Origin of the sequence: Aquipuribacter sp. SD81 (genome assembly GCF_037153975.1) — a bacterium.
In the GTDB taxonomy this organism is placed as follows: Bacteria; Actinomycetota; Actinomycetes; order Actinomycetales; family JBBAYJ01; genus Aquipuribacter.
On the sequence record NZ_JBBAYJ010000024.1, the window covers coordinates 1 to 56,731 of the forward strand.

55 protein-coding genes, 1 tRNA gene and 1 pseudogene (1 of these 57 cut by a window edge) are annotated in these 56,731 nt (G+C 75.9%); 31 read left to right on the plus strand and 26 right to left on the minus strand.

The genetic code is table 11. The annotated features are described in order from the left end of the window. Positions 1–72: 72 nt before the first annotated feature. Positions 73–145 (minus strand) — tRNA-Lys (locus WAA21_RS14125). 333 nt (positions 146–478) lie between these two features. Here WAA21_RS14125 and WAA21_RS14130 point away from each other — a divergent pair. Genes WAA21_RS14130 through WAA21_RS14140 form a run of 3 tightly spaced genes read left to right on the plus strand, consistent with a single transcriptional unit; the run spans position 479 to position 2,116 of the window. Then, entirely contained in the window at positions 479–895 is a 417-nt protein-coding gene (locus WAA21_RS14130; protein ID WP_336923467.1) for a hypothetical protein, read from the plus strand. A gap of 3 nt (positions 896–898) precedes the next feature. After that, positions 899–1,312, plus strand: coding sequence for a type VII toxin-antitoxin system HepT family RNase toxin (hepT, locus tag WAA21_RS14135; RefSeq protein WP_336923468.1), 414 nt, complete (start codon positions 899–901; stop codon positions 1,310–1,312). A 36-nt stretch (positions 1,313–1,348) separates the two neighbouring features. Then, positions 1,349–2,116 carry a hypothetical protein gene (locus tag WAA21_RS14140; protein ID WP_336923469.1) on the plus strand — a complete coding sequence of 256 codons (768 nt, stop codon included), beginning with the start codon at positions 1,349–1,351 and terminating at the stop codon, positions 2,114–2,116. Between the two features lie 21 nt (positions 2,117–2,137). On the opposite strand, the gene WAA21_RS14145 is transcribed toward WAA21_RS14140, so the two are convergent. The 13 genes from WAA21_RS14145 to WAA21_RS14205 form a co-directional block, all read right to left on the minus strand. Continuing rightward, positions 2,138–2,719 carry a hypothetical protein gene (locus WAA21_RS14145; protein WP_336923470.1) on the minus strand — a complete coding sequence of 194 codons (582 nt, stop codon included), beginning with the start codon at positions 2,717–2,719 and terminating at the stop codon, positions 2,138–2,140. Between the two features lie 193 nt (positions 2,720–2,912). After that, the gene (locus tag WAA21_RS14150; RefSeq protein WP_336923471.1) at positions 2,913–3,830 is read right to left on the minus strand and encodes an HAD family hydrolase; all 918 of its coding nucleotides are present in this window, start codon (positions 3,828–3,830) and stop codon (positions 2,913–2,915) included. Beyond that, entirely contained in the window at positions 3,827–4,792 is a 966-nt protein-coding gene (locus tag WAA21_RS14155) for a formylglycine-generating enzyme family protein (protein ID WP_336923472.1), read from the minus strand. The genes WAA21_RS14150 and WAA21_RS14155 overlap by 4 nt, the downstream gene beginning before the upstream one ends. Next, positions 4,789–6,279: an arylsulfatase gene (locus WAA21_RS14160; RefSeq protein WP_336923473.1), complete on the minus strand. Its 1,491-nt coding sequence runs from the start codon at positions 6,277–6,279 to the stop codon at positions 4,789–4,791. The genes WAA21_RS14155 and WAA21_RS14160 overlap by 4 nt, the downstream gene beginning before the upstream one ends. 221 nt (positions 6,280–6,500) lie before the next feature. Continuing rightward, the gene (locus WAA21_RS14165) at positions 6,501–7,409 is read right to left on the minus strand and encodes a Rieske (2Fe-2S) protein (RefSeq protein ID WP_336923474.1); all 909 of its coding nucleotides are present in this window, start codon (positions 7,407–7,409) and stop codon (positions 6,501–6,503) included. Positions 7,410–7,414: 5 nt separating this feature from the next. After that, positions 7,415–8,230 carry an aldo/keto reductase gene (locus tag WAA21_RS14170; protein ID WP_336923475.1) on the minus strand — a complete coding sequence of 272 codons (816 nt, stop codon included), beginning with the start codon at positions 8,228–8,230 and terminating at the stop codon, positions 7,415–7,417. Beyond that, a complete protein-coding gene (locus tag WAA21_RS14175; protein WP_336923476.1) occupies positions 8,227–8,406 on the minus strand; it encodes a hypothetical protein in 180 nt (59 codons plus the stop codon). The genes WAA21_RS14170 and WAA21_RS14175 overlap by 4 nt, the downstream gene beginning before the upstream one ends. A 160-nt stretch (positions 8,407–8,566) precedes the next feature. After that, a complete protein-coding gene (locus tag WAA21_RS14180) occupies positions 8,567–9,985 on the minus strand; it encodes an aminotransferase class I/II-fold pyridoxal phosphate-dependent enzyme (RefSeq protein ID WP_336923477.1) in 1,419 nt (472 codons plus the stop codon). Continuing rightward, on the minus strand, positions 9,975–11,123 hold the full coding sequence (locus tag WAA21_RS14185) for a M20 family metallopeptidase (protein ID WP_336923478.1): 1,149 nt from the start codon (positions 11,121–11,123) through the stop codon (positions 9,975–9,977). Before WAA21_RS14185 ends, WAA21_RS14180 begins: the two co-directional genes overlap by 11 nt. Next, complete coding sequence (locus WAA21_RS14190) at positions 11,116–11,793, minus strand: antibiotic biosynthesis monooxygenase (RefSeq protein WP_336923479.1); 678 nt, start codon at positions 11,791–11,793, stop codon at positions 11,116–11,118. Before WAA21_RS14190 ends, WAA21_RS14185 begins: the two co-directional genes overlap by 8 nt. 83 nt (positions 11,794–11,876) lie before the next feature. Further along, entirely contained in the window at positions 11,877–12,503 is a 627-nt protein-coding gene (locus WAA21_RS14195) for an iron transporter (protein ID WP_336923480.1), read from the minus strand. A 115-nt stretch (positions 12,504–12,618) separates the two neighbouring features. Continuing rightward, the gene (locus tag WAA21_RS14200) at positions 12,619–14,343 is read right to left on the minus strand and encodes an MFS transporter (protein ID WP_336923481.1); all 1,725 of its coding nucleotides are present in this window, start codon (positions 14,341–14,343) and stop codon (positions 12,619–12,621) included. 141 nt (positions 14,344–14,484) lie between these two features. Further along, positions 14,485–15,981, minus strand: a complete 1,497-nt coding sequence (locus WAA21_RS14205; RefSeq protein WP_336923482.1) for a flavin-containing monooxygenase — start codon at positions 15,979–15,981, stop codon at positions 14,485–14,487. Between the two features lie 118 nt (positions 15,982–16,099). Here WAA21_RS14205 and WAA21_RS14210 point away from each other — a divergent pair, with 118 nt between their 5' ends. The 10 genes from WAA21_RS14210 to WAA21_RS14255 all read left to right on the plus strand — a co-directional run bounded on the left by WAA21_RS14210 (position 16,100) and on the right by WAA21_RS14255 (position 29,486). Continuing rightward, positions 16,100–16,975, plus strand: a complete 876-nt coding sequence (locus WAA21_RS14210) for an SDR family NAD(P)-dependent oxidoreductase (protein WP_336923483.1) — start codon at positions 16,100–16,102, stop codon at positions 16,973–16,975. 99 nt (positions 16,976–17,074) lie between these two features. Beyond that, on the plus strand, positions 17,075–20,080 hold the full coding sequence (locus tag WAA21_RS14215) for a hypothetical protein (protein WP_336923484.1): 3,006 nt from the start codon (positions 17,075–17,077) through the stop codon (positions 20,078–20,080). A gap of 96 nt (positions 20,081–20,176) precedes the next feature. Then, positions 20,177–21,094 (plus strand): cation diffusion facilitator family transporter, encoded by a 918-nt coding sequence (locus WAA21_RS14220; RefSeq protein WP_336923485.1) that lies wholly within the window; start codon positions 20,177–20,179, stop codon positions 21,092–21,094. Positions 21,095–21,187: 93 nt separating this feature from the next. Then, positions 21,188–21,745, plus strand: a complete 558-nt coding sequence (gene def / locus WAA21_RS14225; RefSeq protein WP_336923486.1) for a peptide deformylase — start codon at positions 21,188–21,190, stop codon at positions 21,743–21,745. 66 nt (positions 21,746–21,811) lie between these two features. Next, a complete protein-coding gene (locus tag WAA21_RS14230) occupies positions 21,812–24,526 on the plus strand; it encodes a choice-of-anchor Q domain-containing protein (protein WP_336923487.1) in 2,715 nt (904 codons plus the stop codon). An 87-nt stretch (positions 24,527–24,613) separates the two neighbouring features. Beyond that, positions 24,614–25,159, plus strand: a complete 546-nt coding sequence (locus tag WAA21_RS14235; RefSeq protein WP_336923488.1) for an RNA polymerase sigma factor — start codon at positions 24,614–24,616, stop codon at positions 25,157–25,159. After that, a complete protein-coding gene (locus WAA21_RS14240; RefSeq protein WP_336923489.1) occupies positions 25,156–25,779 on the plus strand; it encodes an anti-sigma factor in 624 nt (207 codons plus the stop codon). Before WAA21_RS14235 ends, WAA21_RS14240 begins: the two co-directional genes overlap by 4 nt. A 152-nt stretch (positions 25,780–25,931) precedes the next feature. After that, positions 25,932–26,774 (plus strand): hypothetical protein, encoded by an 843-nt coding sequence (locus WAA21_RS14245; protein ID WP_336923490.1) that lies wholly within the window; start codon positions 25,932–25,934, stop codon positions 26,772–26,774. Between the two features lie 25 nt (positions 26,775–26,799). Continuing rightward, entirely contained in the window at positions 26,800–28,839 is a 2,040-nt protein-coding gene (locus tag WAA21_RS14250) for a sensor histidine kinase (RefSeq protein WP_336923491.1), read from the plus strand. Then, positions 28,836–29,486 (plus strand): response regulator transcription factor, encoded by a 651-nt coding sequence (locus tag WAA21_RS14255; protein WP_336923492.1) that lies wholly within the window; start codon positions 28,836–28,838, stop codon positions 29,484–29,486. The genes WAA21_RS14250 and WAA21_RS14255 overlap by 4 nt, the downstream gene beginning before the upstream one ends. Before the next feature lie 24 nt (positions 29,487–29,510). Here the strand turns inward: WAA21_RS14255 and WAA21_RS14260 are convergent, their stop codons facing one another. Further along, the gene (locus WAA21_RS14260; RefSeq protein ID WP_336923493.1) at positions 29,511–29,957 is read right to left on the minus strand and encodes a GatB/YqeY domain-containing protein; all 447 of its coding nucleotides are present in this window, start codon (positions 29,955–29,957) and stop codon (positions 29,511–29,513) included. Positions 29,958–30,043: 86 nt separating this feature from the next. Here WAA21_RS14260 and WAA21_RS14265 point away from each other — a divergent pair, with 86 nt between their 5' ends. Next, positions 30,044–30,265 (plus strand): hypothetical protein, encoded by a 222-nt coding sequence (locus WAA21_RS14265; protein ID WP_336923494.1) that lies wholly within the window; start codon positions 30,044–30,046, stop codon positions 30,263–30,265. Positions 30,266–30,303: 38 nt separating this feature from the next. Then, positions 30,304–30,687, plus strand: a pseudogene (locus WAA21_RS14270) (TA system VapC family ribonuclease toxin); the annotation flags it as partial. A gap of 122 nt (positions 30,688–30,809) precedes the next feature. Here the strand turns inward: WAA21_RS14270 and WAA21_RS14275 are convergent. Then, complete coding sequence (locus tag WAA21_RS14275; RefSeq protein ID WP_336923495.1) at positions 30,810–31,517, minus strand: DUF305 domain-containing protein; 708 nt, start codon at positions 31,515–31,517, stop codon at positions 30,810–30,812. Between the two features lie 147 nt (positions 31,518–31,664). On the opposite strand from WAA21_RS14275, the gene WAA21_RS14280 reads away from it, so the two are divergent. Further along, positions 31,665–33,503, plus strand: a complete 1,839-nt coding sequence (locus tag WAA21_RS14280; RefSeq protein WP_336923496.1) for an LVIVD repeat-containing protein — start codon at positions 31,665–31,667, stop codon at positions 33,501–33,503. A 125-nt stretch (positions 33,504–33,628) separates the two neighbouring features. On the opposite strand, the gene WAA21_RS14285 is transcribed toward WAA21_RS14280, so the two are convergent. Beyond that, complete coding sequence (locus WAA21_RS14285) at positions 33,629–33,973, minus strand: hypothetical protein (protein ID WP_336923497.1); 345 nt, start codon at positions 33,971–33,973, stop codon at positions 33,629–33,631. Positions 33,974–34,018: 45 nt separating this feature from the next. After that, positions 34,019–34,327 carry a hypothetical protein gene (locus WAA21_RS14290; protein ID WP_336923498.1) on the minus strand — a complete coding sequence of 103 codons (309 nt, stop codon included), beginning with the start codon at positions 34,325–34,327 and terminating at the stop codon, positions 34,019–34,021. A gap of 183 nt (positions 34,328–34,510) precedes the next feature. Between WAA21_RS14290 and WAA21_RS14295 the strand changes: the two genes are divergently transcribed. Then, entirely contained in the window at positions 34,511–35,689 is a 1,179-nt protein-coding gene (locus WAA21_RS14295) for a GDSL-type esterase/lipase family protein (RefSeq protein WP_336923499.1), read from the plus strand. 10 nt (positions 35,690–35,699) lie between these two features. On the opposite strand, the gene WAA21_RS14300 is transcribed toward WAA21_RS14295, so the two are convergent. After that, on the minus strand, positions 35,700–36,209 hold the full coding sequence (locus WAA21_RS14300) for a MarR family winged helix-turn-helix transcriptional regulator (protein WP_336923500.1): 510 nt from the start codon (positions 36,207–36,209) through the stop codon (positions 35,700–35,702). A gap of 91 nt (positions 36,210–36,300) precedes the next feature. On the opposite strand from WAA21_RS14300, the gene WAA21_RS14305 reads away from it, so the two are divergent. The 3 genes from WAA21_RS14305 to WAA21_RS14315 all read left to right on the plus strand — a co-directional run bounded on the left by WAA21_RS14305 (position 36,301) and on the right by WAA21_RS14315 (position 38,518). Further along, complete coding sequence (locus WAA21_RS14305) at positions 36,301–36,876, plus strand: NADPH-dependent F420 reductase (RefSeq protein ID WP_336923501.1); 576 nt, start codon at positions 36,301–36,303, stop codon at positions 36,874–36,876. Between the two features lie 35 nt (positions 36,877–36,911). Next, complete coding sequence (locus WAA21_RS14310; RefSeq protein ID WP_336923502.1) at positions 36,912–37,430, plus strand: VOC family protein; 519 nt, start codon at positions 36,912–36,914, stop codon at positions 37,428–37,430. 149 nt (positions 37,431–37,579) lie between these two features. Next, on the plus strand, positions 37,580–38,518 hold the full coding sequence (locus WAA21_RS14315; protein ID WP_336923503.1) for a hypothetical protein: 939 nt from the start codon (positions 37,580–37,582) through the stop codon (positions 38,516–38,518). Between the two features lie 68 nt (positions 38,519–38,586). Here WAA21_RS14315 and WAA21_RS14320 read toward each other — a convergent pair whose 3' ends face one another. After that, complete coding sequence (locus WAA21_RS14320) at positions 38,587–39,084, minus strand: nitroreductase family deazaflavin-dependent oxidoreductase (RefSeq protein ID WP_336923504.1); 498 nt, start codon at positions 39,082–39,084, stop codon at positions 38,587–38,589. 135 nt (positions 39,085–39,219) lie between these two features. On the opposite strand from WAA21_RS14320, the gene WAA21_RS14325 reads away from it, so the two are divergent. Next, entirely contained in the window at positions 39,220–40,371 is a 1,152-nt protein-coding gene (locus tag WAA21_RS14325) for a N(5)-(carboxyethyl)ornithine synthase (RefSeq protein ID WP_336923505.1), read from the plus strand. Between the two features lie 53 nt (positions 40,372–40,424). On the opposite strand, the gene WAA21_RS14330 is transcribed toward WAA21_RS14325, so the two are convergent. Beyond that, positions 40,425–41,039: a hypothetical protein gene (locus WAA21_RS14330; protein WP_336923506.1), complete on the minus strand. Its 615-nt coding sequence runs from the start codon at positions 41,037–41,039 to the stop codon at positions 40,425–40,427. 94 nt (positions 41,040–41,133) lie between these two features. Between WAA21_RS14330 and WAA21_RS14335 the strand changes: the two genes are divergently transcribed. Next, entirely contained in the window at positions 41,134–41,676 is a 543-nt protein-coding gene (locus WAA21_RS14335; RefSeq protein ID WP_336923507.1) for a DinB family protein, read from the plus strand. Here WAA21_RS14335 and WAA21_RS14340 read toward each other — a convergent pair. Both WAA21_RS14340 and WAA21_RS14345 read right to left on the minus strand, forming a co-directional pair. Further along, complete coding sequence (locus WAA21_RS14340) at positions 41,659–42,549, minus strand: hypothetical protein (RefSeq protein WP_336923508.1); 891 nt, start codon at positions 42,547–42,549, stop codon at positions 41,659–41,661. The genes WAA21_RS14335 and WAA21_RS14340 overlap by 18 nt on opposite strands. Before the next feature lies 1 nt (position 42,550). Continuing rightward, on the minus strand, positions 42,551–43,555 hold the full coding sequence (locus tag WAA21_RS14345) for an SPFH domain-containing protein (RefSeq protein WP_336923509.1): 1,005 nt from the start codon (positions 43,553–43,555) through the stop codon (positions 42,551–42,553). A gap of 78 nt (positions 43,556–43,633) precedes the next feature. Between WAA21_RS14345 and WAA21_RS14350 the strand changes: the two genes are divergently transcribed. The 9 genes from WAA21_RS14350 to WAA21_RS14390 all read left to right on the plus strand — a co-directional run bounded on the left by WAA21_RS14350 (position 43,634) and on the right by WAA21_RS14390 (position 54,357). After that, positions 43,634–44,329: an NUDIX hydrolase gene (locus tag WAA21_RS14350; protein ID WP_336923510.1), complete on the plus strand. Its 696-nt coding sequence runs from the start codon at positions 43,634–43,636 to the stop codon at positions 44,327–44,329. A 32-nt stretch (positions 44,330–44,361) separates the two neighbouring features. After that, positions 44,362–44,976, plus strand: coding sequence for a pyridoxamine 5'-phosphate oxidase family protein (locus WAA21_RS14355; RefSeq protein ID WP_336923511.1), 615 nt, complete (start codon positions 44,362–44,364; stop codon positions 44,974–44,976). Between the two features lie 55 nt (positions 44,977–45,031). Then, entirely contained in the window at positions 45,032–45,553 is a 522-nt protein-coding gene (locus tag WAA21_RS14360; RefSeq protein WP_336923512.1) for an SRPBCC family protein, read from the plus strand. Between the two features lie 9 nt (positions 45,554–45,562). After that, a complete protein-coding gene (locus WAA21_RS14365) occupies positions 45,563–48,907 on the plus strand; it encodes a DEAD/DEAH box helicase (protein ID WP_336923513.1) in 3,345 nt (1,114 codons plus the stop codon). Between the two features lie 39 nt (positions 48,908–48,946). Further along, positions 48,947–49,507: a GNAT family N-acetyltransferase gene (locus WAA21_RS14370; RefSeq protein ID WP_336923514.1), complete on the plus strand. Its 561-nt coding sequence runs from the start codon at positions 48,947–48,949 to the stop codon at positions 49,505–49,507. Positions 49,508–49,645: 138 nt separating this feature from the next. After that, positions 49,646–50,758 (plus strand): ScyD/ScyE family protein, encoded by a 1,113-nt coding sequence (locus tag WAA21_RS14375; RefSeq protein WP_336923515.1) that lies wholly within the window; start codon positions 49,646–49,648, stop codon positions 50,756–50,758. Positions 50,759–50,885: 127 nt separating this feature from the next. Beyond that, on the plus strand, positions 50,886–51,461 hold the full coding sequence (locus WAA21_RS14380) for a TetR/AcrR family transcriptional regulator (RefSeq protein WP_336923516.1): 576 nt from the start codon (positions 50,886–50,888) through the stop codon (positions 51,459–51,461). A gap of 7 nt (positions 51,462–51,468) precedes the next feature. Further along, a complete protein-coding gene (locus tag WAA21_RS14385) occupies positions 51,469–52,368 on the plus strand; it encodes a DNA-3-methyladenine glycosylase family protein (protein WP_336923517.1) in 900 nt (299 codons plus the stop codon). Positions 52,369–52,461: 93 nt separating this feature from the next. Then, positions 52,462–54,357 (plus strand): glycoside hydrolase family 15 protein, encoded by a 1,896-nt coding sequence (locus WAA21_RS14390; protein ID WP_336923518.1) that lies wholly within the window; start codon positions 52,462–52,464, stop codon positions 54,355–54,357. A gap of 34 nt (positions 54,358–54,391) precedes the next feature. Here WAA21_RS14390 and WAA21_RS14395 read toward each other — a convergent pair whose 3' ends face one another. The 3 genes from WAA21_RS14395 to WAA21_RS14405 all read right to left on the minus strand — a co-directional run. Then, positions 54,392–54,724, minus strand: a complete 333-nt coding sequence (locus tag WAA21_RS14395; protein WP_336923519.1) for a hypothetical protein — start codon at positions 54,722–54,724, stop codon at positions 54,392–54,394. Between the two features lie 10 nt (positions 54,725–54,734). After that, entirely contained in the window at positions 54,735–55,613 is an 879-nt protein-coding gene (locus WAA21_RS14400) for a formate/nitrite transporter family protein (protein ID WP_336923520.1), read from the minus strand. Between the two features lie 433 nt (positions 55,614–56,046). After that, positions 56,047–56,731, minus strand: partial view of a zinc-dependent alcohol dehydrogenase gene (locus WAA21_RS14405; RefSeq protein ID WP_336923521.1) — the 3' portion only. Its footprint extends 437 nt past the window's final position; 685 of the gene's 1,122 nt are visible here — the last part of the coding sequence; the start codon falls outside the window, past its right edge; its stop codon occupies positions 56,047–56,049.

Genomic DNA, 56,731 nt, shown 5'->3' on the forward strand with positions numbered 1-56,731 from the left:
AGCCGAAACACCGTCAACCATCACCCGACGACGAAACGTCAAGGATGAGGCGAAGGTGCACACACCGACCGGTGGGCCCCGTGGGGCTCGAACCCACAACCCGCGGATTAAAAGTCCGCTGCTCTGCCAGTTGAGCTAGAGGCCCCGGTGCGCGACCGCCCGCCCCAGGCTATGGCACGCCGACGCACCAGCGGGATGCGCGGGCGTCTGGGACGAACGGATCCCTTGGGGCCACGCGCGCGCGCCGGACCGTCCCAGCCTCATCGAGGGAGGGCTCCGCCGCGTGCCCGGCGAGCCGTCGCGCCCTCACGCGTCGTCGAGCTCCCGACGTGCGGCACGGGCGGTGGGACGGTGATGGTCGACCTCGGCGACCGCGAGTCGTTCTCGGAGGTGATGGACGACTGTCCTGGCCCGACCACGCGCGCCCGTGCCGCCGCGGTCCCGACCGGAGGCGGGCCGCCGTGGGACGATCGACTTCGTGATCGCCGGCCGGGACGACACCGAGGAGCGTGCGGCGCGCGCACTCCTCGACGCGGGGGCGCGCTTCGTCTTCGTGCACGGCAGTCGGGCCGGCACGCCAGGGTCCCCGGCCCCGCAGCCCCGCGAGGACAGCGACGTCGATCTCGCCGCCTGGTGGGGTGTCGATGCCCCGGACCCGTGGACACCCGCCCTGCCGCCCGGCGTCGACCTGCTGGTGCTCGACTCGGCCCCGTTGTGGCTCGCCGGCCGGGTCGCCACGCACGGCCGCCTCCTCGCCACCGCCGACGCCGCCGCCGAAGCCGAACGGGTCAGGTGGCAGGTCGACGTGCTCCTGCGGTGGTCCGACGAGCGACCCGGCCTGCTGCAGCGGTACGAGGTGCGGCGCCGCCAGCTCGCGGAGCGGGCGGGCGGCTGAGGCGTGGTCGACCAGGAGCGTGTGGAACGGCTGCTCGACCGGCTCGCGCGGGACGCGGCTGGGTTGCGGGCACTCACGCGACGCGACCTGCTGCACGACGAGACGGCGCTGCGAGCAGCCAAGTACGATCTCGTGGTCCTCGCCGAGGGCGCGGTGCGGGTGGCGCACCACCTCGTGCTGAGCCAGGGCTGGCCGGTGGCGGAGACCGGCGGGGAGGCCCTTCGGCGGCTGGCCGCGGAGGGCGTCGTACCGCCGGCGCTGGCCGAGCGTCTCGCGCGTGCGGTGGGATTGCGCAACCTGCTCGTTCACCGGTACGACGACGTCGACGACACCCGCGTCGTGACGGAGCTCCGCGACGTGTCGGCGTTCGACGACTTCGCCGCCCACGTGGCGGCCTGGCTGCCCACGGCTCGTTGAGCGGCGCACCCCGGCGCCGTCCGCCATGATCGGGGGATGGGTCGACCCGACGGTGGGGACGCTGCCACGGCGCCGTGGCACGCGGCGGCGGACGAGGCTGCGCGGACGATCACGGCCGACCGCGGGGTGTCCGACCCCTGCTCGGTGACCGAGGAGGACGGTCGGCTCGTCGTGCGCTACGGCAGCGCCCGCGTCCCGCTCGGCCCCGACGGCGACGTCGCCGACCCCGCCGCGCTCCACGCCGCGCTCGACCGGTGGGTGGCGTGGGAGCGCGAGGACGGTCCGGGCCGCTGGCTGCCGCGCGACGACGCCGACCTGCACGAGCGCCGCCGGCTCGTCGAGGAGAGCGTCGCCGCCTACCGCGAGGCGGCGTCCCTGCTGGCGGCCGACCTCGCCCGCACCCTCGGCGAGATGACCGTGTGGACCGTCGTCCCGGCCGAGCACGTCACCGAACGCCCGGACGCGCCGCAGCCCGGACGCCCGCCCGTGCCGACCATCCAGGTCGCCGTCGAGACCCTCGGCGGCAGCGGCGTGCTGGGTGTCGAGCCGCTCGCGGACCCGGCCCTCGGACCCGCCGCCGTCGCCCTGCTCGCCGCTTCGGCCGACCACCTCGGCGAGATCGTCCACGGCAGGTGGCCGACGTGCCCCGACCACGGGACACAGCTCGCGCCGGTCGCCGCCGCGGGACGCGTGTCGTGGGTCTGCGCGGACGGCGGTCACGTCGTGGCGGAGCTGGGCCGGCTGCGAGAGGACGACGTCGTCCCGACGGGCGCCGCGTCCGACCCGGGCGGCCCGGCCGGCTGACGCCGGTGGCCACCGGGCGGCTCACCAGTTCGGGACCACCGTGCTCTCGACATGCGCGACCCGCAGACCGTCGGGCGTCCGCAGCACCCGGAACAGCGTGATCTGCTCCGACCCGCCGTAGGACGCGCGCTGGGCGGCGACGGAGGTCGACGGGTCGAGCACGGCCACGACCGGGTCGCCCTCGGCGTCCTCCGGCCCGGTGCCCCGCAACCAGCGCTCGAGGGCGACCTCCGTGGTCCGGCTGTGCAGCGGGCGCCCGTGCACCACGGCGTCCGCGGTGCCGAGCTCGCGCAGCGTCTCGACGTCGCCCCGGACGAAGGCCGCGTCCCACTGCCGCAGCAGCGAGACCACCTCCTCCCGCTGCGGGGCCTTCTCGTCGGCACCGGTGGGAGGTGCGACGGCGGCCAGCCCGACGACGAGGCCGGCGAGGGCGGACACGGCACCTACGGCGAGGGTCGTCGCGCCGGGGCGCGTTCGCCGGCCACCGCCCCGCACGGTGCCGTCCGCGCCGTCGGCCGGCCCGCCCGAGATCCCCGCATCGACGACCCCTGTGCCCGCATCCGTGGCCGCCTTGCCCGTCCCCGTGCTGCCCCTGCCGCTCATCGTCGACCTCCTCGCCGTCCCGACCCGCGTCAGTCTCGGCAGCGTTCGGGACGGACGGAATAGGTCATGCGGCGTATCTGCCGGGAAGGGAGGCGCGCGCACGCGAGCAGCAGGGCGCCTGTAGCCGGCGCGTGGCCGACCGGAGCGGCGGCGTGGGACGAGGGCCGTGGTGGCGGTACGGCCTGTGGGGAGCTCACGCCCCGACGAGCACCCGGTCCCAGTCCCGCGCGACGCTCACCGTGGTCCACCCGCACCGCCTCGCCGTCGTCCCGATCGGCTCGGCGGCGTGGAAGGAGCCCGCCTCGGAGGTGTACGCGGCCTCGCGCTCGGCGTCGTCGTGCTCCACGAGCAGCGCGAGCGACGGGCCGCCCGCCGAACCGGCCCACTGCAGCAGCTCGGTGTCCCCGGGGGAGTTCCCCGCCGCGAGCGCCGGGGCGCGCCCGAGCACCCGCTGGGTGTTCGTCACCTTCGCCTCGCCCTCGTTGACGCCGCCCGCGTCGACCTCCGCCGTCCGGCGCAGGCCCGGTCGCCCGGTGTCGTCCCGCGCGAAGCGGTAGCCGATCTGCGAGCCGACGACCGACTGCGGCGGCACGCCGAACAGGTCGAGGCTGACCGCGCGCACGAACTCCGCGCCGCCACCGGTGACGAGGGCGACGTCGAAGCCGTGCGCCCGCAGCTCGTCGAGCAGCTCGAGCATCGGCGCGTAGCGGAGGTCCCGGTACGGCACGCCGCGCTCGGGCTGGGTGCGAACGGCGAAGAACTCCCGCACCCGCGCGGTGAAGTCCTGCGGGCTCAGTCCCTCGCACAGCTCGACGAGCGCCGCGGCGACCCGCGGCAGACCGAGGTCCGCCAGCGCGGCGTCGTCGTGCTCGAGGACCGCGCGCAGCTCGGGCCGCTCGCGCAGCCCCGGCCGGGACCGCAGGGCCCCGTCGAGCTGGTCGAGGAAGAAGTCGAGCTGCACGTAGCGGGGCCGCTCGCACCACAGGGTGCCGTCGACGTCGAGCACCGCGAGCCGGTCCTCGACCGGCAGCGCCGCGCTGTCGGCGAGGAAACGCAGCACCGCGTCGCGGGCCGCACCCTCCCGCCACGACGGCAGCCGGTGCTCGCTCACGCGCCCGCCGTCGCGACCTGCCCGCCGTCCGGCCGGCGGACGGTGCGGAAGCCGATGTGGCTCATGCCGGTGTCGACCATCTGCGGGCGGCGCGCGGCCGGGCGGTAGCGCAGGCAGTAGGAGTCCGCGCAGAGGAACGACCCGCCCTTGATGACCCGGCGGGGCACGGCGAACTGCGGCTGGGCGGGGTCGAGGCTCGCCTGCTCGGCCGGTCCGCGCGGGTCGCTCGGTACGCAGCACGCCGACCCGGCCGGCTCGGGGTGCCGGGCGGCGTAGAAGTCGCTCGTCCACTCCCACACGTTCCCGGCCATGTCGAACAGCCCGTAGCCGTTGGGAGGGAAGGAGCCGACGGGCGCGGTGCCCGCGAAGCCGTCGGACCGGTCGTTGCGCCACGGGAAGTCGCCCTGCCAGAAGTTCGCGAGGTACTCCCCGTCCGGCACCGCCTCGTCGCCCCACACGAAGTCCGCGCCGTCCAGGCCGCCGCGCGCCGCGTGCTCCCACTCCGCCTCGCTCGGCAGGTCGAGCCCGGCCCAGGCCACGTACGCGGCCGCGTCCTCGAACGCGACCTGCACGACCGGATGCTCGTCGCGGTCGGCCAGGTCGCTGCCGGGGCCCTCCGGGTGCTGCCAGCAGGCGCCCGGCGTCCACGTCCACCACTGGCTGAGGTGCCGTAGGTCGACCGGTCCGGGCGTCATGGTGAACACGAGCGAACCGGGCACGAGGTTCTCCGGCGGCGCCCCGGGGAAGTCGGCGGGGTCCAGCGGGCGCTCCGCGACGGTGACGTAGCCGGTGTCGGCGACGAACTCGCGGTACTGCCGGTTGGTGACCGTCGTGGCGGACACCTCGAGGTCGCCGACCCGCACCGGGTGCGCCGGTCCCTCCTCCGGGTAGTGACGGTCCGAGCCCATCCGGAACTGCCCGCCGGGCACCTGGACCAGCGTCGCCGTGCCGACGGCGCTCACGAGCTGGGCAGGCCCGCCTGGAGCTTCGCGAGCATCTTGCCGACGGTGAAGCTCGACGACTCCTGACGGGGCGGGAACTCCTGCAGCGTGCTCGCCAGCCGCATGACGAAGGCCTGCGCGGGGACGACGAGGAACGCGTGGCTCAGCACCCAGTCGTAGTACGTGTTCGACGTGACGTCGGCCCGCTCGAACGGGTCCGTGCGCAGGTTGAAGATCTTCGGCACGCGCAGCTCGGTGAACGGCTCCGCCCACACCCGCAGGGTTCCGGTGGCGCGCTGCTCGAGGAAGACGATCTTCCAGTTGTCGAACCGCATGGCCATGAGGTCGCCGTCGTCGGAGACGTAGAAGAACGAGTCGCGGGCGCTCGTCGCCGACGCGCCCGACAGGTAGTCGGTCTGGTCGTTGCCGTCGAGGTGCACGCGGTACTCGCGGCCGGCGAGGGAGTGCCCCTGCTTGAGGTCGTCGACGATGCCCGGCGCCCCGGCGGCCCGCAGCAGCGTGGGGAACCAGTCGGCGTGGCTCACGATGTCGGTGAGGACGGTGCCGGGCTCGACGGTCCCCGGCCAGCGGACGAGCGACGGCACCCGGAACGCGCCCTCCCAGCACGAGTTCTTCTCGTTGCGGAACGGCGTCATGGCGGCGTCGGGCCACGTGTTCATGTGGGGGCCGTTGTCGGTGCTGTAGAGCACGATCGTGTCCTCGGCGATCCCCAGCTCGTCGAGCACGCCGAGCATGTCCCCGATCCGCTTGTCGTGCTCGACCATCGCGTCGTGGTACTCCGACTGCCACCGGCCCGCCTGCCCGCGGATGGAGTCCTTGATGTGGGTGCGGAAGTGCATGCCGGTCGTGTTGAACCACAGGAAGAACGGCGTCTCGGACTCGTGCGCGTCGCGGATGAAGCGCTGCGCGTGCGGGACGACCTCCTCGTCGATGGTCTCCATGCGCTTCCTCGTGAGCGGGCCGGTGTCCTCCACGCGCCCGTCCGACCAGCTGTGGATGACGCCTCGTGGGCCGAACCGCTCGCGGAAGTCGGGGAAGTGCTCGGGGTCCGGGTAGTCCGGGTCCTCCGGCTCCTCCTCGGCGTTGAGGTGGTAGAGGTTGCCGAAGAACTCGTCGAAGCCGTGCGCCGTCGGCAGGAACTCGTCGCGGTCCCCGAAGTGGTTCTTGCCGAACTGCCCGGTCGTGTACCCCTGCTCCTTGAGCGCCGTCGCGATGGTCGGGTCCTCCGGTCGCAGCCCGATGTCGGCCCCCGGCATGCCCACCTTGGTGAGCCCCGTCCGGTAGGGGTTCTGCCCGGTGATGAAGGCCGCGCGTCCGGCCGTGCACGACTGCTCGCCGTAGTAGTCGGTGAAGCGCGCTCCCTCCTCGGCGATGCGGTCGATGTTCGGGGTGCGGTAGCCCATGAGGCCGTCGGAGTAGCAGCTGAGGTTCGTGATGCCGATGTCGTCGCCCCACAGCACGAGGATGTTCGGTCGTCCACCGGGCACGGGCTGCTCCTCTCGCCTCCGGGCAGCCGGGTCGGCGCCCGGGACGGACGCTAGGAGCCGCCGTCGCGACAGCGCCTCACCCCCGCGGGGTGAGCGCGGCGAGCGAGGGATGCCAGCCGCACCGTCCCCTCACGGGCGTCCGGTGCCCTGGCCCTGGTCCCGCGTCGCCAGGAGCTCGACCACACGCCGGCCGCCCACCTCGACCAGCAGTCGACAGCCCCTCAGCTGGCCGCCACCCCCGGCAGCGTCACGACCCGCGCCCGTACCCGGCCGTCGTGCTCCTCGACGTGGAACAGCGGCTGCGGCGCCGTCGCCGGCCCGGCGACGGGCTCGCCGTCGGTGGTGAAGGTGCTGCCGTGCCACGGGCACACAAGGCACACCTGCCCGTCGCGTTCCACAACCTCGCCGTCCGAGAGCGGCGCCGCGAGGTGGCTGCAGCGGTCGGCCATCGCGTGCAGGCGGCCCGCGACGCGCAGGACCACGGCGTCGACCCCGCCGGCGCGCGCCCGCGTCGGTCGCCGCTCGACGAAGTCCGCGGAGGCCCCGAGGTCGACCCAGTCCTCCGGCCCCGTGTGGGTGACGTCCTCGACGTGGTTCACCCCGGCCGCCCACCGGTAGGCGAGGTGGCCTCCCACGGCCGCCCCGAGGCCGCTGAGCACGAGCGTGGCGAACGACGCCGCGTCCGCGCCGTCGGACCCGCGCAGCGGGTGACGGAGGCGTCGGACCACCGCGACGAGGGCGGAGGCGGTCGCTGCCGTGGTGAGCGCGGCGTGCACCAGACCCGTGCGCTGCTGGTCCTCGTGCAGCTCCGCCCAGTCGGTGAGCCCCGACGCCGCGCTCGGGAGCGCCGCAGCCGTGCCGGTCGCCAGCAGCATCGTCGACGCGGCGCGTGCGCCGGGCCGGGCGGCGCGCGGCAGGGTGCGGGCGAAGGCGTCGACGAGGGCGGCGGAGGTGTAGCAGCCCACGGCGAGCTGCGCCGGGACCGGGTGCAGGGCGTGGCCCAGCCACGCGCCGTGCAGCACCCGGCGGAGACCCTCCGGTGCGGCCTGCACGACGTCGCGGACGGGCGCGGCGACCCGGTCGAGCGCGGTCCACGTCGAGGGGGCGTCGAGCAGGCGTCGCAGCAGCACGCCCCTCACCGGCCGGCCCGGTCGACGCCGTCCGTCGCGAGCCCGTCGAGGTCGCGGACCTCGTCGTCGGTGAGCTCGAAGCCGAAGACGTCGGCGTTCGCCCGGATCCGCTCCGGCGTCACCGACTTGGGGATGACGACGACGCCGTGCTGCAGGTGCCAGCGCAGCACGACCTGGGGGGCGCTCACATCGTGCGCCTCGGCGACCCGGGCCAGGACGGGGTCGGCGAGGTCGGTCGCCTTGAAGGGGCTGTAGCCCTCGACGACGACACCGCGGTCGCGGTGGTGGGCGAGCACGGCGGGGTCGTGGAGGGCCGGCGACCACTTGACCTGGTTGACCGCCGGCGCCTGCCCGGACGCCGTCACGAGCTCGTCGACCTGCTCGGGGCTGTAGTTGCTGACGCCGACGGCCCGCACCAGGCCGTCCTCGCGCGCCGCGAGCAGCCGCTCCCAGGTCTCCGGGCTCGCCTGCCCACCCGGCGGGGCGTGGACGAGCCAGAGGTCGACCGCGTCGACGTCGAGGGCCCGGAGGCTGTCGTCGAGCACCTCGCGGGCGTCGGCCGCCCGGGACGGCGGCAGCTTGGTCGTGAGGAAGACCTCCTCGCGGGGGACGGCGGAGTCCGCGACGGCGCGGCCGACGTCGGCCTCGTTGCCGTACATCGTCGCGGTGTCGACGTGCCGGTAGCCGAGGTCGAGGGCCGTCCGGACGGCTCGGTACACCTCCTCGCCCGAGGCCTGCCACGTGCCGAGCCCGAGCAGGGGCATCTCGACCCCGCGGGGCAGCGTGACCGTGGACGAGGCGGGCGTGGGGCCGGTGGTCATGCCGCCACCCTCACCCCCGTCGGGCGTGGCCGCACGCGCTCGCGCGGCGGCGGCCGCCCGCCTCCACCGTGGATGAGCAGCGGCGGGCCGCGTACCACCACGTGCCGGCCCGCCTGCACCTTCTCGGACAGCACGGACAGCTCGGCCTCGCGGCCGACGAATGGGTGGGACAGCACCCCTCCTCCTTGTCGGGTCGTGCCGACCGGAGGTCGCGGTCCACCTACTCAGTCCGGCACCTGCGAGGTCGACCCGCTGCCACCGCCGCCGTGACGCCGTGACGTCGTGACGTCGCGCGCCGGAGCCGCTGACGTCGTCCGTCCGCCCGGGGGCGAGGGCTCAGCGCACGACGCGCAGCGTCGCGAGCGACGGGTCGGCGGCGTACGCGACGCGGACGCCGGCCGCGCGCGCCTGCCGGAGCGCGTCGACGACCTCGGCGGTGACGGTCTCACCCGGCGCGAGGACCGGGATCCCGGGCGGGTAGGGCGCGACGAGCTCCGCGCTGGTGCGCCCGACGGACGCGGCGACGTCGACCGGCTCGGACGCGGCGAAGAACGCCTCGCGCGGGGACACGGCCTGCACGGGTTCGACGCGATACGCCGCCGGTCCGGCGACGGGTCGCGCGGGGCCCCGGCGCCGTTCGAGGGACCGAACGAGGACGTCGACGAGCGCACCGACCGACGCCCCGGTGTCCGCGAGCGACACGACCGCGACGAGCACGTCTCGATCCGCGGACTCCACGGGCAGGCCCGCGGCGAGCAGGTCCTGCTCCACGGCGTTGCCGTCCGCGCCGGTCCCGGCGAGCACGAGCGTGAGCTTGAGCGGGTCGACCGCCTCACCGTCGAGCACCGCGAGCCCCGGCACCTGCCGCAGCCGTTCCCGCGCCCGCCGCACCACCGCGACCGCCTCGCCGAGGAGGTGCTCGCCGTCGCGGGCGAGCAGCGCGCGGGCCGCGTCGGTGCTCGCGAGCACCGCCCCGGCCGGGCTGGTCGTCGCGGTCGCCTCCACGCCGGCGTCGAGGCGCGCGGCGTCGACCCGGTCGAGGCGGGCGAGGACGAGGGCGGCCTGGCTCCACGCCGGCAGCGTCTTGTGCGCGCTCGTCACGACGACGTCGGCGCCGAGCTGCAGCGCGTGTCGCGGCAGCGCGGGGTGGAAGCCGAAGTGCGCGGCCCACGCGGCGTCCACCACGAGCGGCACGTCGTGCTCGTGCGCCGCCTCCGCGAGCCCCGCGACGTCACCGACGGTGCCGACGTACGAGGGGTCGCCGACCACGACCGCCCGCGCGTCCGGGTGCGTGTGTAGGGCCGCCCGGACCGTCGCCGGCGCCACCCCGAGCGGGAGCCCGGTCGTGGTGTCGACCTCCGGTCGCACCCACACCGGGGTGAGACCGGCGAGCACGAGGCCGAGCAGCATCGAGCGGTGCAGGGTGCGGCTCACCACGACGCGGTCGCCGTCGCCGGCCAGCGCGAGCGCGACGGCCTGGTTGGCGTGCGTCGCGCCGCCGGTGGAGAACCGGCACACGTCCGCGCCCCACAGCCGCGCCGCGCGCGCCTCGGCGCCGGCGAGCACCCCGGCCGTCAGCTTCATCGTGTCGAGCCCCGCGTACAGCGGGACGTCGCCCGCGACCACGTCGCCGACGAGGTCGTGGCGCTGCTTGTGCCCCGGGATGGTGAAGGGCGTCGGGGCGTCCTCGTGGAAGCGCAGCCACGCGTCGAGCAGCGGGGCGTCGCCGCGCAGGGCCCGCGGGTCAGTCGGCACGTGCCGGGCCTCCCGACAGCACCTCGACGAGCGCGCGGGCGAACCGTCGGACCTGCCGCAGGTCGACCCACTCGTCGACGGCGTGCAGCCCGCCGCCGGACGGCCCGCACACGAGCGTCGGGCAGACGGCCTGCCACAGCGGCGCCTCGAGCCAGTACGGCGCGTCGAACGTCGCGCCGGTGCCGAGGGACGCGCCGAGCCGCGCCGCGAGGTCGGCGGCCGGGCCGTCGGTGTCGAGCGACCAGCCGTCCCGGTGCATGACGGTCTCCGCGCTCGCCCGCCACGCGGGGTCGAGCAGGCCGCGGACGACGTCGAGCGCCGTGGCGGCGTCCTGCTCGGCGGTCGTGCGCAGCTCGACGAGGCACTCCGCCGCGTCCGGCACGACGAACGGTGACGTGCCGCCCCGGGCGACGGTCACCATGAGGTCGCCGCCGGCCGCGCGGACCGCCGCGGCGCGCTCCTCGACCGCGACGAGCAGCCGCCCGAGGTGCGCGACGGCGTTGACCCCCTGCTCGGCCTGGGAGCTGTGCGCGGCCCGGCCGGGCAGCGCGACCCGCACGACCGCGAAGCCGCGCACCGACCGGCAGAGGGCGAGGTCCGTCGGCTCCGCGACGAGGCAGACGGCGGGGTGGACGCCGAGGTCCGGCAGCGCCCGGACGACGGCCTCGCTGCCGAGGCTCGCGTCCTCCTCGTCGGCGACGAGTGCGAGGACCGGCCGCACCGGCGCGCCGGCGGCGACCAGCGCCTCGGCCGCGACGACGAGCCCGGCGACGCCGCCCTTCATGTCCGCCGCCCCGCGCGCGTGCAGACGGTCGCCGTCGACCCGGGCGGCGAACGGCTCGGCCATCCCCTCGACCCCGACGGTGTCGAGGTGGCCGTTGAGCACGAGCGTCGGGCCGGCCGGCGGGCCCGACGGCACGGCGACGAGGCTCGGCCGGTCGGCGTCGCCCGGGGCCGGCACGACGGTCGTGGCGAACCCGGACCGCTGCAGGCGCGCCGCGAGGAGGTCGACGACCTCCCGCTCCCCGGCCGCCCCCGGGACCAGGCCGGGGTTGACCGAGTCGACGCCCACGAGCTCGGTGAGCAGGCGGACCGCCTCGTCGCCGGGGTCGGGGACCGCGCCGCTGCCCTCAGCCACGGACGGAGTCCGCTGCACCGTGGTCGAGCCCGCCGAGCGACCCACGGCTCGACACGACCGCGCACCGCAGCGACGCGCTGACCCCGACGAGGCGCGCGTCGGCCTGCCGGGCCACGGCGGCGGTGTGCGGGCGCGAGCCCGTGTACGCCCAGTGCAGCCCGGCGGCGAGGTCGCGCCACACCGACAGGACGACCACCGGTCCGATGCTCGTCGTCCCCGTGGGGGAGTGGACGAGGGTCAGCAGGTGGCCGGGCGCCCGGGCGAGGTCCCGTCCGACGTGCTGGAAGCGCCGGGCGAACTCCCGCTCGCGGCCCTCGTCAGCGCTGCTGCCCGCGACCGTGACGAGGGCGACGGCACCGGCCGGCGCGGGACCGGCGACGAGCCCGTCGAAGGGGCGCGCGCCCCCCGCCATGACGACGTCGCCGTGGGACGACCTCACGTCGAGCACCGCGTGCCAGCGCTCGACGCCCGCGGTGACCGGCGGGCCGGTCAGCGCGTCGTCCTCGTGCCGCCAGATCGCGAGGACCGACCGGACGCGCCCGTCAGGGTCCGGCACCCGGGACCGGCCGTCGCTGCTGCGACCCGCCTGCCACCAGGTCGCCCCGACCGGCTCCCACGGCACCACCGCGGCCGGCGGGTCCGGGCGCAGGACGGTGCACGTCAGGAGCACGCCGCACCACCCACGCGGTCATCGTGTCGCTCGCCCTCGCCGACGCGCCAGCCGGCGTGCGGGCGCGTCCCGCCCCCCCCGGGTCAGCCGGCGAAGGCCGTCGGCTCCCCGCGCGGCGTGGCGTCGGGGCTCGGCTTCGTGCCGGGCTCGAACTCCACGTCCGCGAACGTCACCTCGACCGGGTCGGCGTATCGCCTGCCGTTGACCGGGTCGTGGCGCATCCACGCCGGCGGCTCGATCCGCACCCGCACGGTGAACGGGCCCGCGGAGGGGATGCGCGCGTTGAAGCCGTAGTGGTGGAGGAACGGGTGCCACAGGAACGGTGCGGGGTGCGTGAACAGCTCGCGGTCCCCGTCGAGCACGGTGACGGTCACGTCGAGACCGGGCACGAAGCGTCCGTCGGCACCGTCCGCGACGGCGACCTCGAGGTGGGCGTTCGCCTCCTCCGGCGCCTCCCGCCACTCCAGCCCACCGCCGTCGGCGGGCGCGTACATCCCCTCGGCCTGCTCGTTGACGAACGCGACGACGTAGTTCCCGGCCCGTGCGGTGACGGCGCCGTCCTCCGCGGCCATGGCCTCCAGGGCCTCGCCGTAGGCGTCGCCCTGCGTGCGGGCGACGTCGAGCTGGTCCGGCTCCGCCTCGTTGCTCTCCCGCATGGGCGGGCGCTCGGCGGGGGTGGTCGCGTCCTGCACGACGTGGGCGTCGGCCATGGCTGCCTCCTCGTTCGTCTGTCGGTGCCACGCCACTCCTGCCCGGTGGCCCCCGCGGCAAACGGGTGCGGCGTGGGCCTGCCTCACCGGCTCGTGACGGCCCGGCGCCGACGGGTCAGGCCGCCAGCCGCCGTGCGACGACGGACTCGGCCGCGGTCCGCGCCGCCGAGTGACCGCTGACCGCCTGCAGGAAGTCCTCACGCGACAGGGTGCGGACGACGGTGTCCTCGAGCGCGGTCACGGTGGCCGTCCGGGGGACGTCCCGCAGCAGGCCGATCTCGCCGAAGTACTCCCCGGGGCCCTCGGTGCGCAGCACCCGCTCGCCCTGACGGACCTCGACCAGACCGGACTCGACGACGTAGAAGAGCTCGGAGGTCTCCCCCTCGCGCAGCAGGACCTCGCCGACCCCGAAGCGCATGTGACCCAGGGCCCGGGCCAGCTGGTCGGTCGTCGCCGGGTCGAGGGGCGCGAAGAGGTCGACGGAGCGGAGCAGGTCCAGGCCCGGCGGCGCGGTCATGGTCCGGTCCAGCCGGACCATGGTCGGCAGGGAGAGCAGCGCGACCAGCGCCACGGGCGCGGCGAGGACCGCCAGGCCGACCCGCAGCCCCAGCTCGAGCGCGAACGGCATGAGGAAGGCGCCGAGCGCCATCGTGCCGATCACGCACGACTCCAGGGCACCGAAGACGCGGCCGAGCATCCGGTCGGGGGTGAGGCGCTGGAAGATGGTGTCCACGTTGACGTCGACGAGCGGGTTGGCGAGACCGAGCAGGGCCACGGCGAGGAAGCAGACCGCCGCCACCGGCCACACGCTGATGAGCAGGAGCGGGGCGGACCACAGCACGACCCCCACGACCATGTCCCGGCCCAGGGTCTCCTTGCCGGCCCGCGAGATGGCGACGAACCCACCGAGGACGGACCCGATCCCGATCACCGCGTTGAGGGCGCCGAGCCCTCCCTCCTCGGAGCCGAGCACCTCGGCCGCGAGCACGACGAGGAAGACCGGGGACGCCCCCGCGACCAGGGTCTGCAGCGCCACCTGCACCGTGGACAGCAGGAGCGCTCGGTCCCGCCGGATCGCGGCGAAGCCCGCCATGGTCTCGGCCAGGAAGGTCTCCTTCGCCGCAGCTGCCTCTTCGGTGGTCGCGGAGGCGCCGGCCGGACCGGGGTCGGCCGCCGCGTCGCTCCCGGTCGTCGCCTCCGGCCGCGAGGGCACCGTCACGCGGCTGACGAGGGCCAGGGACCACAGGAACGTGAGGACGTTGAACCACAGCACGACGGGGACGTCGAGGACGACGAGCAGCCCGGCGGCGAGCGCCGGACCGGCGAAGGCCGCCGTGCTGTCGATGGTGCTGTGCACGCCGTTGGCGGCCGTGAGCTGGGCCGGGGTCGCCGCGAGGGACGGCAGGAGAGCCCGCTGGGCGATGAGGAACGGCGAGCTGAGCAGCGAGGCGAGCGTCGACAGCACGAGCACCGAGAGCAGCGGCGCACCGGAGGCCACGAGCACCGCGACGGCCGCGACGAGCAGCGCCCTGACGGCGTCCGTCGCCATCATGAGCCGACGCCGCGGCCAGCGGTCCGCGAGCAGCGCCCCCAGTGGTGCCGTCAGCGCGCCCAGGAGGAAGCGCACCCCCACCCAGACGCCGACGACGTGCGCGCCCGACTGCTGGAAGACCCACACCAGGATGGCCGTCGCGTACGCCCAGTCGCCGATGGCGGAGCCGAGGAAGGCCAGCTGCACGCGCCGCAGGTCGCGGTTGCCCGCCACCGCCTTCAGGACGGCCCAGCGACCACCCGGACGTCCGTCCGCGCCGGGGTCCTCGACGGCTGTCGTCGCGACCATGCGCACCCCCGGTTCTCCCCGAGCGACGCCGTGCGGGATGGGCGCGGCGCCCGCAGCGTAGTGACCTGGGGTTCCGCCTGTCTGTCGCTCAGCGGACAGTTCCTGACGGCGCTCCCGTCCCGCCGGCGCCCAGCCGCTGGCTCAGCAGCCGTCGACGTCGGCCGTGACCGGCACGAGGCTCCGCCCGGGCCGCGCGAGCAGCGTCGCCGGGGCGTCGAGCAGGTAGTTGTGCCGCACGCGCCACGGCGTCCGGTCGCCCTGGTGCGGGAACGCGTCGATCGAGCGCCGCACGTAGCCGGACGTGAGCCCGAGCAGCGGCTGCCGTCGCAGGCCCGTCGGGTCCCGCGGCACGACCGCGTCGTACCCGCGCCGGTCGGCCCACGCGAGCACGCGGCACACGACCCGGTGGCTGAGGTCCGCCCGCAGCGTCCACGACGCGTTCACGTAGCCGATGCAGAAGGCGAGGTTCGGCAGCCCGGTCACCATGGTGCCGTTCCACACCAGCTGCTCCGACAGGTCGACCTCGACGCCGTCGACCCGCGGGGCGAGACCGCCGAGGGCGAGCAGCCGCAGCCCCGTCGCGGTGACGAGGACGTCGGCGGGCAGCACGCGGCCGGACACCAGCTCGACTCCGTCCGGCAGGACCCGCCGGATGCGGTCGGTCACCACGTCCGCCCGCGCCGAGCGCACCGCGGCGAACAGGTCGCCGTCGGGCACCCAGCACAGCCGCTGGTCCCAGGGGTCGTAGCGCGGGGTGAAGTGGTCCGCCACCAGTCCTGTGTCGCCCCCGAGCGCCCGCGCCGCCAGCCCCCGCAGGAGCCGTCCCGCCGCGCGCGGGAACCGGCGCGCGAACCCGTACGACACGACCTGCCGCACCACGTTGCGGGCGCGCGCCACCCGCTGCGCCGCGCGTACCGGCACGACCCGCCGCAGCCGGTCGACGGTGCGGTCCGTCCCCGGCACCGCCGCCACCCAGCTGGGCGAGCGCTGCAGCATGGTGACGTGGGCCGCCCCGTGCTCGTCGCGCAGCAGCGCCGGCACGAGGCTCACGGCCGTCGCGCCGGACCCGACGACCACGACCCGCCGGCCGCGGACGTCGAGGCCGTCGGGCCACGCCTGCGGGTGCACGACCGGCCCCGCGAAGTCGGCGAGGCCGTCGATGTCGGGGTCGTGGGGGTGCTCGTAGTCGTAGTAGCCGGTGCACGCGTAGAGGAAGCCGCACGTCATCCGGTGCTCCACGCCGGTCCGCGGGTCGGTGACGGTGAGCCTCCAGCGCGCCATCGCGGTGTCGAAGTCGGCGGCCACGACCCGGCGCGAGAAGCGGACGAGCGGGGTGACGCCGAGCGCGTCGGCGGACTCCGCCACGTACTCGCGGATCGACGCGCCGTCGGCGAGCGCCCGGTCGGACCGCCACGGCCGGAACGGGTACCCGAGCGTGAGCATGTCGGAGTCCGAGCGCACGCCGGGGTAGCGGAACAGGTCCCACGTGCCGCCGAGCGCCTCCCGCGCCTCGAGCACGACGACGGACCGGCCCGGGTGCGCCGTCCGCAGCCGGTGCGCGGCACCGACCCCGGAGAGCCCCGCCCCGACGACCACGACGTCGGCGTGCTCGGTGCCGCCCCCGCTCGTCCGGCGCATGCCCCCAGTGTGACCCCACAGCCCGTCACACCTCCTGCCTGCGAGCGGGCGCCACCCGGGGTGCACGATGGCCGCACGCCGTCCGACGGCGCCCCGCCCACCGCCCCGGAGGTCGCCCGTGCCCCTGCCGCCGTTCCGCTTCGACGGTGCCCACGCCGTGGTCACCGGGGCCGCGAGCGGCATCGGCGAGCAGCTGGCCCACCGCCTCGCGGACCGCGGGGCGCACCTGCTGCTCGTCGACGTCGACGCCGAGCGGCTCGCCGCCGTCGCCGACCACGTGGCGCGGGGGCGCGACGTGACCGTGCGCACGGAGGTCGCCGACCTCGCCGACCGGGACGCCGTCGACGCGCTCGCGGCCCGTGTGCTCGGCCTGTGGCCGCGCGTCGACCTGCTCGTCAACAACGCGGGCGTCGCCGTGGGTGGACGGTTCACCGACCTGACCGCGGCCGAGTTCGACCGGGTCATCGCCGTCAACTTCGCGGCGCCGGTCGCGCTGTGCCGCGGGCTCCTCTGCGGCGGCGCGCTCGGCCGTGGTGCACACGTCGTCAACGTGTCGAGCGTGTTCGGGCTCCTCGCCCCGCCCGGGCAGTCGGCGTACGCGGCGAGCAAGTTCGCGCTGCGCGGCTTCACCGAGGCGCTGCGCCACGAGCTCGAGCCCCTCGGCGTCGGGGTGACCAGCGTCCACCCGGGCGGGGTCCGCACCCGGATCGCCGCGAGCGCGCGCCCGGCGACCGCCCTCGACCCGCGTCAGGCCGCCGAGGACCTCGCCGCCTTCGAGCGGCTGCTCACCTACCCGCCGGAGCGTGCGGCGACGCGCATCCTCGACGGCGTGCGCCGTCGCCGGGGTCGCGTGCTCGTCGCGCCGTCGGCGGTGGCGGGCGACCTGCTCGTGCGGCTGCTGCCGGGCCGGTACTGGGACGTGGTGCGTCGGCTCGTGCCCGCGGCCGGTCGCGCGACCGGCCGCGCTCCGGAGGCCGCCGGCCCGGAGGGCTGAGCCGCGCACAGGGCCGGCCGGAGCGGACGCGGATGCGCCGGGGGAGTGCAGTGCGGCGCCCACGGTCCCGCGCGGACCCCCGGGTGCCGATGCGCAGGCATGACCCCCTCGCCGTCGGTGCGCCGTCACCGTGCTCCGCTCGGCCGCTCGCACGTCGTCGCCGCACTCGGCGTCCTCCTCGCGGTCGGCCTCGGTGCTCCGCCGGCCGCCGGACCCGCCGAGGACGCGGTGGCCGTCGCCGGCCACGACCTCGCCGGCCACGACCACGCCGCCCACGAGCACGCCGCCCACGAGCACGCCGCCATCGACCACGCGGCCGCGGACGGCGGGTGCCACGGCGAGTGGGTCGACCTCGGCCCGGGCATCCCGCCGGCGTGCGCCCACGCCGACCCGCCGCCGCCCGGCGTCGACGTCACCGCTCCCGTCAGCACCGCCGAGGCGCTGTCCCGCGACGGCGCCGGCGAGGCGGCCGTCGAGGCGGCCGACGGTCTCGGTGCCCCCTCCCCGGTGGAGGTGGCGACGACGAGCACGGTGACGTGCGACGGGGACGGCACGTCCGGGTACCGCACGCAGGCGATGTACGTCGTCGAGGTGGGCACGGCCAACCGGTACGCCGCCCTGCTGCCGTCGCTGCGTACGTGGGCCGCCGGGGTCGGCACGGTCCTCAACCGGTCGGCGGCGCTCACCGGCGGCGTCCGCGACGTGCGCTTCGTGCACGAACCCGGCACGGCCGACTGCCAGCCCGTCGTCCTCAACGTCACCGTGCCGGCGGGCGCCCTCGCGAGCTTCGACTCGAGCATCCGGGCGCTGCAGGCGCAGGGCTACACCGACCCCACCCGCAAGTACCTCATGTGGACCGACGCGACCGTCCTGTGCGGTGTCGCGACCATGTACCCCGACGACCGGGCAGGTCAGGACAACGCCAACAACGGCCGCTACGCGCAGTACGCCCGCACCGACGCCGGGTGCTGGGGCCGCTCCGACCACTCGACCGAGGCGCACGAGCTCGTCCACACCCTCGGGGCCGTGCAGTCCACGGCACCGCACCGCTCCGCCGCCGGTCACTGCACCGACGAGTACGACCTCATGTGCTACCGCGACGGGTCGGTCGTGCTCACCTACCCCTGCCCGCCGGAGAACGAGCCGCTCCTCGACTGCGGCTCCGACGACTACTTCTCCACCTTCCCGGTGGCCGGGTCCTACCTCGACACGCGGTGGAACGCCGCCGACAGCCGCTTCCTCGTCGGCGGCGGCGACGGCACGGACGGCGGCCAGGCGGGCCTGCCGACGAGGCTCGGCGTCTCGGTGCAGGCCAACGGCCCCGCCGTCCCGGGCCTGCCGACGCAGGCCTCCACCACGCTGCAGCTGCCCGAGGGCCGGACCGCGGGCGTGCAGTGGAAGAGCTCGCGCGCCGACTGCGTACTCGGCACCCCGACCGAGGTGCAGACGACGGTGACGTGCCCGGCCGCCACCACGACCGCCGTCACCCTCACCGTCCTCGCCACCGACAGCACCGGGCAGACGGCCACCGCCGCGACCCCCCTCACCTTCGCGACGGGCGCGCGCCGGGCGGTGACCGTGGAGGTCGACGTCGCCGGGGGCACCGGCACGCACACCGGCTGCGCGGGGGCGCCCACGCCCGTGACGGCGACGGTCCGCGACGCCGGGTCCGGGCTGCCCGTGCTCGGCGTGGGTACCGACGTGCTCCGGCGCACGGCGACGACGACGGCCGTGGCCGCCGGCACGGGCACCACGAAGGCGGCGGGGTCCGTCACCGTCCGGCCCGCGCTCGCCGACGGTCAGCTCTTCGGGGCCCGCACGCGCGCGGCCGGGCCGTTCGACCCCGCCCCCGCGCCCGCGGAGGTGCTCGTGCGCGCCGCGGCGTGCACGGCGGCCGTCACCCTGCAGGCCCCCGCCACGGCGGCGTGGGCGGGCGACACCCTCTCGCTGTCCGGCACCGCGGTGCGGACCACGTCGACCGGGGTGTCCAGCCCCGTCGCCAACGGCAGCGTGAGCCTGCTGCAGACGCAGGCCGGCTCCACCACGCCGCGGACGATCGGCACCGTCCGCACCGACGCCGACGGCGCCTGGACGGCGAGCCCCGTCCTGCTCGCCTCCGGCCCGGTGCGCGCCCGGCTGGCCGCGGGCCCGGGCAACCCGGTCGCGGAGTCCGCGCCGGTCGCGCTCACCGTCACCCCGAGCGTCACGCGCCTCGCCGCCACCGCGAGCAGCGCCCGCACCCTCTACGGCCGCACCGTCACGGTGTCCGGAACCCTGCAGCGCGACGAGGGCGGCGAGCTCAGCCCTCTCGCGTCCTCCCGCGTGCAGGTGGGGGTCGTGAGGGCCGGTACGACCACGCTCACCTCCCTCGGCACCGCCACGACCAGCGCGACGGGCACGTGGTCGCTCGCGGTGAAGCCGCTGGTCAGCGGGACGCTCGTCGCGACCTCCGCGGCCACGCCCGCGCAGCCGGCCGCCCGCACCGAGGTCGGCCCCGTCGAGGTGACGAGCTGGGCGACGGCCACCACCCTGACGACGTCGACGGCCGCCGTCGCCCAGGGCGGCACCGTCACGGCGACGGGCCGCGTGACCCGCACGGGCGACGGTGCCACGCAGGCCGCCCCGTCGCTGCCCGTCAAGGTGTTCCTGCGCCCCGCGACCGGGAGCGCCGAGGTGCTCGTCGGCTCGGGCACCACCCGGGCGGACGGCACCTTCACCGTCGCGGCGCGCCCGAAGGAGAACGGCGCGCTCGTGGCCCGCGTGGTCGCCGTCCCGGGCCACCAGGACTCCGTGAGCGCCGCGAGCGCGGTGGCGGTCGCGGCCGGGGTGACGGCCGTGCCGAGCACCCGCTCGCCCCGGGTCGGGGTCGCCTTCACCGTCAGGACGGCCGTCACGGTCCCGCAGGCCGCGACGGTCCGTCTCGAGCGCTCCGTCGCGGGGGGAGCGTGGACGCAGGTCCAGCAGACCACCACCGGTCCGACCGGGACCGCCACCTTCACGGTGACGGCGGGGTCCACCGGTGCGGTGTCGTACCGGGTGCGCGTGGACGCCACCGCGCGCAACACCGCGGCGACGAGCACCGCGGCGGCGCTGACGGTGGGCTGAGCGCACGCCGGTGGACACCGGCGGGTGGGAGGCGGGGGCCCCACGCGCCCGGTCCTACCATCGCCGGGTGGCGGATCGGGGCAGCGTGTCGCAGCCGTGAGCGCCGGTCACTCCCACGGCGACGCCGGGACCGGCCGCGGCCGGCTCGCGGTCGTCCTCGGCCTCACGACGGCCGTGCTCGTCGTGCAGGTCGTCGGCGGTGCCGTGTCCGGGTCCCTCGCGCTGCTGGCCGACGCCGCCCACGCCGCCACCGACGCCGCCGGGCTCGGCATCGCCCTCGTCGCGGCGACGCTCGCGCAGCGCCCGGCCACGGACCGGCGCACGTGGGGCTTCCGGCGCGCGGAGGTGCTCGGCGCGACCCTCCAGGCCGCGGTGCTCCTGGCCGTGGGAACGTGGATCGCGGTCGAGGCGGTCGGCCGTCTCGCCGAGCCGCAGGAGGTCGCCTCCTCCGCCGTCCTCGTCTTCGGCGCGGTCGGGCTCGCGGCCAACCTCGTCGGCGTCCTCGTGCTCACGCGCGGCGGCGGGGCGCGCAGCGTCAACCTGCGCGCCGCGCTGCTCGAGGTCGTCAACGACGCGCTCGGGTCCGTCGCCGTGCTCGTCGCCGCCGCCGTCATCGCGCTGACCGGCTGGCAGCAGGCCGACGCCGTCGCGAGCCTCGTCATCGTCGCCCTCATCGTGCCGCGCACCCTCCGGCTGCTCCGCGAGACCGTCGCGGTGCTGCTCGAGAGCACGCCGCCGGGCCTCGACCTCGGCGACGTGCGCGCCCGGATGCTCGCGGTGCCGCACGTGCTCGACGTCCACGACCTGCACGCCACGCAGATCACGACGGGCGTGCCCGTCCTCACCGCCCACGTCGTCGTGGAGGACTCCTGCTTCCGCGACGGCCACGCCCCGCAGGTGCTCGACGCGCTGCAGACGTGCCTCGCCGAGCAGCTGCCGGTGAGCGTCGAGCACTCGACGTTCCAGCTCGAGCCCGGGTCCCACGCCGGGCACGAGCCCGCCGCGCACCACTGAGCCGTGCTCACCGCCCAGCGGTGGCACCCCACGGCGGCCCGGGTGCGAGGGTGTGCCGTCCGCCCGTCCCGAGAACCTCGTGGAGGTGCCCGCGTGGCCGTCCGTCCCATCCGCCTGTTCGGCGACCCGGTGCTCCGTGAGCGCGCCGTCGAGGTCGTCGACTTCGACCGCGAGCTGCGACGGCTCGTCACCGACCTCCGCGACACGATGCTCGACGCCGGCGGCGCGGGCATCGCCGCGCCGCAGGTCGGGGTCGGTCTCCGCGTCTTCACGTGGGTCGTCGACGGCGAGCACGGTCACGTCGTCAACCCGACCGTGCAGCTCGTCGGCGACGAGGAGGTGCTCGAGCGGGAGGGCTGCCTGTCGATCCCCGGGCTGCCGTTCGACTGCCGCCGGCACCTGCGGGTGGTGACGACCGGCTGGACGGTCGACGGTGAGCCGCTGCGTGTCGAGGGCACCGGCAAGCTGTCGGCCGTCGTGCAGCACGAGACCGACCACCTCGACGGGATCCTCTTCGTCGACCGGCTCGACCCCGCGACGAGGGCGCTGGCCGAGGAGGCCATCCGGGAGGCGGAGTGGAGCGGTGGCGTGGTGCCGGAGATCCGGGTGAGCCCCCACGCCCCGCTGCGGTCCGCGGCGCGGGGGGTGTGACGCCGGCCGTCCCGCGCGCATGTACCTGCGTACGACACGACGGCCGACCGCGACAAGGAGCACGACGTGCGCAGACTGATGTACGCCCTCGGGGCACCGGTGCTGGTGGGAGGGCTGGTGGTGGTGGCCCCCCTGGCCTCCAGCGCCGCGACCCTGCCCGTACCCGTCCTCGGTGACGACCCCGCCGACCCCGACTCGCTGCGCGGTGCGCTGCTGGCCGCCGAGGCCGACGACGAGCCCGACACCCTCGTGCTGGAGGCCGGCGCCACGTACGTCCTGGACGTGGCGGGCGCCGGCGAGGACGCGGGCGCGACCGGCGACCTCGACGTCTCCACCGACGTGACGATCGAGGGCAACGGCGCGACGGTCGACGCCTCCGCCCTCGGCGACCGGGCGTTCCACGTGCTCGCGGGCGGCTCGCTCACCCTCCTCGACGTCACCGTGACCGGCGGCACCGCCGCGGACGCGCCGTCGGCCGCCGGTGGCGGCAGCGGCGGCGCGGTGCTCAACGCGGGCGTGCTCGAGGTGCGCGGCTCCGCGCTCACCGACAGCACCGCGCTGCGCGCGGGCGGCGCGGTCGAGGCCTCGCCCGGCAGCACGACGACGCTCGTCGACACCGACGTCACCGGGAACGCCGCGGGCGCCCAGCCGGGCAACGGCGGTGGCCTGCACCTCACCGGAGCCGGCACGGTCGCCATCACCGGCGGCACCGTGTCCGGCAACACCGCGGCCGCCGAGGGCGGCGGCGTGTGGAACTCCGCCGCGGGCACCATGACGCTCGACGGCGTCGACGTCACGGGCAACACCGCCTCCGGCGCCGAGGCCACCCAGGGCGGCGGCGGCGTGTTCGCGGAGGCCGGCGGGGACGGCACGACGACGCTGACGGGCGGGTCCGTCACCGACAACGTGGCGGACGGTGCGGCCGGATCGGGCGGCGGCATCCTCAACGACCAGGCGACCGTCACGGTCGTCGGCACGACGGTCTCCGGCAACTCCGCCGTCCGCGCGGGCGGCGGGATCGAGGCGAACGTCGGCAGCACGACGCTCACCGACATCGACCTCAGCGACAACACCGCGGGCGCCGCGCCCGGCAACGGCGGCGGCCTGCACATCACGGGCGCCGGCGAGGCGACCGTGACCGGCTCGACCGTCACCGGCAACACCGCCGCGCTCGAGGGCGGCGGGCTGTGGAACGGCAGCGGCACGATGACCGTCACGGGCACGCTCGTCAGCGGCAACACCGCCTCCGGCGACGCCGCGGACGACGGCGGCGGCGGGCTGTTCAACAACGGCGGCGCGCTCGTCGTGCTCGACAGCGAGGTCACCGGCAACGCCGCCGACGGCGACGCCGGCTCCGGCGGCGGGATCCTCACCCTCGCCGGCACGCTCGAGGTCGACAGCAGCGCCGTGGACGAGAACACCGCGGTCCGCGCGGGCGGCGGCGTCGAGGCCACGGCGGGCAGCACGACGACGCTGACCGGCGGGTCGCTGTCGGGCAACACCACCGGCGCCGCGCCCGGCAACGGCGGCGGCCTGCACCTCACGGGCGCAGGCGTAGTGGAGGTGACCGGCACCGCGGTCGTCGGCAACACGGCGGCCGCCGAGGGTGGCGGGCTGTGGAACAGCGCGGCGGGCACCATGACCGTCACCGACGCCGACGTCAGCGAGAACACCGCCTCGGGGGCCGACGCCGACCAGGGCGGGGGCGGCCTGTTCAACGACGGCGGCGCGCTCGTGGTCGTGGACTCGCTCGTCGAGGCCAACAGCGCCGACGGCGCGTCCGGTTCCGGCGGCGGCATCCTCACCAACGGCGGCTCGCTCGAGGTCGACGGGACGTCGGTGTCGGGCAACGACGCCGTGCGCGCCGGTGGCGGCATCGAGGCCACGGTCGACGGCAGCACCACGACGGTCACCGCGTCGGTGCTCGCCGACAACAGCACGGGCGCGAACCCGGGCAACGGCGGCGCGCTGCACCTCACGGGGGCCGGCACCGTCGACGTGTCGTGGTCGACCGTGTCGGGCAACTCCGCCGCGAACGAGGGCGGTGGCCTGTGGAACTCCGCCACCGGCACGATGACGGTGAGCGACACCACGCTCGACGGCAACACCACCGACGGCGACGGCGGCGCGCTCTACAGCGACGGCGGTGCCCTGTCCGTCACCGACTCCACCGTCTCCGGCAACAGCGCCGCCGGGGCGGGCGCCGGGCTCGCGGCGGCGGCCGAGGCCGTGGCCGAGGAGGTCCGGCTCGTGCACGTGACCGTCACGGAGAACGCGAGCGGCGTGTCCGGACCGCTCACGCTCGGGAACAGCGTCGTCGCGGGCAACGACGGCGCGGACGGCGACGGCGCGGACGCCACGAGCCTCGGCGGCAACGTCCTCGGTGACGGGTTCGACCTCGCCGGGACCGACGACGTCATGGGCGTCGGCGACCCGCGGCTCGGTCCGCTCGCCGACAACGGCGGCGCGACGCTCACGCACCTGCCCGAGCCCGGCAGCCCCGTCGTGGACGCCGGAGTCAAGGACCTCGGCGACGACGAGGACCAGCGGGGCGCCACCCGTCCCGCCGGTCCGGCGCCCGACGCCGGTTCGGTCGAGCGCGAGCGCGGCAACGGCGGGAACGGCGGGAACGGCAACGGGAACGGGAACGGCAACGGCAACGGCAACGGCGGCAACGGCAACGGCGGGAACGGCAACGGCGGGAACGGCAACGGCGGGAACGGCAACCGCCCCGCCACGCCGGCGACGCCGATGACGGGCCGCGCCCAGTTCACGGGCTGACCCGACCGGCCGGGGGTGCGGGCCCGTCGAGGTCCCGCACCCCCGACCCGGCTCGGCGGAGGGGAGGACGTGCGTAGTCTCACCGGCGTGGGCCCGGACGAGCAGGCAGGCCTGCTCGAGTCCGTGCGCTCGCTCGACCCCGACGCGTGGGAGCACGTCTACCGCCGCTCGTACGCCTCCCTCCTCGCCTACGCGCGCCGGCGGCTGCCGGTCGCCGACGACGCCGACGACGCGGTGTCGGAGGCGCTCGCCCGGGCCGTCGCGACCATCGAGCGCTTCGAGGACCGGGGGCTGCGCCTGGAGGCGTGGCTGTTCGGCATCCTGCGCAACGTCGTGCTCGAGCACGTCCGTCGTGGCCGCCGCACGGCACCGCTGCCGGACTCCCACGACGTCGAGGCGCCGGAGCCGGGCCCGCTGGAGGGGGTGCTCGCGGCCGAGCTGACGGGATCGGTCAGGCTGGCCTTCGCGCGGCTGCGGGAGGACGACCAGGAGCTGCTGTGGCTGCGGCTGGTCGCCGGGCTCAGCGCCGCCGAGGTCTCGCAGGTCGTGGGCCGCCGGGAGGGCGCCGTCCGCCAGGGCCAGTCGCGGGCGCTGGGCCGGCTGCGTCAGCTGTTGGAGGAGGTGCACCCGTGAACGACGACGAGCTCGAGCGGACCCTCGCCGACGCCCTCGCCCCGGCGCCTGCTGCGCCGTCGCCCGAACGGGTGGCGGCCCTGCGGGCTGCGGTCGAGGCGCGCCGGCCGGGGCGCCGTCCGGCGGCGTGGTCGTCGGTCCCGCGGCGGACGCGTGGCGTGCTGGCCCTGGCCGCCGCGGCCGCGGTCCTCGTGGCGGCGGGCGCGGTCGGCGCCGCGCTCAGCGACGACGACGACGTCCTCGCGCGGGGCGAGCCGGAGTTCACCGCCCTGCTCGAGGCGGACGGTGGCGCGGTCGTGGACCTGTCCGGAGCGCTCGCGCCGGAGGGGCGCATCGTCGAGGTGGACTCCGAGGACCTGCCGGAGCTGCCGCGCGGGGAGTACTACGAGCTGTGGTTCGTGGGCCCGGACGACGACCTGCCCGGCGGGCCCGCCGACCGCGTGTCGGCCGGCACCTTCCACCCGCCGTACGGGGGCGGGCCGACGTACGTCGTGCTGCACGCGGCCGTCGACCCGGCGCTGTTCCCCGAGGCCGAGATCACGCGGGAGGTCGCCGACGGCGACCCGGCCCCGTCGCGCGACGTCGTCGCGCGCAGCGGGCTGCGGCTGGTCGACGGCTGAGGCGTCCCGCACCCCTACGACTCCTCACCCCCGGACCGCGGGAGATGACGGTCGGGACACGGTCGGGACGGCACGCCCGGGTGCCTGGGACACCGGTCGCCGAAGAGTCGGTCACGACACGGCACCACCCCCGACCGACTCAGGAGCACGACGTGACCACCACCACCTCGGCCACCGCCCGCCCGGGCGTGACCCCCGCCTCCCACACCCGCCCGACGACCGCACCTGCCCCCGCGGGTCCGGGCCGCCGCCCGACCGTCCTCCGCCGCGCCGCCCTCGTGGTGACGACGGCCCTCGCGAGCCTCTTCGCCGTCGTGTGGGGCGCGACGACCGTCGCCCAGCTCGTCACGGGGAGGGAGTCGGACCACCTCTTCCACCAGGTGACCGGGCAGGGTCTGCTGCTGTCCGCGCTGTGGCTCGGCGCCGTCCTGCCGCTCACCGTCGCCGGGTGGCGGGGCCGCGCGCCCTCCGCCGCCGCGGTGCTGCACACGGTCGGCTTCCTGCTCGCGGCCGTCACGGCGTCCGCCATGGCCCCCGTCGCCGGCGGGCCCATGGTCACCGGCGTCGCCGTCGTCACGGTCGCGCTGCTGTGGTGGGCGCTGCCGGTGCGGCCCCACGTGCGCAGCCTGCGCGCCCTCCGGCCCGCGCTCGATCCCGTCGCCGCACCGGTCGTCGCGGTCCTCGGCTGGCTGCACGTCACCTTCGCCGTGAGCGAGTCCGCGGTGCAGCGTGCGATGGCCGACGAGCACGCGACCATGGCGCACAACTTCGACATGGCGTGGGTGAGCCTGACGGTGGTCCTCGCCGGTCTCGCCGCCGTGCTCGTCCCCGGCGCCCGCCGCCTGCTCGCGGTGGCGGGGGCCGGCTCGGTCGTCATCGGCGCCAGCCGCTTCCTCATCACCGACGACGTGTGGTGGTCGCTGGCCGCCACGGCCTGCGGTGCGGTGGCCCTGCTCCTCGCGTGCGTCGCTCGCCGCGAGCGCACCCCGCGCTGAGGTCGCGAGACCTACAGTGACGCGCGTGAGCACCAGCGCCGCCCGCGCCGGGTCCCCGGCGCGGGCGGTCGCGCGCCGCGGCACCTGGGCCGCAGCCCTCGCCCTGGCGTGCGTGGTGACGTCCCTCGCCTCGCTCGTCGTCGTCGGGCGTGACGGCGCCTGGGGCCTGCCGGCCGCCGCCCACCTGCCGGTGGACGCCGCCATCGGCGTCGTCTACGCCGTCGTCGGCGCGGCCGTCGTGCTCGCCCGGGGCGGCAGCCCCCGCCTCGGCGGGGTGCTCCTCGCCGCCGGCGCCTTCGGCTCCCTCACCGTCTGCGCCACCGCCGTGGCGGCCACCGCCCGCGAGGTCGACACCACGGCGCTCGTGGCCGTGTGGGTGCAGAGCTGGTCGTGGGTGCTCGCGACCGCCCCGCTGCTCACCCTCGTACCGCTGCTCTTCCCCGACGGCCGGCTCCCGGGCCGGGGGTGGTGGGCCGCCGCCGTGGCGGCCGTCGTGGGCACGCTGCTCGTCTCGGCCGGGGTGGCGGCGTTCCCCGAGCCGTTCGAGGGCCGGCTCACCATCGAGCGGCCGCTGACCGACGAGTCGCTCGCCCGCGTGCTCGTGCCCGCCGGGGCGGTGCTCCTGCTCGGCGCCCTCCTCGCTGCGGCCGCCTCCCTCGTCGTCCGGGTGCGGCGGGCCACGGGCCTCGCCCGCCGGCAGGTGCTCGTCGTCGCGGTCGCGGCCGCCGTCCTGCTCGCGCACACGCTCGTGGTCGGCAGCATCCCGGCGCCCTGGGACGCGTGGACACAGGCGGTGGCGGCGTGCCTGGTGCCGGTGGCGATCGGGGTGGCCGCCACGCGGCACCGGCTCTACGACCTCGACGTCGCCGTGTGCCGGGGGATCGTGGCGCTCAGCCTGGCCGTCTGCCTCGCCGCGGTCTACGCCGCGCTCGTGGCGCTCGCCCAGCCCCTGCTCGACGGTCGGCCCGGTCTCGTCGTCGCGCTCGCCGCCGGGGTCACCGGCCTGCTCGTGCGGCCTCTCGCACTCCGGCTGCACCGGGGCGTCGACCGCATGTACTACGGCGACCGCGGGGACCCGCAGGCCGTGCTCGGCGCGCTGTCCGCGCGCCTGGGCGGCGGGCTCGACGTGGCCGAGGTCCCGGCGGCGGTGTGCGACACGGTCGTCGGGACCCTCCGCCTCGGCGGGGCGCGCCTGGAGCTCGCGCTGGGACAGGAGGGGATGACGGCGGCGACGGCGGGAGGGCCCGAGCCGGTCGGTGAGCCGTGGCGGCTCACGCTGCGCCACCGCGGTGAGGAGGTCGGCGCGCTCGTCGTCGCACCCCGGCCGGGGGAGCGGGAGGTCGCCGCGCGCGACCGGGAGCTGCTGGAGTCGGTGGGCGGCCTCGTCGCGCCGTCGCTCGCGGCGCTGCGGCTGCACCACGACCTGCAGCGCTCGCGCGAGGCCGTCGTCGTCGCGCGGGAGGAGGAGCGCCGGCGCGTGCGTCGCGAGCTGCACGACGGCGTCGGTGCGGCCCTCGCCGGGGTTCGCCTGCAGCTGGACACCGCGCTCGCCGCGGTCGCCGGGCAGCCCGTCGAGCCGCTGCTGCGCGCGGCCGGCGCCGGGGTGGAGGCCGCCACGACCGACGTGCGCGCCGTCAGCGACGACCTGCGTCCGCCCGCGCTCGACGAGCTCGGCCTCTCCGGCAGCCTGCACGCGCTGGCGCGTCGGGTCGCCACGCCCGACGTCCGCGTCGAGGTGGACGTGCCGCGGTTGCCGCCGCTGCCCGCGGCGGTCGAGGTCGCCGCCTACCGGACCGCGTCGGAGGCGCTCGTCAACGCCGTCCGGCACTCCGGCGGCACGAGGGTCCTCCTCCGCGTCGAGACGACGCCCGGCGCCCTCGTGCTCGACGTACTCGACGACGGGCGCGGCGCGGGCGCCGCCGCACGCGACGGCGGACAGGGCGTGCCCTCGATGCGGCTGCGGGCCGCGGAGCTCGGAGGCACGTGCGAGGTCGGCCCGGGCGCGGACCACGGCACCCTCGTGCGGGTCCGCCTCCCCGTCGCGGTGCCGGTGGTGGCCCCGTGACGTACCGGGTGCTCCTCGTCGACGACCACCCCCTGTTCCTCGACGGCGTGCGCGCCGCACTGGCCGGCGAGCCGGACCTCACCGTCGTGGGGGAGGCGCACGACGCCGCCGGCGGGGTCGCGCTCGCGGGTGAGCTGCGCCCGGACGTCGTGCTGATGGACCTCGGCCTGCCCGACGGCTCCGGCACCGACGCCACGCGGGCGGTGCTCGCCGCGGTGCCGGGCGCCCGCGTGCTCGTCATGACCATGTCGACCGACGACGACGCCGTCGTCGCGGCCATGCAGGCCGGTGCCCGCGGCTACGTGGTGAAGGGAGCCGGCCGCGACGACCTGCTCGCCGCGGTCCGCACGGTGGCCGCGGGCGGGGCCGTGTTCAGCCCGGCCGTAGCCGACCGGCTGGCGGCGTACTTCCGCGGGCTCGCGGCGGCACCGGGTCGGCAGGTGTTCCCGCAGCTGACGGAGCGGGAGCGTGAGGTCCTCGAGCTGCTGGCCCGCGGGCACGACAACCGGCGCCTCGCCCGCGAGCTGTTCCTGTCGGACAAGACGGTGCGCAACCACGTCTCCAGCGTGCTCGCCAAGCTCGGGGTCGCGGACCGGGCCGAGGCCGCGGAGCGCGCCCGCAACGCGGGGCTCGGCCGCTCGGGCTGACGCGTCCGGCTCGCGCTCGCGTGCTCAGGCCAGGCGCGAGCGCACGGCTGCGGCGACGGCGCCGCCGTCGGCCCGGCCGGCCACCTTCGCGTTGACGGCCTTCATCGCCGCGCCCATCTGCTGCATGCCGGTCAGCCCCTCGGTGGCGAGCACCTCGTCGACCAGCGCCTGCAGCTCGGCGGGCGACAGCTGCTGCGGCAGGTACTCCTCCAGCACCGCCGCCTCGGCGGTCTCACGCTCGGCCAGCTCGGGACGACCGGCGTCGGTGTACACCTGCGCGGACTCGCGGCGCTTCTTCGCCTCCTTGGCGACGACCTTCTGCGCCTCCGCGTCGGACAGGGTGCGCTGCTGCTTGCCGGCGACCTCGGCCTCGCGGACGGCGGTCAGGACCATGCGGAGCGTGCCGACGCGCAGCTGGTCGCCGGCCCGCATCGCGGTGGTGAGGTCCTCGCGCAGCTTCTCGACGAACACGCTGCGGAGGGTACGCCGCCCAGCACCCGCACGTTGCTCGCACGGTGGTGAGGTGCACCTCGCACCAGTGGTGCGACCCTGAGCGCATGCGGACGACGGTCACGCTCACCCCCGACGTGGAGGCCGAGGTCGCGCGTCTTCGGCGGGAGGAGGGCCTCGGCACGAGCGAGGCGGTCGTGCTGCCTGCTCGGCGGGGCATGGCGCGCCGGCGGGACACCCGCCCGTTCCGGCAGCGCACCGCGGCGACAGGAGCCCGGGTCGACCTCAGCGACATCGGCGAGGTCCTCGACGTGCTGGACGACGCGTGATCCTCGACGCGAACGTCCTGCTGTAGGCGGTCGTCTCCACGACGCGGCACCACGACCGTGCGCGCGCGTTCCTCGAGGAGCACCTCAACGGTGACGTCCGCGTCGGGCTGCCGTGGCAGAGCCTGGCCGCCTTCCTCCGCATCAGCACCCACCCGGGAGTCATGGCGAACCCGCTGTCGGCGCAGGCCGCCGCGGGTCATGTGAAGGACTGGCTCGCGGCACCCGCCGCCCGGCTCCCGGACGTCACCGCCGCGACGTGCTCGGTCCTCCGGTGGCTCCTCGTCGACCACGAGGTGACCGGCATCCTCGTGCCGGGTGCGCTGCTCGCGGCTCTCGCGGTCCAGCACGGCCTGCCGGTCGTGAGCGCCGACTCCGACTTCGCGCGCTTCACGGCGGCGACGTGGGTCAACCCCTTCGCCTGAGGTCCGGGCACCATCGGCGACGCCTGCCCTCGCCGCGTGGGCCCGCCGGGACGGCGGAGCCCGGCAGCGGCCGGCGTGCGGCGTCGAGGGCGCGCTCCCGCGCCTCACCCGCCGCCGGACGGCTACGCCTCCGGCAGCTCCGCGTACATCCGCGCCATCCGGTCGATCTCGATGCGCTGGTCGGAGTCGACGTGCTGCGCGAACTCCCACAGGCGGGGGTCCTCCGCGGCGCCGTCGGTCGCGATGAGCTCCTCGACCATCGCGAGGGCGCCCTCGTGGTGCGCGCTCATGCCGACGAGGAACTGCCGGACGAACTCGTCGCCGGAGGCGGCCTCCATCGCCGCCATCTGCTCCTCGCTCAGCATGCCGGGCATGCCCGAGTGGTCGCCGCCGTGGTCCCCCGAGTGCCCACCGTGGTCCGCGCCGCCGCGCTCCACCGCCGCGTCGTGCTCGGCGAGCATCCGCTCGAGCTGCTCGAGCTCCGCCGTCTGGGAGATGTCCATCCGCTGCACGAAGAGCCGCAGCTGCTCGTCGTCGGTGCGGTCCGCGACGAGCGCGGTCATGGCGAGGGCCTGCTCGTGGTGCACCTGCATGTCGCGCATGAAGGCGACGTCAGCCTCGCTGAAGGGGGAGTCGGCGAAGACCTCCTCCGCCTCGACCGGTGCCTCGGAGAGCACCTCGTTGGGCTCGCCCGGTGCGCCCGGCTGGATGTGGACGACGTCGGAGGGGAGCGCCTGCGGCTCCGCGGCGGCCGAGCACCCGGCGAGCGCGCCCGCCCCGAGGAGCGCCACGACGGCCGCGTACAGGGCGGTACGGGAAGATCCGGGCATTCGCTCCCTCTCGACCGGTCGTCCGGTTCAGGGTCTTGATTCTGCCGGACGGCGCGGCAAAGGTTAACCCGGTCAGCGGACCGCAACGGCGCGGGCGGCGGAGTTCGGGTCCCACCCCTCGGGGCCCGTCGCGAGATGAGGGCACACATGACGAGACATCCGTCCACCCGGTCCGCGCGCCTGCGCGCGGCCACCGTCGCCGGGGCGCTCGCCCTCGCACTGGTCCCCGCCGGCGTCGCCGCCGCGCAGGCCGAGCCGGACCCGCGCGCGGGCCTCGCGCCCGGCACGCAGTCCGGCACGGACGGCGCGGCGTTCACCGACCCGCTGCGCGACGCGGAGACGGTCGGCGTCGGCATGGAGCTGCTCGCCGAGCGCTCCAAGCCCGCCTACACCGGGGCGGCGGGTGCCTTCAACTACAGCAACATCAACTCCGACCTCGCGTTCCAGGGCGACTACGCCTTCTCCGGGAACTACCGCGGCTTCGGGGTCTACGACGTGTCCGACCCGGGGGCGCCGGTGCTGCGCACGACCGTCAACTGCCCGGGTGGCCAGGGCGACGTGTCGGTGTACGGCGACCTGCTCTTCATGTCGGTGGAGTCCGGTGCGGGGCGGGTCGACTGCTCGACGGACCCGACGGCGACGGTGTTCCGCGGCGTCCGCATCTTCGACATCAGCGACCCGCTCGCCCCGGTCCAGGTCGGCGGCGTGCAGACGTGCCGCGGCTCGCACACGCACACCCTCGTCACCCAGCCGGGGGTCACCGACCGGGTGTGGGTCTACAACTCCGGCACGAGCGGCGTCCGCCCCGCCGAGCAGCTGGCCGGCTGCGTGAACACGCAGTCGACGACCGACCCGCTGAGCTCCCGCTACAGCATCGACGTCATCGAGGTGCCGCTCGCGGACCCGGCGGCCGCGCGCATCACGAGCAGCCCGCGCGTGATGGCGAGCGAGACGAGCATCGCCGGCCTCAACCCCGGCGGCACGCAGGCCACCCTGCCGGCCGACGACCCCCGCGCCTCCGGCGAGGGCTACGCCGCCGGCGGCCAGCGGGTCTCCGCCACGGCGGCCTGCCACGACATCACGGCGTACCCGGCCATCGGCCTCGCCGCCGGCGCGTGCCAGGGCGACGGGATCCTCCTCGACATCACCGACGCGGCCAACCCGGTGCGGGTCGCGGACGCCACCGACGAGAACTTCGCGTACTGGCACTCCGCGACCTTCAACGACGCCGGGACGAAGGTCGTCTTCACCGACGAGTGGGGCGGGGGTGTCGGGGCGCGGTGCCGTCCGACCGACCCGGCCAACTGGGGCGCCAACGCGATCTACGACATCGAGCGGGACGCGTCGGGCGCGCCGTCGCTGGTGTGGAAGAGCTACTACAAGATCCCGAACGTGCAGGCGACGAACGAGACGTGCGTGGCGCACAACGGCAACCTCGTGCCCGTCCCGGGCCGCGACGTCATGGTCCAGGCCTGGTACGAGGGCGGCACGTCGGTGTTCGACTTCACCGACTCGGCCAACCCGGAGGAGATCGCGTTCTTCGACCGCGGGCCGTACGACGACGAGACGTTCCACCAGGGCGGGTACTGGTCGAGCTACTGGTACAACGGCAACGTCTTCGGCAACGAGATCTTCCTCGGCTTCGACAGCTGGGCGCTCACCGGCACGGACGTGCTGAGCGCGAACGAGATCGCCGCCGCCGCCGCGGCGGACGTCGACGAGCTCAACGCGCAGGCGCAGGAGCCGATCGAGCACGCGCCGAGCTTCACCCTGGTGCGGGCCCGCTACGACCAGGCCGTGCGCGCCGGTGCGCTGACGGGCAGCCGGGCCCGGGACGTCGCGAAGTTCGTCGACCGTGCCGAGGGCTTCGCCGAGCGGCAGCGCCCGGCGGCGCGCGCCACACTTCTCGCCCAGGCCCGACAGCTGACGGCCGACGACCAGGAGGCGCTCGCGACCGAGCTGCGCCGCCTGGCCGACAGCCTGTAGCCGACCCCGGCAGGACCGCGGCACGACCGCGGCACGACGGCGGAACGACGACAGCGGCCGCCGCACCCTCGGGTGCGGCGGCCGCTGCCGTGCGAGGGCTGTCGGGCCGGGCCTGCGGCCGGTGCCTACAGCTGGTTGCGGACCCCCGCCTCGTGCCGGACCTGTCGCACCTGGTCCCCGACGCCGCCGTCGAGCGCCCGGCCGGCGGGCCCCCGCCGCAGCAGCGGCAGCACGGTGCGGTGCCGGGCGTCCTCCAGCTCCAGTGCGAGCGCGGCGTACAGCGCGAGCGCCCCGAGTGCGAGGCCGACGACCGCCGCCACGGCGTACCAGGTCGACGACCCCGTGAGCTCCGCGACGCCGGTGAGGGCGAAGCGGAGCGCGGACGTCGTGATGACCGTCGCGGGGACGACCTTGGGGCTCGCGGCGGCCGCCGGCACGAGCAGGGCGCCCGCGGACAGCAGCAGCAGCACACCGAGCCCGGCGCTCGACGTGCCGGGCGGGCTCGTGAGGCTCGCCTAGCCCACGAGCGCCCACGTGCCCGACAGCACCGCCATGCCGGTGCCGGCGACCGGGTCGCGGGCGAGGAACCCGAAGACCGACGCGAGCGCCTGCAGCGGCACCGTGAAGAGCAGTGCGCCGAGTGCCACGAGCCGTCCCTGGTCCTCCGGCAGCCAGTCGAGCTGGAGGACCGCGAACGCAGTCGTCGCGACGAACAGGCCGAGGAACCCCAGCGGCAGCGGGGTGCCGATGGGCCGCAGCACGATCCGCGTGCTGCCGAGCTCCTCGGGAGGGACGCCGGCCCGCGAGCGAAGTCCGTCCCCCATCAGCGGACGAGTGCCCGCGTGCCCCACGGCTCCGCGATCCGGTCGGTCCTCATGGCTCGTCCGCCTTCCCTCGGGAGGGCCGGCGGCGACGCGGTGCGCAGCCTCGGGCGCCGGCCCCTGCTGCCGGGTCCCGACCGGGACCCGTCGTGGGCCCTACCCGCAGACCTGCGGTCTAATCGCCGCATGCGCGACGACCCGGGCGACCTGCTCACGGTCCCGGTGACCGTCGACCTGCTGCGCGGCTGCCTCGACGCCGAGCCGACCGCCGACGGGCTCCTCCCGCACCGGCTGCCGCGGTGGGCGCGGGCGCAGAACAGCGACCCGCAGCTCGCGGCCGTCGAGGTGCAGCCGGCGGGCGTGCGGCTCGCCGTCCGCACCGCGGCGACCCGGATCGAGCTCGACACGTCCCCGACGACGTTCGGCTACGTCGGCGCCCCGCGTCGCCCGCGCGGGGTGTACGACCTCGTCGTCGACGGGCGGCTCGTCTCCCAGGCGACGGCGAGCGGCGGACGCACCCTCACCGTCGACCTCGCGACCGGCACGAGCCGCACCGAGGAGGGGCCGGTGTGCACGCTCGTCTTCGGCGGCCTGCCCGCGGGGGACAAGCACGTCGAGGTGTGGCTGCCGCACAACGAGCAGACGGCGCTGCTCGCGCTGCGGGCCGACGCACCCCTCGCGCCGGCGCCCGCGGACCGTCGCCCCCGGTGGGTGCACCACGGCAGCAGCATCAGCCAGGGGTCGAACGCCGCCTCCCCGACCGGCACGTGGCCGGCGACGGCGGCGCGGCTCGTGGGGCTCGACCTCGTCAACCTCGGGTTCGGCGGCGGGGCGATGCTCGACCCGTTCGTGGCCCGCACGATGGGCGGGACGGCCGCGGACCTGCTGAGCGTGGAGATCGGCATCAACCTCGTGACGGGGGACGTCATGCGCATGCGTGCCTTCGGCCCGGCGGTGCACGGCTTCCTCGACACGCTGCGCGAGGCGCACCCCGACACCCCGGTCGTCGTGCTGTCGCCGCTGCTGTGCCCGATCCACGAGCACACCCCCGGGCCGGGCTCCTTCGACGTGGCCGCCCTCGGCGAGGGCCGGCTCGCCTTCACCGCGACCGGCGACCCCGCCGACGTCGCGCGCGGCCGGCTCACGCTGTCGACGGTGCGCACCGAGCTCGCGCGCATCGTCGAGCAGCGCGCGGCGGAGGACCCGCACCTGCACCTGGTCGACGGGCGCTCGCTGTACGGCGAGGACGACGCCGTCGAGCGGCCGCTGCCGGACCGGCTGCACCCGGACGCGGCGACGCACCGGGTCGTGGGCGAGCGCTTCGCGGCGATGGCGGCGGCGGAGCTGCCGTCGCCCGGGACCTGACGGGTCCCCTTCAGTCGCTGGGTGCGTCGCCGTCCTGCGTGTCGTCGCGCGCCGTCATGCGCCCCTCGGGGTCGACGCGCGTGAGCATCGCCTCGGCGATGCGCCGCAGCTGGTCGACCTGCTGCCGGGTGAGCGGGTCGACGACGTGGCGGCGGACCGTCTCGACGTGACCGGGGGCGGCCCCGACGAGGACGTCCCACCCGGCGTCGGTGAGGTGCGCGTTCGTCGCCCGGCCGTCGCCCGGGCAGGGCCGGCGCTCGACGAGGCCGCGGTCCTCGAGACGGCGGACCACGTGCGAGAGCCGGGGGAGCGTGGCGTTGACGCGCTGCCCCAGCACGGCCATCCGCAGGGTGCGCGAGGGCGCCTCGGACAGCATCGCCAGGACCATGTACTCGAAGTGCGTGAGCCCGGCGTCGCGCCGCAGCTGCTGGTCGAGCACGCCGGGCAGCAGCTCGACGACCGCGACGAAGCGGAGCCAGGCCGCCTGCTCCTCCTCGTCCAGCCACGGCGTCCCGGTCATGCCCCGAGCGTACGCGTCACTTGACGGAACAAGTGAATCTGGTGCACGGTTGGTTGTAACAACAAGCGACTACAGCACCTGGAGCACCGACATGGCACACCTCACGATCATCGGCACCGGCAGCATGGGCAGCGCCATCGCGGCGGTCGCCGCGAAGGGCGGCCACACCGTCCAGCTGATCGGCTCCGGCGACCCGGCCACCGCGGTCGCCGGCGACGTCGTCGTCCTCGCGGTCCCCTACCCGGCCGTCGCCGATGTCCTCCGGGAGCGGAGCGAGCAGCTCGACGGCAGGGTCGTCGTCGACATCACGAACCCGCTCGACTTCTCGACCTTCGACTCCCTCGTCGTGCCCGCCGACAGCTCGGCCGCCGCGGAGATCGCCGCCGCCCTGCCCGGCGCCCGCGTGGTCAAGGCGTTCAACACGAACTTCGCCGGCACCCTCGCGTCCGGGACGGTCGGCGCGGTGCCCACGACCGTCCTCGTGGCCGGGGACGACGCGGACGCGAAGGAGGCGGTGGCCGCGATCGTCACCTCCGGCGGCCTGCGCGCCGTCGACGCGGGCTCCCTCGCCCGCGCCCGCGAGCTGGAGTCGCTCGGCTTCCTGCAGATCACCCTCGCCGCGAACGAGAAGGTCAGCTGGACCGGCGGCTTCGGCGTCGCGGCCTGACCGCCACCACCGTCGAGACCCCCAGGAGAAGTGCCATGACCGTCGCCGCCGTCCGTCTCAACCACGCCGTCCTCTTCGTCGCCGACCTCGAGCGGAGCCTCGCCTTCTACCGCGAGGCCTTCGGCATGGAGGTGGTCGCGCGCGAGCCGCGCGCGGACGCCGCCTTCCTGCGGCTGCCGCGGTCGGGCAACCACCACGACCTCGGCCTGTTCGGCGTCGGCGCCCAGCCGCCGCGACCGCGCGGGTCCGTCGGCCTGTACCACCTCGCGTGGCAGGTCGACACGGTCGAGGAGCTCGCCGGGGCCCGCACCACCCTCGCCCGGCTCGGGGCGCTCACGGGCGAGTCCAGCCACGGCGCCACCAAGAGCCTGTACGCCGCCGACCCCGACGGCAACGAGTTCGAGGTCATGTGGATGCTGCCGCGGGCGGAGTGGGGTGCGTACGAGAACGCCGCGCCGATCGAGCGGCTCGACCTCGCCGGCGAGGTCGAGCGGTGGCGGGGCGTCCGGACCGCCGCGGAGCTCGTGCCGCTGGAGCCGCCCGTCGCGCCGTAGGTCTGCGTTCCTGCCGACGACCGCGCCGTAGGTCGACAGGAACGCAGGCGCGGGTGGTGCCCCGTGCGGTGGCAGGGCTCCACGCCGCGGGTGACGATCGGGAGGACCCCGCCGGCCGAGCCGGCACCCCGGAACGCCCAGGAGGCACCGTGCGCCGTCCCCCGTCCGTCCCGTCCACCCGGCTCGCGGCCGCGGCCGCGGCCGCGCTCGTCGGCGCGTCGTTGCTCGCCGCGCCGGCCCAGGCCGCCGAGCCCTTCCCCGACACCGTCCCGCTGCCCGACGGCTTCCAGCCCGAGGGCATCGAGTCCGGCCGCGGCACGACGCTGTTCGTCGGGTCGCTCGCCGACGGCGCCATCTGGCGCGGTGACGCCCGGACCGGTGAGGGCGAGGTCCTGGCCGAGGGCGCCGAGGGCCGCGTGAGCGTCGGCATCGCCTACGACGCCTCCACCGACCGGCTGTGGGTGGCGGGCGGGGAGACCGGCGAGGTCCGCGTGTACGACGGCACGTCCGGCGAGCTCCTGCGGACGTACTCGCTCGCGGGGACCGGCTTCCTCAACGACGTCGCGATCACGCGTGACGCCGTCTACGTCACCGACTCGAACGTGCAGCAGCTCGTCGTCGTGCCGACGCCGGGCGGCGAGCCGGGCGACGCGGCGAGCACCGTCCCGCTCACCGGCGACCTGCAGTACGTGGCGGACGGCTTCAACGCCAACGGCATCGTCGCCGACCCGTCCGGGCGCACGCTGCTCGTCGTGCAGAGCGCGACCGGGCTGCTGTTCCAGGTCGACCCGGCCACCGGCGGCACCGAGCAGGTCGACCTCGGCGGGGAGACCCTCGTCAACGGCGACGGCCTCGAGCTGCGCGGCCGCACGCTCTGGGCGGTGCAGAACCAGGACAACGTCGTGACGGAGGTGGCGCTCGCCGGCGACCTCGCGAGCGGCGAGGTCGTCGCCCGGCTCACCGACGACGACTTCGACGTGCCGACCACCGTCGCCGTCGCCGCCGGGCGGCTGTACGCCGTCAACGCCCGCTTCGGCACGACCCCGACCCCCACGACGGAGTACGACGTCGTGCAGGTGGGTCGCTGACCGGGCGCCGCCGCTGAGCCTGCAGCGGTGACCGCGAGGCGCCGCGCGCGCCGGTCACCGCTGCACGCTCAGCCGTTCACCGGCACCGGCGGCACCCGGCGCAGCTCGAGGCACTGCTCGACCCCGAAGGCGCGCATGACGCGCAGCTCGGCGGGGCCGTACTGCCCGGCGACCTCGGCGAGCGACACCACGCGTGGCGAGCCGACCTCGACCTCCTCGCCGTCGTGCTCGACGACGGCCGAGCCTGCGGCCAGCACGTTCTGCACCCAGTCGGCGCGCGGGCCGTACACGAGGCCCACGAGGAACCCGCCCTCCACAGGCACGAGCCCGAGCGGGGTGCGGTGGGTGCGGCCCGAGCGCCGCCCCGTGTGCCGCAGCACCGAGGCGTCGGCGCCCGGGCGCCCGGCCGTCCGCAGGGCGCGCGGGTTCATGACGTCGCGGTTGATCCGCCGCTGCCAGTCGACGACGCGGGAGTCCTTGTCGCGCATGCCCCGCAGCCAGGCCATGAGGAGCAGCACCGGGAGCGCGCAGGCGAGGAGGATGACGGCGGTGCGGCGACGCGACATGCAGACCCTCCTCGACGGCGTCACCACCCTCCCAGGCGCGGCGCGGGACGCGCCAGAGCCGGACCGCGGGCACGCGGACCGGCCGGCGGCGGCCGCGGGGGCATAGCCTTCGGACCTCAGGGAGGGAGCGAGGCCATGGAGCGACTCACCATCGGCGTGGTCGGGGCCACCCGTAAGCCCGACGAACGGCGGCGTCCGCTGCACCCGGCGCACCTCGACCGCATCGACGCGGACGTCCGCGCCCACCTGCTCGTGGAGCGCGGCTACGGCGTCCACTTCGGCGTCGACGACGCGGAGGTCGCCCGGTGGGTCGGCGGGGTCGTCGACCGCGAGGAGCTGCTCGCGCGGGCCGACGTCGTGCTGCTGCCGAAGCCCGTGGCCGCCGACCTCGCCGAGATGCGCGAGGGCCAGGTGCTGTGGGGCTGGCCGCACCTCGTGCAGGACCGCGAGCTCACGCAGCTCGCCGTCGACCGGCGCCTGTCGGTCATCGCGTGGGAGTCGATGAACCACTGGAACGCCGACGGGTCGTACTCGCTGCACGTGTTCCACCTCAACAACGAGATCGCCGGCTACGCGGCCGTCGTGCACGCGCTGCAGCTGCGCGGCACGACCGGTGCGTACGGCCGGCAGCTGCGGGCGGCCGTCGTGTCGTTCGGGGCGACCGCGCGCGGCGCGGTGCGCGCGCTCAACGCCCTCGACATCCACGACGTCACCGTCATCACCCAGCGCGACAGCCCGGCTGTCGCGGCGCCCTTCGCGGGGGTGACGATGCAGCGCTTCGAACGCCTGGAGGACGACCCACGACGCACCCGGGTCCTGACCCCCGACGGTCCGGAGGACACCGAGCACTTCCTCGCGCGCCACGACGTCGTCGTCAACTGCATCCTGCAGGACACCGACGCCCCGCTCCTCTTCGCCGAGGACCCGCACGTGTTCGCGCGGGGCAGCGTCCTCGTCGACGTGTCCGTCGACGCCGGCATGGGCTTCGCGTGGGCGCGGCCGACGACGTTCGCCGACCCGGTGCTCGAGGTCGGCGACGGCGTCACGTACTACGCCGTCGACCACACCCCCTCGCTGTACTGGGACTCCGCGACGTGGACGATCAGCGAGGCGCTGCTGCCGTGGCTGGACGTCGTGCAGCGGGGGCCGGAGGCGTGGCGGGAGCAGGACACCATCGCGCGGGCGGTGGAGGTCGAGGACGGCGTCATCCGCAACGAGCGGATCCTCGCCTTCCAGGGGCGGGCGGCGGCGTACCCGCACGCCGAGTCAGGAGGTCGACACCCCTAGCGGATGCGTGCGGGGCCCACGGGAATGACAGGCGGGCTTCCAGCTCGTCGAACTCAGGTCCCGGCGTGCAGGTTGCCCAGCACTGCCCTGTAACCGCGATGCATGTCGCGCCAACCGAAGGCAGTCAGCGCCGACAGCAGGACGAAGACGACGACCGACGCCACGACCCAGTGGTCATGCCCACGTGTGGTCCACACCTCCGCGTGTGTCAGTGCGGCGATGACGAACACGGCGACGGTGAACAAGCCTGCCAGCATCCAGTTCGTCATGGAACGGCTCCGGACAGCGCCTCCGCCGCGGTACCAGGCCAGTGGCAACGTCTCGTCGCTCGTGAGCGACGACCCGGAGAGCAGGTCGAGCGCACGTTCGTGGCAGGCGTGCTTCTGAGCGGACGTGGCGAGGAACTCCCCAAGCACGTGCAGTGCGATCCAGTACACGCCCAGTGCCGCATACGGGAGCGCGAGGAGGTAGAGGCTCCCTGTGGCGCTCATCCAGATCGGCCCGCTGGCCGCCAGGAGCGCGAAGCCGCCGAAGCACACCGTGTAGACCTGGAAGAGGAGCCGCCTGCCCACGTCGTCGTAGTGACGTGCCTCCGCGAGGAACAGCTCCGCGAGGGCCTGTCCCTCGCCATGACCCCCTCGCGTCCGCGTCGCCCACAGTGGCAGCACTCGACTCGACTAGCACGCTCACCAGGTCGGTGCGGGGCTTCCGGTTGACGTCCGCAGCACTCCGCCGGTCTGAGGCGTGCGGCATGCTCGGCGCGTGCCGATCGAACCGGACACCAAGGACTGGACGTGGGTGCTGCGGCGCCCCTGCCCGGAGTGCGGCTTCGACGCCGCCCGCGTCGCGCCCGAGGAGGTGGCGGACCGGCTGCGTGCGGACCTTCCGGTCTGGCACGCGGTCGTGCTCAAGGACGGCGCCGCCGACCGGCCGGACGACGCCACGTGGTCGCCGCTGGAGTACGGCTGCCACGTGCGCGACCTGCACCGGGTGTACCGCGGCCGGGTCGAGCGCATGCTCGCGGAGGACGACCCGCTGTACGACAACTGGGACCAGGACGCCACGGCGGTGCAGGAGCGCTACGCCGAGCAGGATCCCGCGGCCGTGGCCGAGGCGCTCGTCGCCGAGGGCGAGGCGACGGCCGCCGTGCTCGACGGCGTGCGCGGGCAGCAGTGGCAGCGACCGGGCCGCAGGGGAGACGGCGCCTCGTTCACGATCGACGGGCTCGCGCGCTACTACCTGCACGACGCGGTGCACCACCTCGTCGACGTGGGCGCCCGCAGCGCCTCACACGACCAGCCGTAGCCGCCGCCTCGAGACCGTCAGGTCGACCGCCTGCCCCCAGGTGGCGGTCAGCCGGTCCGCCTCCAGGCCGTCGCCGAAGGCGACGAGCGCGTCGGAGCGGACGACGACGCGCAGCGCCGCGTCGGGCGGCAGCACGCCGGCCGTCAGGTCGGTGCCGGTGGTGGGGGAGGGCCACGCCTCGCGCACGAACCACGCGAGGTCGCTGCTGCCGGTGCCCGGGAGCACCAGGCCGCCGCGCTCGCGCGCCACGGAGGCCGCCCACCCCGTGCTGCCGGTGCCGGTCGTGACGAGCAGGCCCGACGACGACTGCGCCTCGACCCGGCCGTCCGGCACGTGCAGCTCCCAGCGCGCCGACTGGTGGCTCGCGTGACCGACGTAGACGTCGTTGAGCGCCTCGACCGCGCTGCCGTCGTCGAGCTCGGCCCGCACGAGCGCGCGCGGCTCCACCCGGGCGCCCCCGCGCACGACCGCCTCGAGCAGGGCCGGCACGGCCCGCACCCGGTGGCGGACGAGCGCGCCCACGTTGCGGCCGGGCTCCGGGTCGACGCCGATGACCGCCTGGTCCCGCAGGTACTTCGCGACGTTCGCGACCAGCCCGTCCTGACCGACCACGACGCACACGTCCTCGGCCTCGAAGGCGAAGCGGTGCAGGTCCTGCCGCTCCACGGACCCGCGGCGCCAGTCCGCCGGGACGGACGCGCTCACCGCCGCGAGCGCCTCCCCGAGCGCGTCGTGGCGGGCCTGCGCCTCGGCGATCGACCGGCCCCGGCTGCGGAGGAAGAACTCGGCCTGCCCCCGGGTGCCGTGCCGGTCGACGAGCTCCTCGAGCTCGGTCGCCCGGTGCACGACGACGACGCGCGGCGCGAGGGCCACCTCACTCACCACCCCGGGCGGTGAGGCCCGCGAGGGCGCCGGTGAGGAGGTCCGGGGTCACGGTCAGCTGCCCGACGCTCGGCAGGTGCGCGGCGAGGTCGCGCAGGGCGAGCGCCCGCAGCACCTCGACGGGCACGGTGACGTTGGCCGCGAGGCGGGCCGCCTCGGCGGCGCCGTCCGCCTCGCCCCGGAGCCGGGTGGCCTCGGCGGCGGCCTGCGCGAGGACGGTGTCGCGCTCGGCGGCCGCTCTCGCCTCGACGAGCCGTGCGGCCGCCGCCTCCTCCGCCCGGGCCCGCGCGTTGGCCCCCTCCTGCGCGACGAGGCGCTCCTCGCGCACGGCGAGCTCGATGCGGGTCGCGAGCTCGTTCTCCGCGATGGCGCGCTCGCGCTCGACGGCCAGCGCCCGGCGCTCGAAGGTCGAGCGGTCGGCGTCGGCCTGCGCCGCCTCCCTCGCGGGTGTCTGCAGCGCGCACTCGAGGTCGGCGTCGGCGCGGACGGACCGGACGCGCACCGCGAGGACGTCGAGCCCCGTCGCGGCCACCCGGGCGTCGGTGCGCAGAGCGGCCGTCACCTGGGCCGAGAGCGCCCCGGTGCCGGCGGACACCGCCGCCCTCAGCGTGAGGCCAGCGAGGGCGTCGGTGACGTGCCCGGTCGCGAGCTCCCCGAGCAGCTGGGCGACGTGCTCGAGCGGGGCGGCGGTCCAGCGCCCCGTCGCGGGGTCGATGCCGAAGTCGAGGCGCTGGGCCGCGGTCTCCGGGTCGGCCACCCGGAAGCTGACGGTCACCTGCACCGTCACCTCCTGCAGGTCCGAGGTTCGCGCCCGTGCGACGAGCGGCAGCTCGCGGTCGTCGACGGGCACCTCGGACAGCACGGCGTCCAGGGGTCGGAACCAGAAGGCCAGGCCGGGGCCCGTGCGGCGCACGCGGCCGCCGCTCATCTGGACGACGTGCGCCGTCGGGGCGGCGCGCAGGTGCCGCAGGAACGGGTAGCGGGTGATCGTGGCCATGGTGGCCTCCTTTTCTCGTCTGTTCGACGATAAACCCGCTGACTAGTTGTCGTCAAGGTGACGAGATATGGTGGTGGTGTGCCGGCCGCCGAGCTCGACCACCCGCCCTTCGCCGTGACGGTCGACCTGGTGGTCCTCACCCTGCGCGCGGGCCGGCTCGTGGTGCTGCTGGTCGAGCGCGGCGAGGAGCCCTTCCTCGGCGAGCACGCCCTCCCCGGCGGTTTCGTCCGGCCCGACGAGGACCTCGACGCCGCGGCGGCCCGTGAGCTCGCGGAGGAGACGGGCCTCACCGGCGTGCCCGGCCACCTCGAGCAGCTGCGCACCTACGGCGACGTGCACCGCGACCCGCGCATGCGCACGGTCTCGGTCGCCCATCTCGCCCTTGCCCCCGGGCTCCCCGACCCCCGGGCCGGCACGGACGCCGCGGCCGCGGCGTGGGTGCCGGTCGAGGCCGCGAGGTCCCGGCCGCTGGCCTTCGACCACGCGCGCATCCTCGACGACGGGCTGGAGCGCGCCCGCGGCAAGCTGGAGTACACGAACCTCGCCACCGCGTTCTGCCCGCCGGAGTTCACCGTCAGCGAGCTGCGGTCCGTGTACGAGGCGGTGTGGGGTCGGGAGATCGACCCCCGCAACTTCCACCGGAAGGTGAGCGGCACCCCGGGCCTGCTGGCCGACACCGGCCGGACGCGGGCGGTCGGCCGGGGCAGGCCCGCGGCGCTGTTCCGCGCGGGCCCCGCCACGACCCTGCACCCCCCGCTCGTGCGCGACGCCTGAGACGCGAGGCGCGGGCGCGCCACACTGCCGCCATGGCGAAGGTCTACGACGACGGCATCGACGAGCGCATGGCGAGCTGGCTCGTCGCCCAGCCGGTGTTCACGGTGGCGACGGCACCGCTCGCGGCCGACGGCCACGTCAACGTCTCGCCCAAGGGCATGGCGGGCACGTTCGTCGTCCGCTCGCCGTGGCAGGTCGCCTACCTCGACTACAGCGGCTCGGGCGCGGAGACGATCGCGCACCTGCGGGACAACGGCCGCATCACGCTCATGTTCGCCTCGTACGACGCTCGCCCCACGATCGTGCGGCTGTACGGGCGCGGTGAGGCCGTCCTCGCCGGTGACGCGCGCTTCCCCGCCCTGCGGGCGGAGTTCACCAAGACGGAGACGGCCGGCCAGCGCTGTGTGGTCCTCGTCGACCTCGACCGGGTGTCCGACGCGTGCGGCTACGCCGTGCCGCGCATGGAGCTCCTCGGCGAGCGCGACACGCTCGACGTCAGCCACGCCCGCCGCGAGGACGGCTTCTTCGAGGACTACTGGCGGCGCCGCAACGCCGAGAGCATCGACGGGCTGCCCGCCGTCCCGGTGCCACCGACGACTGGCTCGCCCCCTTCCGACGCACGTGGGAGCACCGCATGGACGCACTGACCACCGAGATCGCGCGCGGCCGCCGCGCCCGGCGGACCGCGGGCCCGGAGCAGTCGTGACCGCCCACGTCACCGGGCGTCTCGACGGCTCTGGCGAGGACCGGGACCTCGTGCTCGAGCGCCGCTTCGACACGGGGGTCGAGGACGTGTGGTCGGCGATCACCGACCCCGAGCGGCTCGGACGCTGGTTCGGCACGTGGACGGGCGACCCGGCGAGCGGGTCCGTCCGCTTCCGCTTCACCGCCGAGGGCGAGGACGTCCCGGAGTCCGTGTACGACGTCCGCGTGTGCGAGCCGCCGCGGTCGCTGCGGGTGCGGACGGTCGACGAGCACGGCACGTGGGACCTGTCCGCCCACGTCGAGCCCGACGGCGACGGCGCACGCCTCACCTTCCGCCACCGCCTGGTCGACCCCGACGCCCTCGGCGACACCGGGCCGGGCTGGGAGTACTACCTCGACCGGCTCGTCGCCGCCGTCGAGGGCGGCGACGTCTCCGCCGTCGACTGGGACCGCGACTACTACCCGGTGCTCAGGGAGCCGTACGAGGGCGTGGCCCGGGACGTCCCCAGCCCTCCGTAGCCTGCTCCGGTGGCGGCGCACTGGACGGACGGTCTCGACGACGCCGCCATCCGCGCCGTGGTGGGCCCCGCGACGTTCGACCGTGGTGCGGACTACGCCCGCCGCGGGCAGGTGCTCCGCGTGAGCGGGCGCGGCGGCGGAGCGCTGCTGGGCGAGGTCCGCGGCAGCGGCCGCGAGCCGTACGCCACCCTCGTCACCCCCGCCCCGCCGGGCTCGCGCAGCCGCCGGGAGTGGACCGCACGCTGCTCGTGCCCCGTGGGGGAGGACTGCAAGCACGCGGTCGCGGTCCTGCTGAGCGCGCGAGGGTCGAGCGCGCCCGAGGGCGACGACGGCGCCGACGACCGCGCCGACGACCGGCCCGCCTGGGAGGCGCGCCTGGGCGCGCTGGTCCGCCGCGACCCCGAGCCGGAGCGCTCCGCCGGGCCACCGCTCGCGCTTCAGCTCGAGGTCGTCCGCACCCCGCCGGGCCTCGTCCGCCGGCCGTCGGCGGCCGCGGAGCTCCCGGAGCGGCGGGTGCTGCTGCGCCCGCTCGTGCGCGGCGCCCGCGGCACCTGGATCCGCGGCGGGGCGTCCTGGCGCGAGCTCGACCACGGCTGGGCCGCCTACGGCCGCGCCGCGCCCGACGCGGCTCACCGCGAGGCCCTGCTCGCGCTGCACGCCGCGTGGGAGGCGCGCGGGCGCGGGCGCTACCTCGCCGAACGGCCCGTCCACCTCGACGAGGTCGGCCCCGCCGTGTGGGCGCTGCTGCGCCGCGCGCGCGGGGCCGGCGTCACGCTCCTGGCGGGGGAGGACGGCGAGGTGCGCCTCGCCGAGCGACCCGCCCGGGGGCTGGTCGACGTCGTCCAGGGCGGCGACGCCGCGCGCGCAGGCCGCGGCGGGCGGGGCAGCGCCAGCATGACGGCCGTGGTCGACGTCGACGGCCGGCAGGTGCCCGCCTCCGACGTCCTCGTGGTCGGCTCGCCCGCGCACGGCGTCGTCGTCGAGGAGCCGGACGGCGCCCTCCTGCTCGCCGGTCTCGCCGAACCCGCCGGACCGCAGCTGTCGACGCTGCTGCTCGACGGGCGCCGGGTCGAGATCCCGGCCGCCGACCTGCCCCGCTTCCTGCGCGAGTACTACCCGCGGCTGCGGCAGGTGCTCGAGCTCGTGTCCTCAGACGGCTCCGTCACCTTCCCGGAGGTGTCCCCGCCCGGCCTGGCCCTGCGGCTGGAGTACGGCGGCGGCCGGGGCCGCGCCCACGACCTCGCGCTCGCGTGGCAGCTCGCGTACCCGGTGGGCGACGAGGTCGTGCGCGTGCCCCTCACCCACCCCGACGACGAGGACGGCGCCGCCGAGGACGCCGTCCGCGACCCGGCCGCGGAGCGCGCCCTGCTGGACGGGCTGGCCGCGGCCGCGGGAGGGCACGAGGTGCTGTGGGAGGACGGCGAGGACGGGGGCCGGCGTCTCGCGCCGCGCCGGCGCCTCGGTGGGCTCGACACCGTCCGGTTCACCGAGGACGTCCTGCCCGTGCTGCGCGAGGCGGGCGTGGCCGTCGAGGTGCACGGGGAGCCCGGGGAGTACCGGTACACCGACGAGGCGCCCGTCGTTCGGCTGTCGACGACGGAGTCCGCCGACCGCGACTGGTTCGACCTCGGCGTCACCGTGACCGTCGGCGACGAGCAGGTGCCCTTCGAGCCGCTGTTCGTCGCGCTCGCGCACGGCGAGAGCCACCTCGTCCTCGACTCCGGCACGTGGTTCGCCATCGACCGGCCCGAGCTGGAGCAGCTGCGCACGCTCATCGAGGAGGCCCGCGAGCTGCAGGACCGGCCCGGTGACGGGCTGCGCATCAGCGCCTACCAGGCGGACCTGTGGGAGGAGCTCGCCCGCCTCGGTGTCGTGGAGCAGCAGAGCCGCCGGTGGGCCGAGGCCGTCGGGGCGCTGTCGGGGCTGGAGGAGCTGCCCGAGTGGCCGGTCCCGGCCGGGGTGCGGGCCGAGCTGCGGCCCTACCAGCTCGACGGCTACCGCTGGCTCGCGTTCCTGGCCGAGCACGGTCTCGGCGGCGTCCTGGCCGACGACATGGGCCTCGGCAAGACCCTGCAGGTCCTCGCCATGGTCGCCGGCGCCGTGGAGCGCGGGACGAGCGCACCCTTCCTCGTGGTGGCGCCCACGAGCGTCGTGCCGACGTGGCTGCACGAGGCCGAGCGCTTCACGCCGGACCTGCGCGTCGTCGCGGTGACGCAGACCTCGCGCGCCTCCGGAAGGAGCGTCGCGGAGCAGGCCGACGGCGCCCACGTCGTCGTCACCTCGTACGCGCTGTTCCGCCTCGACGGCGAGCAGCACGGCTCGCTGCCGTGGGCGGGGCTGCTGCTCGACGAGGCGCAGGCGGTCAAGAACCACCGCGGCCGCACGCACCAGGTCGCCCGCCGCGTCGACGCACCGTTCAAGCTCGCCGTCACCGGCACGCCGCTGGAGAACAACCTCATGGAGCTGTGGGCGCTGCTGTCCGTCGTGGCGCCCGGGCTGTACCCCGACCCGAAGCGCTTCGCGGCGCGCTGGGCGACGCCGATCGAGAAGGGCGACCGCGAGCAGCTCGCCCGGCTGCGGCGCCGGGTGCGCCCGCTGCTGCGCCGCCGGACCAAGGAGCAGGTCGCGACGGAGCTGCCGCCCAAGGTCGAGCAGGTCATCGAGGTGGAGCTCAACCCGAGGCACCGTCGCGTCTACGCCACCCACCTGCAGCGCGAGCGGCAGAAGGTGCTGCGGCTCATCGACGACCCGCAGCGCAACCGGTTCGCCATCCTCCGGTCGATCACGCTGCTGCGCCGCCTCAGCCTCGACCCGGCGCTCGTCGACGAGGCGTACGCCGGGGTCCCCGCGAGCAAGGTCGACGTGCTCGCCGAGCTGCTGCAGGAGGTCGTGGGAGAGGGCCACCGCGCGCTCGTCTTCAGCCAGTTCACCGGCTTCCTCGCGACGGTCCGCGCCCGGCTCGAGGCGGACGGCGTCGCCTACTCCTACCTCGACGGGCGCACGCGCGACCGCGCGCGGCGCCTGCAGGAGTTCCGTGACGGCGACCAGCCCGTCTTCCTCATCAGCCTCAAGGCCGGCGGCGTCGGCCTCACGCTCACCGAGGCGGACTACGTCTTCGTGCTCGACCCGTGGTGGAACCCGGCGGTGGAGGCGCAGGCCGTCGACCGCACCCACCGCATCGGCCAGGACAAGACGGTCATGGTGTACCGGCTCGTCGCGAGCGACACGATCGAGGACAAGGTCATGCAGCTGAAGGCCCGCAAGCTCGAGCTCTTCGCCTCCGTCATCGACGACGGCGACGCCCTCGGCGGCGCGCTCACCGCCGAGGAGATCGCGGGACTGCTCGAGGACTGAGCCACGACCAGCGGGCGGGCCGCACCGTAGGCTCCGAGCGTGTCGGAGCGGGACGGGCTCGCCGGGCTGGACGTCCGCCGCTTCGCGCCCGCCGACGCCCCCGAGCTGCTCGTGCTGCAGCGCTGCTGCTGGGTGCAGGAGGCGCTCGCCAACGACACCCTCGACATCCCCGCCCTGCACGAGTCGCTGGAGGACGTGCGCCGCTGGGGCGAGGAGTGGCTCACGCTCGTCGCGCGACGCGGGCCCCGGCTGGTCGGGGCCGTGCGGGCGCGCGAGACGGGTGAGGACTGGGAGGTCGGCCGGCTCATGGTCGCGCCGGACGAGTCCGGGCGGGGGCTCGGGCGGCAGCTGCTCGCGGCGGTCGAGGCCCTCGCGCCACCGGGCGCCACCCGCGCGACCCTCTTCACCGGGGCGCGCAGCACCCGCAACCTGCGCCTGTACGCGCGCGCCGGGTACGAGGTCGACGAGGTGGCGCAGCGCTCGCCGGCGCACGTGCCCGGCACGGTCGCGCTCGCCAAGCCGCTCCCGCCCGGCCGCGCACCGGCGCGCTCCGGCGCCGACCCGGCGCCGGCCGGCGCGGCCGCGGTCCCGACCGACTGAGCCGCTCGCGCCCGTCCCCGGCAACCGTGCTGGCCCCAGCACCCCTGGGGCCAGCACGGATGTCCGCGCCCGTCACCGCCCCGACAGTTGTCCGGGCTCCTGCCGGGGCCCGCTGGGGGGCTACGACGAGGAGGGACAATGCACCACCGAACCGCCGCCTGGACGGCCGCGCTCCTGAGCGTGCCGCTGCTGGCCGTCGCCGCGCCCGCGGGCGCGGCGCCGCCGTCCGGGCCGGGCACGCAGGAGCTGGCGACCGGGCTCGTGTCGCCGCTCGCGATGTCGGTCGCGAGGGACGGCACCGTGTACGTGTCCGAGCAGTTCGCGGGACGGCTCACGGCCGTCTCGCCGCGCGGGGCGACGAGGACGGTCGCGGAGGGTCCGGTCTCCGGGGTCGACGCGACGGGCCGCGGGACTCTCACCGTCACGCTGTCCGCCCCGCCGGAGGACGAGACGCAGGAGGCGGTGGGTGCCGTCGCCCGGGTGGACGCGCGCGGCCGGCTCGTCACGATCGGCTCGACGCTCGACCACGAGGTCGCGACCAACCCCGACGCGGGGCAGGTGTACGGCTTCGTCGACGCGGGGGCGGACTGCCTGGCCGACACCGAGCTGGTCGGGGTCGGCGCGCCCTACCCCGGCATCGTGGAGTCGAACCCGTACGCCGTGCTCGTGCACGGCGGTGACCGGGTCGTGGCCGACGCGGCCGGCAACAGCATCGTGCGGGTCCGGCCGAACGGGACGGTGCGCACGGTCGCCGTCCTGCCACCGGTCGAGGTCGAGTTCACCGAGGAGGTCCGACAGGGCCTGCTCGCGCAGGTGCCGCCCGGCGAGCTCCCGCCCGACCTCTTCGAGCCGTGCGTCGGGCTCACCATCCGCGCCGAGCCCGTGCCCACCGACGTCGAGCTCGGACCGGACGGCATGTACTACGTCTCGTCGCTGCCCGGGTTCCCGGAGGCGCCCGGCACGGGCGGGGTCTACCGCGTCGACCCGCGCACCGGCTCGGCGACGCGGCTGCACGACGGCCTGACCGGTGCGGTCGACCTCGCGGTCGACTCCTCCGGTGCGGTGTACGTCGCCGAGCTCTTCGCCGGCCAGGTCACCCGCATCGCCCCCGACGGCTCGCGCACCTCGGTGCCGGTGGACTCCCCGGGTGCGGTGGAGGTCGACCGTCACGGCGCCGTCTACGTGACGACGGGCGTCTTCGCCGAGACCGGCGGCAGCCTGCTGCGCTGGGGTGCCTGGCCCGGCGCCTGAGCCGGCACCACGGCCCCGGGGCGGTCCGCCGCCCCGGGGCCGTGGTCGCGCCCTCGTGTGTGACGAAGGCAACTGGACGAGTGGTCCAGTTCCGTACCGATGGACCAGTGAGCGCTAGGCTGTGCCCGTGGCCGCCGGTGCCGAGGTCGTCGACGCGCGCGTCGTGCGCACGCGCCGGGACGTGCTGAGGGCGGCCCTCGACGAGCTGGTCGAGGGCGGCTGGGACGCCGTCACCCACGCACGCGTGGCCGCCCGCGCCGGGTACTCGAAGGCGACGCTCTACACGCACTGGCCGGACCGGCTCGCGCTCGTGAGGGACGCCTTCGCCGACTTCGGTGACATGCCGCACCACACCCCGACCGGCGACGTGCGCGGGGACCTCGTCGGCGAGCTGACGAGCTTCCGCACGGCCATGCGCGAGCGGCGCCTCGACCGCGCGCTCGCGGTCCTCGCCGAGCGCGCCGGCCCTGTCCCCGAGCTGGTGGACGTGCGGGCGCGCTTCGTGGAGGAGGGGGAGCGGCCGCTGCGGGAGGTCCTGGCCGGAGCGCTGCCCGACGGGCTCGTCGCACCCGTCAGCGCCATGCTGTGCGGGCTCGTCGTGCACTCGGTGCTGCTGCGGGGCGAGGGGCCGTCCGACGCCGACGTCGAGAGCGCGGTGGACCTCGTGCTCGCCGGGGCCGGCGTCCGGTGGACGGCCGGGTGAGCGGCCCGTGAGCACGTTCGTGCTGCCGACGGGCGAGGTCGACCTCGGTCTCGTGCTCGCCCCGTTGGCGATGCTCACGCGCGACCCGACCCTGCGGCTGGTGCCCGGTCGCATGGAGCGGGCGACCGTCACCCCCGACGGCACCGGCACGCTCGTCGTGCAGTGGGACCGCGACCGTCCCGAGGCGCGCGTGACGACGCACGGCGACGCCGCGGCGTGGCTCGCGGAACGGGCGCCGGCCGCGCTCGGCCTGCTCGACGACCCCACCGGGTTCGCCCCCGCCGCGCGGCCGCTCGCGGAGCTGTGGCGGCGGCACCGCGGCGACCGGGTCGGTGCGACCGGGACGCTCTGGCACGACCTCGCGTGGACGGTCGTGCAGCAGCGGGTGACCCGGCAGGAGGCCGCCGCGACCTGGTACCGGCTCGTGCACGCCCTCGGCTCGCCCGCGCCCGGGGTCGAGGGCCTCCTCGCGCCGCCGGACCCGGTCGCCGTCGCCCGGCTCACCTACGAGTCGCTGCACCGGCTCGGTCTCGAGCGCCGGCGTGCCGAGCACCTGCTCGCCGCCGCCCGCTGCGCGCACCGGCTGCACCGCCTCCCCGACCTCGACCGGACGACGGCGACCAGTGCCCTGTCGGCGGTGCGTGGCGTCGGGCAGTGGACGGTCTCGTGCCTGTCGTGCTTCACGTGGGGCGACGCCGACACGGTCATCACCGGCGACGCCGGCATCCCCTCGATGGTGGCGTGGCTGCTCGCCGGTGAGCGACGCGCCGACGACGCCCGCATGCTGCAGCTGCTCGAGCCGTACCGCCCGCACCGATACCGCGTCGTGCGCCTCGCCTTCGCCGGCGGCGCACGGCCGCCGCGGCGCGGTCCGCGCGCGCCCGGGCACGACATCCGGCACCGCTGAGGTGGCCGGCGACCGGGCCGGTCGCCGGGGTCGTGGCCGCACGTCGGGCCCGCTCGTGTTGTCGGGTCGCCGCGGGCTCGGGATGCTCGGTCGATGGCAGCGGTACCCGAGACGGCGACGAGCCCCACGAACCCCACCGGCTACGGCGACGTGCCGATCGGGTCCTACGGCTTCCTCAGCGACGGTGAGGTGTCGGCCCTCGTCGCGCCCGGCGGCTCGATCGACTGGATGTGCCTGCCGCGCTTCGACTCCCCGAGCATCTTCGGGCGCCTGCTCGGCCGCCTCGCCGGGTCCTTCCGCGTCGCCCCGGCCGACACCCAGGTGCCCGCGGCGCGGCGGTACCTGCCCGGCACCATGATCCTCGAGACGAGCTGGGGGACCGACAGCGGCTGGGTCATCGTGCGGGACGCCCTGCTTATGGGCCCCTGGCACCACGACGACGACCGCTCGCGCACGTACCGGCGCACCCCCACGGACTACGCCGCCGAGCACATCCTGCTGCGGACCGTGCGGTGCGTGTCCGGCGAGGCGCAGATGATCATGGAATGCGAGCCGGTCTTCGACTACGGCCGCCAGGAGGCGGTGTGGTCCTTCACCGGTGAGTCCTACAACGAGGCCGTCGCGGAGGGCGAGGGGGTGCCCGACGGGCGCATCACGCTCACCTCCGACGTCCGGATGGGCTTCGAGGGCGGGCGGGCGAGCAGCCGGACGCTGCTCAAGGCCGGCGAGGAGCGCTTCGTCGCGCTGTCGTGGAACGGCGCCCCGCCGCCGCACGACTACGCCGAGGCGTACGCCAAGCAGGTGTGGACCGCGCACCACTGGCAGCGCTGGCTCGCGCGCGGGGAGTTCCCCGACCACCCGTGGCGCAGCTACCTCCAGCGCAGCGCGCTCACGCTCAAGGGGCTCACGTACGCGCCGACCGGCGCGATCTCCGCGGCGGGCACCACGTCGCTGCCGGAGACGATCGGCGGCGCCCGCAACTACGACTACCGGTACACGTGGATCCGCGACGCGACCTTCGCCCTGTGGGGGCTGTACTCGCTGGGCTTCGACTGGGAGGCGCTCGACTTCTTCGCCTTCATCGCCGACATCGCGAGCGGGGACGAGGACCTGCAGATCATGTACGGGATCGGCGGCGAGCGGGAGCTGCCCGAGCAGACCCTCGACCACCTCCCCGGCTACGCGCTGTCGCAGCCGGTCCGCATCGGCAACGCCGCCTACCGCCAGCAGCAGCACGACGTGTGGGGCGCGCTGCTGGACTCCGTGTACCTGCACGCCAAGAAGGTCGACCACCTCGACAACCGGGTGTGGCCGATCCTCGAGCTGCAGGTCGGGCAGGCTCTCGCGCACTGGCGGGAGAAGGACGCCGGCATCTGGGAGGTGCGCGGAGAGCTGCGGCACTTCACGTCCAGCAAGATCATGTGCTGGGTGGCGGCGGACCGCGGCGCACGGCTCGCGGAGATCTACGGCGAGCACGCCAAGGCGCACGAGTGGTCCGACGCGGCCGACGAGATCAAGGCCGACATCCTGGAGAACGGCGTCGACGAGCGCGGTGTCCTCACCCAGTACTACGGCACGACCGCGCTGGACGCCTCGCTGCTGCTGGCGCCGCTGCTTCGCTTCCTGCCGCCGGACGACCCCCGTATCCGCGCGACGGTGCTCGCGATCGCCGACGAGCTGACGGTCGACGGCCTCGTGCTCCGCTACAAGGTCGAGGAGACCGACGACGGCTTCGAGGGCGAGGAGGGCACCTTCACCATCTGCTCGTTCTGGCTCGTGTCGGCGCTGTGCGAGATCGGCGAGGGTGACCGCGCCCGCGACCTGTGCGCGAAGCTGCTGTCCTTCGCGGGGCCGCTCGAGCTGTACGCGGAGGAGCTCGACCACCGCACGGGCCAGCACCTCGGCAACTTCCCGCAGGCCTTCACGCACCTCGCCCTCATCAACGCCGTCCAGCACGTCATCCGCGGTGAGGACCCCGCCGCGCGCTAGCCGTACCGGCAGCGCCGCAGGCCGTGGGCGCGGCTCAGCCGCCGAGCGGGCGGCGCGGGCCGTGCGACAGCGCGACCTGCGCGAAGAGGTCGGCGCGCTGCTCGCGCAGCGACGCCCGCGCGAAGCCGGCGAGCGGGTCCGACGGGTCGGCGTCCGGGCGCGGCGCGAGCGCGAGGCTGCGCTCGAGGAGGTCGCCGAACCGGTCACCGTCGACGAGGTCCGCGCACGACCCGCACGCCGGCCAGGGCCGGGTCCCGTGGTCGACGGTCCGCCCGCTCACCGGCGAGGTCGTGCTGATGGCGGTGCTGACGGGGTACTCGGCGACCGCGTCGGCGGCCAGGCAGAAGGCGCAGCGGGTCGGCGTCACACCCGTCACGCTACGACCGGCCGGCCTCGGCGCTGCGGTGGTGGGAGTCACGCCACTGCATGAGGCGCTCCTGGCTGCGGACCACGCGCAGCAGCGTGGTGAGAAGGAGCCCGCCGACGAGGTTGCCGAGCACCACGAAGCCGAACCACGGCAGCCAGTCGCCGTAGCCGACGCCCTCCTGCCCGGCGTGGTGGGCGACGAAGACGAGCAGCGAGTCGAGGATCGAGTGGTGCAGTCCAGTGCCGACGATGACGAGTGCGATGCCGACGGCGGCGACGAGCTTCGCGACGTCGTCCACCGTGCCGTTCTGCATCCGGGTCAGCAGCGTGATCGCGGCCCCGGCGAGGACCGCGAGGCAGAAGGTCTCGAGGTCGAGCGGGGCCTGCGCGAACTCCCGGCCGAGCTCGCCGGAGAGCTCGTGGAGGTCGGGTCGGGCCGTCGCGATGAGCCACGCGACCACCCAGCCGCCCGCGAGGTTCGCCACGAGGGTCCCGCCCCACAGCCGCAGCAGCTGGCCCCACGTCGCCTCGTCGGCCAGCACGACCATGACGGGGGTGTGGAAGCCCTCCGTGAACAGCTCGCTGTGCCCCAGCCGCAGCGCGATGAAGCCGACGGAGAACGCGAGGGCGCCGAGCAGGCGGCTGCCGGTCGCCTCCTCGACCGCGAGCAGCGCGAGGACCCCGACGCCGATCTCGATGCCCGCGACGAGCCCCGTCCCGATGAGGTCCGGCCACGAGCGGTGCAGGCGCGGCCGGCCCTCGAGGATGACGCGGTCGAGGGCCTGGTCCTTCTCCTCGGTCGTGCTCTCGTCGTCCTCCCGGGTCTCCGGGGGCGCGGTGGCCTCCTGCTCCTCGTGCCGGTCGTGCTCGTCTGTGCGCGGGTCGGCCATGCCTGACGACACCACGGCCGGGGCGGCTGCGCAGGTCGGGGGCGGAGGACGACGGACCCGGGAGGTCAGCCGTGGGTCGGTCCGGGGCGGACACGTCCACCCCGGTCCGACCGGGCCCGTATGCCTAGGCTCGCCCCCGTGGACGGGACCGGCGTCGCCGCCCGGCTGGCCAGGCTCCCCGTCGGGACCTCGTACGTGCGCTACCGGGGCCGCCGCTGGGTCGCGGTGCGGAGCGTCGCGGCCGGGGGCCGGGTGGAGAGGCTGTGGGCCGAGGAGCTCGGCGGCCGCGCGTTCGTCAGCGCGAACCTCTACCTCACCGGCGACGGCGAGCGGCTGCGGCCGTGCGAGATGCCGGAAGCCGTCGTCCTGGACTTCCTCGACTCGTGGGAGCCGTGGCCGGATCCCGTGCCGCCGGCACCGCGCCGGGAAGAGGTCACATCTCGAACACCAGCCGCGCGGGCACGCGGCCGGAGAGGATCTCCTCGAAGCACTCGTTGACCTGCTCCAGCCGCCGGGTCTCGCGCACCACGCGCGTCCGTCCCTGCGCGTGCAGGCGGAACACCTCCGCGAGGTCCTCGCGCGTGCCGACGATCGACCCGATGACCGTGATCCCCAGCAGCACCGTGCGGAAGACGTCGAGGGACATGTGGTTGTCCTCGGGCAGTCCCACGAGCACCAGCCGGCCGCCGCGGCGGAGCGACCGGTGCGCCTGCTCCATCACGGTCGGGGAGGCGGCCGTGACGACGGCCACGTGCGCGCCGCCCAGCGCCTGCACCGCCTCGCCCGCGTCGCCCGCGCGCGCGTCCACCACCTCGTCGGCGCCGAGCTCCCGCGACAGGTCGAGCTTGGCGTCCTCGACGTCGACGGCGACGGTCCGGCTGCCGAACACGCGCGCGTACTGCAGGGCCAGGTGGCCGAGCCCGCCGATGCCGAACACCGCGACGGTCTCCGTCGGCTGCGGCGCCGCGACCTTCACCGCCTTGTACGTCGTGACCCCCGCGCACGTCAGGGGCGCCGCGTCGAGGGGGTCGACCCCGTCCGGCACCGGGACCGCGTAGGCGGCCGCGGCCACCACGTGGGTCGCGTAGCCGCCGTCACGGCCGAAGCCGGTGTTGACC

Bases quoted from the DNA above. Each gene is read 5' to 3' on its own strand.
- WAA21_RS14140 (WP_336923469.1), top strand. From the start codon at position 1,349: ATGGGTCGACCCGACGGTGGGGACGCTGCCACGGCGCCGTGGCACGCG.
- WAA21_RS14145 (WP_336923470.1), bottom strand. From the start codon at position 2,719: ATGAGCGGCAGGGGCAGCACGGGGACGGGCAAGGCGGCCACGGATGCG.
- WAA21_RS14170 (WP_336923475.1), bottom strand. From the start codon at position 8,230: ATGACCACCGGCCCCACGCCCGCCTCGTCCACGGTCACGCTGCCCCGC.
- WAA21_RS14195 (WP_336923480.1), bottom strand. From the start codon at position 12,503: ATGGCCGACGCCCACGTCGTGCAGGACGCGACCACCCCCGCCGAGCGC.
- WAA21_RS14200 (WP_336923481.1), bottom strand. From the start codon at position 14,343: ATGGTCGCGACGACAGCCGTCGAGGACCCCGGCGCGGACGGACGTCCG.
- WAA21_RS14205 (WP_336923482.1), bottom strand. From the start codon at position 15,981: ATGCGCCGGACGAGCGGGGGCGGCACCGAGCACGCCGACGTCGTGGTC.
- WAA21_RS14215 (WP_336923484.1), top strand. From the start codon at position 17,075: ATGACCCCCTCGCCGTCGGTGCGCCGTCACCGTGCTCCGCTCGGCCGC.
- WAA21_RS14265 (WP_336923494.1), top strand. From the start codon at position 30,044: ATGCGGACGACGGTCACGCTCACCCCCGACGTGGAGGCCGAGGTCGCG.
- WAA21_RS14275 (WP_336923495.1), bottom strand. From the start codon at position 31,517: ATGCCCGGATCTTCCCGTACCGCCCTGTACGCGGCCGTCGTGGCGCTC.
- WAA21_RS14280 (WP_336923496.1), top strand. From the start codon at position 31,665: ATGACGAGACATCCGTCCACCCGGTCCGCGCGCCTGCGCGCGGCCACC.
- WAA21_RS14290 (WP_336923498.1), bottom strand. From the start codon at position 34,327: ATGGGGGACGGACTTCGCTCGCGGGCCGGCGTCCCTCCCGAGGAGCTC.
- WAA21_RS14295 (WP_336923499.1), top strand. From the start codon at position 34,511: ATGCGCGACGACCCGGGCGACCTGCTCACGGTCCCGGTGACCGTCGAC.
- WAA21_RS14300 (WP_336923500.1), bottom strand. From the start codon at position 36,209: ATGACCGGGACGCCGTGGCTGGACGAGGAGGAGCAGGCGGCCTGGCTC.
- WAA21_RS14305 (WP_336923501.1), top strand. From the start codon at position 36,301: ATGGCACACCTCACGATCATCGGCACCGGCAGCATGGGCAGCGCCATC.
- WAA21_RS14310 (WP_336923502.1), top strand. From the start codon at position 36,912: ATGACCGTCGCCGCCGTCCGTCTCAACCACGCCGTCCTCTTCGTCGCC.
- WAA21_RS14320 (WP_336923504.1), bottom strand. From the start codon at position 39,084: ATGTCGCGTCGCCGCACCGCCGTCATCCTCCTCGCCTGCGCGCTCCCG.
- WAA21_RS14325 (WP_336923505.1), top strand. From the start codon at position 39,220: ATGGAGCGACTCACCATCGGCGTGGTCGGGGCCACCCGTAAGCCCGAC.
- WAA21_RS14345 (WP_336923509.1), bottom strand. From the start codon at position 43,555: ATGGCCACGATCACCCGCTACCCGTTCCTGCGGCACCTGCGCGCCGCC.
- WAA21_RS14355 (WP_336923511.1), top strand. From the start codon at position 44,362: ATGGCGAAGGTCTACGACGACGGCATCGACGAGCGCATGGCGAGCTGG.
- WAA21_RS14375 (WP_336923515.1), top strand. From the start codon at position 49,646: ATGCACCACCGAACCGCCGCCTGGACGGCCGCGCTCCTGAGCGTGCCG.
- WAA21_RS14390 (WP_336923518.1), top strand. From the start codon at position 52,462: ATGGCAGCGGTACCCGAGACGGCGACGAGCCCCACGAACCCCACCGGC.
- WAA21_RS14400 (WP_336923520.1), bottom strand. From the start codon at position 55,613: ATGGCCGACCCGCGCACAGACGAGCACGACCGGCACGAGGAGCAGGAG.